Source organism: Prosthecobacter sp. (assembly GCF_049294395.1).
GTDB lineage: Bacteria > Verrucomicrobiota > Verrucomicrobiia > Verrucomicrobiales > Verrucomicrobiaceae > Prosthecobacter.
This window is the reverse complement of the sequence record NZ_JBAQCR010000205.1, coordinates 115,343-168,976: the sequence shown is the minus strand read 5'-3', so window position 1 is coordinate 168,976 and position 53,634 is coordinate 115,343. Positions and strand designations below refer to the sequence as shown.

General features: G+C 60.7%; 36 protein-coding genes (1 of these 36 running past the window's edge). 12 read left to right on the top strand and 24 right to left on the bottom strand.

The genetic code is table 11. The features are described 5' to 3' along the window. Nucleotides 1–317 precede the first annotated feature (317 nt). Nucleotides 318–4,073: a protein kinase domain-containing protein gene (locus WAW39_RS13635; RefSeq protein WP_422319713.1), complete on the bottom strand. Its 3,756-nt coding sequence runs from the start codon at nucleotides 4,071–4,073 to the stop codon at nucleotides 318–320. Nucleotides 4,074–4,226: 153 nt separating this feature from the next. Here WAW39_RS13635 and WAW39_RS13630 point away from each other — a divergent pair, with 153 nt between their 5' ends. Next, complete coding sequence (locus tag WAW39_RS13630; RefSeq protein WP_422319711.1) at nucleotides 4,227–5,411, top strand: hypothetical protein; 1,185 nt, start codon at nucleotides 4,227–4,229, stop codon at nucleotides 5,409–5,411. A 20-nt stretch (nucleotides 5,412–5,431) separates the two neighbouring features. Here the strand turns inward: WAW39_RS13630 and WAW39_RS13625 are convergent, their stop codons facing one another. From WAW39_RS13625 to WAW39_RS13600, 6 genes are all read right to left on the bottom strand, one after another. Next, a complete protein-coding gene (locus tag WAW39_RS13625) occupies nucleotides 5,432–7,636 on the bottom strand; it encodes a copper-transporting P-type ATPase (protein WP_422319709.1) in 2,205 nt (734 codons plus the stop codon). A gap of 411 nt (nucleotides 7,637–8,047) precedes the next feature. After that, nucleotides 8,048–11,113, bottom strand: coding sequence for a DUF1553 domain-containing protein (locus WAW39_RS13620; protein ID WP_422319707.1), 3,066 nt, complete (start codon nucleotides 11,111–11,113; stop codon nucleotides 8,048–8,050). Between the two features lie 848 nt (nucleotides 11,114–11,961). Further along, entirely contained in the window at nucleotides 11,962–12,291 is a 330-nt protein-coding gene (locus WAW39_RS13615; protein ID WP_422319705.1) for a hypothetical protein, read from the bottom strand. Between the two features lie 240 nt (nucleotides 12,292–12,531). Continuing rightward, the gene (gene panC, locus WAW39_RS13610; protein WP_422319703.1) at nucleotides 12,532–13,380 is read right to left on the bottom strand and encodes a pantoate--beta-alanine ligase; all 849 of its coding nucleotides are present in this window, start codon (nucleotides 13,378–13,380) and stop codon (nucleotides 12,532–12,534) included. Further along, nucleotides 13,377–14,225: an ABC transporter permease gene (locus WAW39_RS13605; RefSeq protein ID WP_422319701.1), complete on the bottom strand. Its 849-nt coding sequence runs from the start codon at nucleotides 14,223–14,225 to the stop codon at nucleotides 13,377–13,379. The genes panC and WAW39_RS13605 overlap by 4 nt, the downstream gene beginning before the upstream one ends. Beyond that, entirely contained in the window at nucleotides 14,222–15,115 is an 894-nt protein-coding gene (locus WAW39_RS13600) for an ABC transporter ATP-binding protein (protein WP_422319699.1), read from the bottom strand. Before WAW39_RS13600 ends, WAW39_RS13605 begins: the two co-directional genes overlap by 4 nt. Nucleotides 15,116–15,251: 136 nt before the next feature. On the opposite strand from WAW39_RS13600, the gene WAW39_RS13595 reads away from it, so the two are divergent. The 3 genes from WAW39_RS13595 to WAW39_RS13585 all read left to right on the top strand — a co-directional run bounded on the left by WAW39_RS13595 (nucleotide 15,252) and on the right by WAW39_RS13585 (nucleotide 17,591). Continuing rightward, nucleotides 15,252–15,974 carry a sensor histidine kinase gene (locus tag WAW39_RS13595; RefSeq protein ID WP_294402018.1) on the top strand — a complete coding sequence of 241 codons (723 nt, stop codon included), beginning with the start codon at nucleotides 15,252–15,254 and terminating at the stop codon, nucleotides 15,972–15,974. A 101-nt stretch (nucleotides 15,975–16,075) separates the two neighbouring features. Further along, nucleotides 16,076–16,807 (top strand): hypothetical protein, encoded by a 732-nt coding sequence (locus tag WAW39_RS13590; RefSeq protein WP_422319695.1) that lies wholly within the window; start codon nucleotides 16,076–16,078, stop codon nucleotides 16,805–16,807. Nucleotides 16,808–17,000: 193 nt separating this feature from the next. Continuing rightward, entirely contained in the window at nucleotides 17,001–17,591 is a 591-nt protein-coding gene (locus WAW39_RS13585; protein WP_422319693.1) for a hypothetical protein, read from the top strand. A gap of 442 nt (nucleotides 17,592–18,033) precedes the next feature. Here WAW39_RS13585 and rpmB read toward each other — a convergent pair whose 3' ends face one another. The 12 genes from rpmB to WAW39_RS13525 form a co-directional block, all read right to left on the bottom strand. Beyond that, a complete protein-coding gene (rpmB, locus tag WAW39_RS13580; protein ID WP_395732180.1) occupies nucleotides 18,034–18,297 on the bottom strand; it encodes a 50S ribosomal protein L28 in 264 nt (87 codons plus the stop codon). Nucleotides 18,298–18,376: 79 nt separating this feature from the next. Continuing rightward, on the bottom strand, nucleotides 18,377–19,621 hold the full coding sequence (locus WAW39_RS13575; RefSeq protein ID WP_422319690.1) for a hypothetical protein: 1,245 nt from the start codon (nucleotides 19,619–19,621) through the stop codon (nucleotides 18,377–18,379). Between the two features lie 150 nt (nucleotides 19,622–19,771). After that, the gene (locus WAW39_RS13570; RefSeq protein WP_422319688.1) at nucleotides 19,772–20,824 is read right to left on the bottom strand and encodes an agmatine deiminase family protein; all 1,053 of its coding nucleotides are present in this window, start codon (nucleotides 20,822–20,824) and stop codon (nucleotides 19,772–19,774) included. After that, nucleotides 20,817–21,683 (bottom strand): carbon-nitrogen hydrolase, encoded by an 867-nt coding sequence (locus tag WAW39_RS13565; RefSeq protein ID WP_422319686.1) that lies wholly within the window; start codon nucleotides 21,681–21,683, stop codon nucleotides 20,817–20,819. The genes WAW39_RS13570 and WAW39_RS13565 overlap by 8 nt, the downstream gene beginning before the upstream one ends. A gap of 275 nt (nucleotides 21,684–21,958) precedes the next feature. Beyond that, nucleotides 21,959–22,366, bottom strand: a complete 408-nt coding sequence (locus tag WAW39_RS13560; protein WP_422319684.1) for a DoxX family protein — start codon at nucleotides 22,364–22,366, stop codon at nucleotides 21,959–21,961. Between the two features lie 1,200 nt (nucleotides 22,367–23,566). Then, complete coding sequence (locus tag WAW39_RS13555; RefSeq protein WP_422319682.1) at nucleotides 23,567–26,518, bottom strand: valine--tRNA ligase; 2,952 nt, start codon at nucleotides 26,516–26,518, stop codon at nucleotides 23,567–23,569. Nucleotides 26,519–26,784: 266 nt separating this feature from the next. Then, entirely contained in the window at nucleotides 26,785–26,994 is a 210-nt protein-coding gene (locus tag WAW39_RS13550) for a hypothetical protein (protein WP_422319680.1), read from the bottom strand. An 8-nt stretch (nucleotides 26,995–27,002) separates the two neighbouring features. Further along, on the bottom strand, nucleotides 27,003–27,473 hold the full coding sequence (locus WAW39_RS13545) for a hypothetical protein (RefSeq protein ID WP_422319678.1): 471 nt from the start codon (nucleotides 27,471–27,473) through the stop codon (nucleotides 27,003–27,005). Between the two features lie 538 nt (nucleotides 27,474–28,011). After that, on the bottom strand, nucleotides 28,012–28,884 hold the full coding sequence (locus WAW39_RS13540) for an ABC transporter ATP-binding protein (protein WP_422319676.1): 873 nt from the start codon (nucleotides 28,882–28,884) through the stop codon (nucleotides 28,012–28,014). A 4-nt stretch (nucleotides 28,885–28,888) separates the two neighbouring features. Beyond that, on the bottom strand, nucleotides 28,889–30,154 hold the full coding sequence (locus WAW39_RS13535) for a hypothetical protein (RefSeq protein WP_422319674.1): 1,266 nt from the start codon (nucleotides 30,152–30,154) through the stop codon (nucleotides 28,889–28,891). Nucleotides 30,155–30,195: 41 nt separating this feature from the next. Next, nucleotides 30,196–32,316, bottom strand: a complete 2,121-nt coding sequence (locus tag WAW39_RS13530) for an ABC transporter substrate-binding protein (RefSeq protein ID WP_422319672.1) — start codon at nucleotides 32,314–32,316, stop codon at nucleotides 30,196–30,198. 50 nt (nucleotides 32,317–32,366) lie between these two features. Next, nucleotides 32,367–33,983: a formate--tetrahydrofolate ligase gene (locus WAW39_RS13525; protein ID WP_422319670.1), complete on the bottom strand. Its 1,617-nt coding sequence runs from the start codon at nucleotides 33,981–33,983 to the stop codon at nucleotides 32,367–32,369. Nucleotides 33,984–34,165: 182 nt separating this feature from the next. Here WAW39_RS13525 and WAW39_RS13520 point away from each other — a divergent pair, with 182 nt between their 5' ends. From WAW39_RS13520 to WAW39_RS13505, 4 genes are all read left to right on the top strand, one after another. Next, on the top strand, nucleotides 34,166–34,360 hold the full coding sequence (locus WAW39_RS13520; RefSeq protein ID WP_422319668.1) for a hypothetical protein: 195 nt from the start codon (nucleotides 34,166–34,168) through the stop codon (nucleotides 34,358–34,360). 25 nt (nucleotides 34,361–34,385) lie between these two features. Next, a complete protein-coding gene (locus WAW39_RS13515; protein WP_422319666.1) occupies nucleotides 34,386–36,197 on the top strand; it encodes a hypothetical protein in 1,812 nt (603 codons plus the stop codon). A 384-nt stretch (nucleotides 36,198–36,581) separates the two neighbouring features. Next, complete coding sequence (locus WAW39_RS13510; protein ID WP_422319664.1) at nucleotides 36,582–38,126, top strand: serine hydrolase domain-containing protein; 1,545 nt, start codon at nucleotides 36,582–36,584, stop codon at nucleotides 38,124–38,126. A gap of 532 nt (nucleotides 38,127–38,658) precedes the next feature. After that, a complete protein-coding gene (locus WAW39_RS13505) occupies nucleotides 38,659–39,735 on the top strand; it encodes a zinc-binding metallopeptidase family protein (RefSeq protein WP_422319662.1) in 1,077 nt (358 codons plus the stop codon). 9 nt (nucleotides 39,736–39,744) lie between these two features. Here WAW39_RS13505 and WAW39_RS13500 read toward each other — a convergent pair whose 3' ends face one another. The 4 genes from WAW39_RS13500 to ahcY all read right to left on the bottom strand — a co-directional run bounded on the left by WAW39_RS13500 (nucleotide 39,745) and on the right by ahcY (nucleotide 49,033). After that, nucleotides 39,745–43,245: a PAS domain S-box protein gene (locus WAW39_RS13500; protein ID WP_422319660.1), complete on the bottom strand. Its 3,501-nt coding sequence runs from the start codon at nucleotides 43,243–43,245 to the stop codon at nucleotides 39,745–39,747. Between the two features lies 1 nt (nucleotide 43,246). Beyond that, on the bottom strand, nucleotides 43,247–43,699 hold the full coding sequence (locus WAW39_RS13495) for a response regulator (RefSeq protein WP_422319658.1): 453 nt from the start codon (nucleotides 43,697–43,699) through the stop codon (nucleotides 43,247–43,249). After that, complete coding sequence (locus WAW39_RS13490) at nucleotides 43,696–46,905, bottom strand: PAS domain S-box protein (RefSeq protein ID WP_422319656.1); 3,210 nt, start codon at nucleotides 46,903–46,905, stop codon at nucleotides 43,696–43,698. The genes WAW39_RS13495 and WAW39_RS13490 overlap by 4 nt, the downstream gene beginning before the upstream one ends. Nucleotides 46,906–47,629: 724 nt before the next feature. Next, nucleotides 47,630–49,033, bottom strand: coding sequence for an adenosylhomocysteinase (gene ahcY, locus WAW39_RS13485; protein ID WP_422319654.1), 1,404 nt, complete (start codon nucleotides 49,031–49,033; stop codon nucleotides 47,630–47,632). A gap of 138 nt (nucleotides 49,034–49,171) precedes the next feature. Here ahcY and WAW39_RS13480 point away from each other — a divergent pair, with 138 nt between their 5' ends. Further along, entirely contained in the window at nucleotides 49,172–49,810 is a 639-nt protein-coding gene (locus tag WAW39_RS13480; protein ID WP_422319652.1) for a 3-keto-disaccharide hydrolase, read from the top strand. A 24-nt stretch (nucleotides 49,811–49,834) separates the two neighbouring features. Here WAW39_RS13480 and WAW39_RS13475 read toward each other — a convergent pair whose 3' ends face one another. Next, complete coding sequence (locus WAW39_RS13475) at nucleotides 49,835–50,434, bottom strand: lysophospholipid acyltransferase family protein (RefSeq protein WP_422319651.1); 600 nt, start codon at nucleotides 50,432–50,434, stop codon at nucleotides 49,835–49,837. A 72-nt stretch (nucleotides 50,435–50,506) separates the two neighbouring features. Here WAW39_RS13475 and WAW39_RS13470 point away from each other — a divergent pair, with 72 nt between their 5' ends. The 3 genes from WAW39_RS13470 to WAW39_RS13460 form a co-directional block, all read left to right on the top strand. Beyond that, nucleotides 50,507–52,759, top strand: coding sequence for a heavy metal translocating P-type ATPase (locus WAW39_RS13470; protein WP_422319649.1), 2,253 nt, complete (start codon nucleotides 50,507–50,509; stop codon nucleotides 52,757–52,759). A gap of 81 nt (nucleotides 52,760–52,840) precedes the next feature. Further along, a complete protein-coding gene (locus WAW39_RS13465) occupies nucleotides 52,841–53,002 on the top strand; it encodes a hypothetical protein (RefSeq protein ID WP_184339791.1) in 162 nt (53 codons plus the stop codon). Between the two features lie 44 nt (nucleotides 53,003–53,046). Next, nucleotides 53,047–53,634, top strand: the 5' end (the start) of a protein-coding gene (locus tag WAW39_RS13460; protein ID WP_422319645.1) for a tetratricopeptide repeat protein. 786 nt of this gene lie beyond the right edge of the window; 588 of the gene's 1,374 nt are visible here — the first part of the coding sequence; the start codon lies at nucleotides 53,047–53,049; the stop codon falls past the right edge of the window.

Genomic DNA, 53,634 nt, shown 5'->3' with positions numbered 1-53,634 from the left:
GCCGGGAACCGCACATGGAATGTGCGGACCACTCCACGCTGGGCTGGCGGTGTGATCGCGGCTGATGAGAACGCGTGTAGAGCCCTATTTTGGACTCTTTGAGCGGCAGGGTGGTGGGTGCGCGCTCGGAGACGGGCCCATTCTTCGCACTACGTGCTTCGAAGGACACGCGAGCTGTCGCCACCCCCATCCTACGGGCTGTCTACTGACTGCCGGAAACCGCACACGGAGTGTGCGGACCACTTCACTGGCGGTTTTTCGGCAACCTCATGAGCGCATGACGACTTTCCAACCAGCTGCGGCGCAACTGGGCTGCTTTATTTCGGCAGGGCGGGGACGAGGAGCTTGGCGCGGTCGGCGGCGTCGCGGTCTTTGGGGCGGAAGCGGAGGAGTTCGCGGGCGGCGGCGGGGGAGCCCTGCTGTTTGAGGGAGGCGAGGTAGTCGTCGAAGGACTGGCGCTCGAAGGGGGAGAGGGGGCGGGTGGAGGCGGTGGCGAGGAGCCAGCGTGCCCAGGTGACGGCGGTTTCTTCGCCTTTGGCGGGCTTTTTGGGAATGGCGGCGACGGCGGCTTCGTAGTCGTCCAGCGAGATTTCCTCCATGTTGCCTGCTGGATTCAGATGGAGGCGGGCGAGGCCTTCGGCGAGCTTGAGGAACCACTCGGGCAAGTGGGTGCCTTTGGGGGGCATGGCGGCGCTGAAAAAGCCGTGGCCGGCGACGCGGAAGAGGACGCTGCTGCCGTCATCCGAGACGCGGGCGACGACGATGCCTTCTTCGTCATCGCTGCTGCGGGGGGTATCGCGGATGCCGGGGGTGAGGCAGTCTCCGGTGCGGAGCTCCCAGACGCGGAGTTCGCCTTCATCCGTGACGGTGACGAGACGCTGATCATCGGGGCTGAGGGCGATCACCGGCACATAGGAGTGATGCTGCATGGTGACGATGTTTTGGCGAGTGGCGATGTCCCAGACGCGGACGGCGCGATCACGGCCGGAGGTGATGAGGAGTTTTTCATCCTGGCTGAGCGTGACGGCACCGACGGCCGGCGGATGATGGAAGGGCTTGCCGAGGGGCTTGAGCGTTTTGGCATCGTAGATGAAGACCGTGCCGTCGGGATCTGCGGCGGCGTACATGGTCTTTTTGCGGTTGGCGCCGCCGGCTTCGGAGTAGCGGAGCTGCTCGGGCGAATTGTCCGGGCCTTTGATGCGGGTGATGAGATTTTTGTCGAGGACATCGACGAATTTGCGGCCGGACATGCGCTCATGAACGTCCCAAGCCTGCACGAAGGGATTGCCCCCGGGAGCCATCACGAGCAGGGAGCCGTCGCGGGTGAATTTGGCGTCTTTGACGGTGTGATCGATGTGGGAGGAGAGGAGGGCTCCGGTTTGAATGTCGAACACGCTGACATCGCCATGCCTTGAGACGGTGGTGATGAGGCTGGTGTCCGTGGCGGGCATGGCTTTGATGATTTCTCCGTCATGCTTGCGGATGGGATAGCGGAGCTGGCCGTTGCTGATATTCCAGACGTGCACGTAGCCGCCGCCGTCGCCTACGACGACGGACTGGCCATCGGCGCTGAAGGCGAGCGAAGTCACGGAGGACGGATGCATGAGCGGAGGATGCACATCGTCTTGATTGCGGAAGCTGCCGACGAAGACTTCGCCCTTGTTCATGCCGAGGGCGATCAACTCCTGCACGGGCTCGATGGCGACATGCAGGAGTCCTTTGTCGACTTCGATGGGATCACCGACGGCCTTGCCGAGGCGGAGATCCCAGGTGGTGGCGGCACCGTCGGGACCCTTGGGGTCGATGAGGCTGCCGCTGAAAATGGAGGCGGCAAAGACGCCGTCGTTGTCCACGGCGATCTCTCCGACGGCGCCTTTTTGCTGCATGACGACGGCGGGTTCCTGAGGCTGGCGTAGATCCCAGAGGTGGATGGAGCCCATGTCGGCGGCATCGACTTCACTGCCGGCGAGGAGTTTGGTGCCATTGCCGGAGAAGGCGATGCAGGTGACGAGAATGGGCAGGCGGGGCTGGAGGGTGCGGCGCTTGCCGTCTTTGAGGTTCCAGAGCTCGACGTTGCCATCGTCGCGTGCGACGACGACCTGCTGGCCGTCGGGGGTGACATCGAGGCAGGTGATTTCCACGCCGGGCGGGACGGGGTGATCGGTGCGCTCGCCGGTTTTCATGTCCCAGATGGAAATGATTTCACGGCGGGGTGCGCGCACGGCCACCTGGCCGGGGGTGGCCTTGGGCTTGAGGAAAGAGGCTGCGATGACTTTGTTTGTCTCACGACTGACGGCCACCTTGGCGGCTTCCACGGTTCCTTCGGGCAGGGCCAGCGGGGCGGTGTCTGGACGAATGAGGTGAACGTTTGCCAGGAGCGAGAGGAGATTGGTGGAGGAGAGCTCGTTGGCTGGATCGGTGCGCAAGGAGCGCGTGAGATAGGCGACGGCGTCGTTGTACTGACCGCGCTCGGTGAACTGGCGGGCCATCTGCTCGTCGGAGCGGCTGAAGGATTTTTTGAGGTTTTCGCGGCCGAGCTCGGCTTCGATGCGGTTGCGCTCCGCTGTGAAGTACAAGGCGGTGCTGGTGATGCCGCCGATGAGGACGGCGAGGGAGATGGCGATGGCGGCGGCGACGCCGACACGGTGACGGCGAACGAACCGGGCGATAAGGTAACTTCTGCTGGGCGGACGCGCGGTGATGGGCTCGAAGCTGAGGTAGCGCGTGATGTCGTCGGCGAGATCGTCGGCGCTGCCGTAGCGGCGGTTGGGGTCGCGCTCGAGGGCCTTGAGGGCGATCCAGTCGAGGTCTCCCTGAACGGTGGGCTCGATGGTGGAGGGCTTGGGGGGATCTTTCTCCGCGAGATCGCGCAGCAGCACGTGGATGGGCTTTGCGGCGATGTCCGAAGGGGTGATGAGAGCGCGGCCGCAGACGAGTTCGAAGAAGACGCCGCCGAGGGCATAGACGTCTGAGCGGGTATCGACATGCGAGCTGCCGTTTTCGATCTGCTCCGGGCTGATGTAGCCCGGGGTGCCGACGAGTTGATCGACACCGGTGGCGATGGTGTGGCCGGAGCCTTCGCCTTCGAGAACCTTGGCGATGCCGAAGTCGATGACTTTGGGGACGGCCTTGCCGGCTTCGTCCATGACCATGATGTTGCCGGGCTTGATGTCGCGATGGATGATGCCTTTTTGATGGGCGTGATTCACGGCGCGGCAGACCGGAATGAAGAGGGCGAGGCGCTGGCGCAGATTGAGATCGTTCTGCTTGCAGTAGCTGGTGATGGAGCGGCCTTTGACCATCTCCATGACGAAGAAAGGGGCACCGATGTCTGTCTCGCCCGCGTCCAGAATGCGGGCGATGTTTGGGTGCTCCATGATGGCGAGCGTGCGCTGCTCAATGGCGAAGCGGCCGAGGATGTCTGAGGAGGTGACGCCGGCCTTGACGATCTTGATGGCGACGATGCGGTGGATGGGCTTCACCTGCTCGGCACGATAGACGACGCCGAAGCCACCTTCGCCCAGTTTGTCGAGCAGACGGTAGCGATCGCCGATCCAGCCGTCGTTGCCGGTGAGGGACTCCATGTGGGAGCGCGGCCTGGAGGTGGTGCCCATGGAGGCCATGGAGCCCGCCGTGGCGGCAGGGAGGCCGCCGTGGCTTGGCATGGTGGAGGCGCCGGGAAGCGTGGCGGCACCGGGCAGGGTGCCCGGTTTGCCCGTGTGGATGGCAATGGTCTGATCCTCCGGACCGAGCGTGATGTTGCCGGTGTCCAAAGAGGGCGCAAATTTTTGATTCGATCCGCTGCCCATCGTAGCCGCAGGGAGACTGCGGCTGGGATTGGGGATGGCGATGGTCTGGTCTTCGGGGCCCAGGGTGATATTGCCGGTGGGTGGCTCGGGAGCGGGAGGCTTGGGCGTGACCGGCGGGGTCACTGGCTTGAGATTGGGAATCGCGATGGTCACGTCCTCCGGGCCCAGAGTGATCATTCCTGTCGGTGCCTCAGCGGGTGGCATGAACTTCGCATCCTCGTTTGAGGAGGAGGGTGGAGCTGGCTTGGCCGGATCAGGGTTCACGGGTGAAGAGGAAATACGGGGGCAATGTTTCAGAGAACCGGGGTGCGGGCAAGCCTTGTAAGCCGTGGGAAGCAAAAAGGTTGGACCCTTTCATGGGCTTGTGTTTGCATGCGGTCATCTTTTGTCAGCAAAGTTTCCATACGAACATTCCTCATGAATCCGCAAATTGGCTACATCTCCAACGGCAGGCTTTATCTCAAACCGACGGGCGGCCGCGAGGAGGAGATCGTTTCGGAATTTTCCAACAATTTGAAGAGGCGGCTGCAGAGCGTGCAGGACCGGCAGGGTTTTCGGAGCGGTGGAAGCGGTGCGGGATTTATGCGGGGAGGGCTGCCGACGGCCGAGCCGGCCAGTGTCGAAGACACTTTTCGCAGCGAGTTTTCCTGCGCGGGCAGTCAGGACGGGCACGTGTGCTATGCGATCGATGCGAATGAGGTTCGTGCACTGTTTGAATACAACCCGGGCGAGAAGTACGAGCGCCGGCTGCTGCATGGCCCGAAGCATCGTTTCAGTTCGATCTCCACGCGCCGAAATGAAGAGAGTGCCGAATGGCTACTGACGGCTGCGCAGGATCATGGCGTGAGCCGCATCTGCCTGTTCAAACCTGAGGCAGGCGGCGGGGGACTGATGGAACTGACTGAGGGGGACTCGCTGGATACTTTTCCTGTGTGGGAGCCGGGTAACGCGCGGTCTTTGGTGTATCAGACGTGCGGCATTGCCCGTCATGCGCAAACCCATGAGTGGGCAGGGCTGGGACCGGCGACGCTGCACCGTTTGAATCTGGACTCCGGAGACATGGAAACCGTGGCGGAGGACGTGCGGTATGATTTTCTCTGCCCCTCGTTCTCACCGGAGGGAACGCTTTACTACCTGCGCAGGCCGTATGAGCCCTTTCATACGCCGTCGTTTTGGAACATTCTGAAGGACATCGTGCTGTTTCCCTTCCGTCTGGTGAGGGCTGTTTTTGGCTTTTTGAATGTGTTCTCGATGTTGTTTTCGGGCAAGCCTTTGCAAACGGCAGGCAGGCCGCCGCAACCGCAGGCGGCTGACCCCAAGGCTGTGTTTCTGCATGGCCGCTGGGTGAACATGGAGAAGGCCATGAAGCATGCCGCGCAGAATGAGCTGAGTCATTTTGTGCCGCGCAACTGGCAACTGATGCGGCATGTGCCCGATGGTGAAGCCCAAGTCGTCTGCGAAGGCGTCATGGCCTATGCGGTGGGCGCGAATGAAACGGTCTATTTTTCCAACGGCGCGGGTGTTTTTGTGCAGAAGGACGGAAGCTCCAAACCTGAAAAGGTGAGTGATCGGAAACTGGTGACGTCGATTTTTGTGATGTGACCGTGAATGGTGCAGCGCTGTTACTTGAACTGGCGCAGGCGCAGGCTGTTTAAAATCACTGACACGCTGCTCAAGGACATGGCCACGCTGGCGATCATGGGATTGAGCAGCCAGCCGGTGAAGGGATAGAGGATGCCGGCGGCGAGGGGGATGCCGAGGCCGTTGTATAAAAACGCGAACATGAGGTTCTGGCGGATGACCTTCATGGTGGCGTGGCTGAGGGCGAAGGCCTGATGCAGGGCGCGAAGGTCTCCTTTCACCAGTGTGACGGCGGCGCTTTGAATGGCGACTTCGGTGCCGCTGCCCATGGCAATGCCGACATCGGCGGCGGCAAGGGCGGGAGCGTCATTGATGCCGTCTCCGGCAAAAGCGACGTGGCGATCCTTGCCGCGTGCCTGGTAGACGTGCAGAAGTTTTTCCTTGGGGGAGACTTCGGCGGCGACTTCGTCGATGTTCAGGTCTTTGGCGACGCGCTGCGCGGTGGCGAGAGCGTCTCCGGTGATCATCTGCAATTTCATACCGAGCGCGTGCAGCGCGGCGATGGCTGGCGGGGCGGAGTGCTTGATTTTGTCCTTGATGGCGATGAGGCCGAGCGGTTTTTCATTGAGCACGACGACCACGACGGTGCAGCCTTCCTCCTGCATTTTGACCGATTGGGCGCGGCATTCGGCGCTGACGAAGACGCCGTTCTTTTTCAAGAAGGCCTCCTGACCAATGAAGACTTCGCTTTCACCGACATTTCCCAGCACGCCGCCGCCTGTGACTGACTGGAAATCGGTGACGGCAGCGATGGGGATGTTGCGCTCCTTCGCGGCATTCACGATGGCGGTGGCGAGGGGGTGCTCGCTCATGGACTCAACGGCGGCGGCGCAGGCGAGCAAATCGCGGGCGGAGAGGCCGGGGAGCGGGAAGACTTCTGTGACTGACGGTTTGCCCTCGGTGAGGGTGCCGGTTTTGTCGAGCATCACGATGTCGATCTCGTGCAGGCGTTCGAGAGTTTCGGCGTTCTTGATGAGCACGCCCAGCTGCGCGCCACGACCGAGACCGACGGTGACGGCCATGGGTGTGGCCAAGCCGAGGGCGCAGGGGCAGGCGATGATCAAGACCGCGACAGCATTCACCACGGCAAAGGCAAAGGAGGGCTGCGGGCCGAACTGCCACCAGAGGAGAAAGGTGAGGGCTGCGACACCCACGACTGCGGGAACAAACCAGGCGGAGACGCGGTCTGCGAGACGCTGCACTGGGGCGCGGCTGGACTGCGCCTTGGCGGTCATTTCCACGATCTGACTCAGGAGGGTGTTCGCGCCGACGCGATCCGCACGCATGAGGAAGGTGCCGCTGCCGTTCACCGTGCCGCCGGTGACTGCGGCTTTCGCTTCCTTTTTCTGCGGCATGGATTCGCCGGTGAGCATGGACTCATCCACGGTGGAGCTGCCTTCGGTGACGCTGCCATCGACAGGAATGCGCGAGCCGGGTTTGATGCGCAGGACATCGCCGATCTGGATGTCATCCACAGGGGTCTCGATTTCCTCGCCGTTGCGTACGAGCAGCGCGGTTTTGGGCGCGAGATTCATCAAGGCGCGAATGGCGGAGCCGGTGGCCTTGCGGGCGCGGAGTTCGAGGAGCTGGCCGATCAGCACGAGGACGGTGATGACGGCAGCGCTTTCAAAGTAGAGCACCATGCCGCCATGGGTGGCAGCGTGGGGAAGCAGGTTCGGCGCGGCCAGCGCGACGGTGCTGTAGAACCATGCGGCGAGCACGCCGAGGCCGATGAGCGTGAACATGTTGAAGCGCAGGGTGCGCAGCGAATTGGCAAAACGTACCAGCAAGGGCCAGCCGACCCAGAAGACGACGGGCGTGGCCCAGACGAACTGCATCCAGCCGGAGGCTTCGTGAGGGATGTCGCGAATGAGCGGGAGATCCATGCCCATGGAAAGAAGGACTACCGGGGCGGTCATTGCGGTGCTCCAGCGCACGCGCCACCAGAGGTCGTTGACTTCGTCGTCACCGCCATCGCCGCAGCATTCGGGCTCGTTGCGGTGGGCGAGTGGATTTTTTTCCAGAGCCATGCCGCACATCGGGCATGCGCCTGGTTTGTCGGAACGGACGCCCTCGCACATCGGGCAGATGTAGGCGGCGGGAGGCAGGTTTTCCTTCACAGCAGCGGCGGGCTGCGCCTCGTGCGAGGAGCAGTGCGGGCAAGGTGTGGGTGCGTTGGGAAGCATCGCGGCGGTAAGGTAGCCGCACAAACAACGCCATCACCAGCCGATTTTTGGCGAAAGGTGCTCATGCCCGGGGTTTGCGGGTGTGGGGAGAGCGTGGGGGATATGGTGTGACAGGAGGTGCTGGGTGGCGCGTCCGGAACCGGCTAAAGCCGGGACTACAATACGTACGCTGCGGACTGCGGTGCGTGTGGTGCGTGCGGCAGATTTGGCGGGACGCCGCTTTGGGTGGCTGGATGGAGGGTTGAGGACGGAGGCCATTTAATAGCCTGCGAAAGCGGTGGCTCCGATGCAGGCTTGCGCCTTGCATCTGCGCGACCGCACTCCAAAAGCTGGCGCGTGGCCTCGTGCACCTAATCTCCCAAACGCACGATGAATGCTCTTTGCTGGGCTGAGGGCCGTTCAACCTTGGCGTCAGCCTTTGGTGATGCACTCGTCGAGATTGAGGATGGCGCTGGCGACGGCGTACCAGGCGGCGAACTCGGCGGAGGGAAGGTTTTTGGGGAGTTCGACGCCGGCGCTGAGTTCCTGGGTGGCTTGGGGGTCTGTTTGGGCGGATTCGAACTGGGTTTCCCAGAGGGTTTTGAGGACGGTGAGTTCCTGCGGTTTGGGTGTGCGCGCGAGGGCGAGGCGGAAGGCGTGCTGGAGGCGGGAGTCGAGGTCGGTGCTGGGGGATTCGGCGATGATGCGCTTGGCGAAGGCCCGGGTGGCGCCGACGTAAACGGGATCGTTGAGGAGGGTGAGAGCCTGCAGCGGGGTGTTGCTGCGGGAGCGGCGCACGACGCAGGCCATGCGGGCGCTGGCGTCGAAATTCATGAAGCTGGGATAGGGTGAGCCGCGCTTGAGCACGACGTAGAGGCCGCGGCGGTACTGCTCGGCTCCGGGACTGACGACGTAGTTGTACTGCTGGCCGCCGACTTTCTGCCAGAGGCCGTCGGGCTGGGGCGGGCGAATAGGGGTGCCGCCTTGTTTGAGATTGAGGAGGCCGGAGATGGCGAGGGCGTTGTCGCGGATGGCTTCGGCGTCGAGGCGGAAGCGGGGGCCGTGCCAGAGGAGGGAGTTGGAGGGATCGACGGAGGCGGAATTTATGATTTTTGATTTATGATTTTTGATTTCCGGAGAGGGAGGCGCGTTGGCCAAAGGGCGGATGGAGCTGGTTTGTTGATAGGTGGCGCTGAGGACGATTTTTTTGAGGAGGTGCTTCATGTTCCAGCGGCTGTCGATGAACTCGGTGGCGAGCCAGTCGAGGAGTTCGGGGTGGCTTGGAACTGCGCCTTTGATGCCGAAGTCTTCGAGGGTGGAGACGATGCCGGTGCCGAAGAGTTCAGCCCACCAGCGGTTGACGGTGACGCGGGCAACGAGGGGATTGTCGCGGCTGGCGAGCCATTTGCCGAGGGTGATGCGGTTGGGCGGGCCTTTGAGCTGAGTGTTGAAAATGGCGGGGACTGACGCGGTGACGGGGTCGGCGGGATCGGTGTAAACGCCGCGTTTGAAAATGGTGCTCATGCGCGGCTGGGGGAGTTCGCGCATGACCTCGGTGGTGGGGGCGGCGAGGGCGGTGATCTGCTTTTGCAGTGTGGCTTTCTGTTTTTCGAGCTTGGCGAGTTCGGGGTCTTTGGAAAGCGGTGCGGGGACGGCTTTGCCTTTGCGGCCTTTTTGGACAACGGGCGCTGGTTCTTCGACTTCGGGGAGGCAGGCGGCGACAATGCCTGCGATGCTGGAAATGCGAAGGCAGCCGATGACGAGGCCGTTGCCGAAATTTTGCGCCATGCGGATGCTGAGCTTGGTGCCGGGAGTGATCGCCACGGGCTGCTGGAGTTCGAAGGCGGCCCAGTGGGGTTCGTGAAAGCGCTGGCCGATGGCCCAGGCGCTTTTGCCGGTCTTGGTGACGAGGCTGGTGACATCGTAACCTTTCTGCGAGTAGTCGGCGTAGGCGGTCTTGAAGGTCAGCGGCTGCGTTTTGCCATCGGGCGTGGTGAGGGTGCAGTCGAAGGAGTGGAGAACGAAGTTGGGGCGATTGACCCCTCCCCTTCCCGGCCCATCGCCAGGGATGGAGGCGTGGGTGAGGGTTTCGAGCATGAGGCCGCTGAGCTCGCCGGCGGTGAGGTCGGTTTCGAAGGTGTAGGTGTCTTTGTCGGGGGCGGGGCCGGTGAGGAGGACGCTGCCGTCGGGCTGGAGTTCGGATTCGGCATCGCTCTCGGTGATGAAGGCGGTGGGCTTGAGGGCTTTGAGGGCATTTGATGAGGCGTTTTTGTCGACAGGTTTGCCGGTGCTGGCGACCTGCTTTTGATAAGCGGCGATCTGAGCATTCAAGGTCTTCATCTGCGCGGCGAGCTGTGCGCGCTGCGCATCGCCGCCGGGGTCGCTGATTTTGAACGGCGAGCCTTTGAACTGAATGGAGCCAGGTGTGGTGGGATTGGTGCGTTCAGCTTCTTTCTCGGTGTTGTTGTAGTAGGCGAGGAGCGAGTAGTAGTCGCGCTGGGAGAAGGGATCGTATTTGTGATTGTGGCACTGGGCGCATTCGAGCGTAGTGCCGAGCCAGACAGCACCGGTGGTGTTGACGCGGTCGATGACCTGATTGATGCGGCTCTCTTCGGGTTCGGTGCCGGCTTCGACGTTGGTGGGGGTGCAGCGATGAAAGCCGGTGGCGATGATTTGCTCTGGCGTGGCGTTGGGGAGGAGATCGCCGGCGATTTGTTCGAGGGTGAACTGATCGAAGGGCAGGTTGGCATTGAGCGCGTTCACCACCCAGTCGCGCCAGGCCCAGACTTCGCGGAGGTCGTCACGCTGAAAGCCGTGGGAGTCGGCATAGCGGGCGAGATCGAGCCAGGGGCGGGCCCAGCGGACGCCGAATTGATCGGAGGCTAGGAGGCGGTCGGCTAGTTTTTCCAATGCCGAATGACGAATGTCGAATGACGAACCGGAGCGACATTCGTTGACGAAGGCGTCGACTTCAGAGGGAGTGGGAGGGAGGCCGGTGAGGTCGAGGGAAAGGCGGCGGATGAGGGTTTCGGGAGAAGCGGGTGGAGAGGGAGAGAGGTTGCTGGCTTCGAGTTGGGCGAGGATGAAGCGGTCGATCTCGTTCTTGGGCCATGCCTGATTTTTGACGGCGGGCAAGGCGGGGCGCTGGGGCGGGATGTAGCTCCAGTGCTGGAGGGTTTCGAGTTTGTCGGGCCAGTGGGCGCCGGCGGTGATCCAGTCGCGGAGGTGGGAGATTTCGACGGTGGTGAGGCGGTCGCCGCGTTTGGGCATGGCGTCTTTGTCTTCCTTGGGCAAGGCGACGCGGCGGAGGAGGTCGGAGCCGATTTTGAGGTGCTGAGGCGAGGCGGTGTCGAGGCGGAGATCGGCTTTGTGGTGCTCGGGGCCGTGGCATTCGAAGCAGGCGCGCTGGAGGACGGGATAGACGTCTTTGGAGAAGTCGGTGCTTGCGGCGTGGAGGGTGGCTGTGGCGAGCAGCGCGATGAAGGCGGGACGGAGCATGCTGCTGTATGAACGAGGCGCGGGGGGCGGACTTTCGGGATCTGTAGAGGCGGGAGCGTGTGCTACAGCAAGAGTGCGCAGGATGAATCGTCAATCTGCGGCGCTCAGGAGTTCTGCGGGAGTGAGTGATTGACGATTGTCGAACAATCGATTGTTGATTTTTGAAGTATCGATCACGGCCTAATGAGAGCGTGTTTGGCGTGATGCATCCTCAGGTGAAAAGCATGGCATGCTGGAATGCCATTCCGTGATGGGTGGTTATCGGAGGCTGGGGTGGCATTGGAACGTCGTCAGACAGCGGAGCCAATCTGCGGCGGCACTGGTTGCAGACGCTGCTGGTGAGCTCTGGGTGCGGTGAAGTGCTGGGTTTGCTGCCCGGGTGGTTTTGGCCCTACCCAGGGTCGCCTCGCTGAGGCTCGGCTGACCCTGGGCTGTAATCCGCAGCTCCGTTGGAGCTGGTGTAATGCGGAGCGAAGTGTGGGAAGATGCGTTAGTCAGACAAGGAAGCCAGTGTGCAGGGCACGATGCGCTTTGATCGCCTGAGGCTGGGCATTATGGCGTAGCACTGATACGAATGCGACAGCGTCTGGGAAACGAAGCACAGCGGGTATGTGTGCGGCAAAGTTGGGCGCGAAGTCGCTTTCGCAAACTGGACAGCGGGTTAAGGACGAAGCGCATTCTTTACCCCGCGAAAGCGGCGGCTCCGATGCAGGCTTGCGCCTTGCATCTGCGCTACCGCACTCCAAAAAACGCTGTCGCGGCCTTGGTGGCTGAGTGTTCAATGCACACGTGCACATCCCTAGACGAGTGCCGTTCCTGTTATCCAGTCAAGGATCCAGATGGTTCTGCTACAAGAGGCGGCGGGCGTTGCGGAGGCCGTCGGCGGTGACGACGGCCTGGTTGCGGGCGGCGACCATGAAGTCGAGGTAATTCTGCCACTGCATGGGGCGCAGGGAGGCGAGGCCCATGCTGCGGCGGCTGTAGCCGTAGTCGGCGATTTCCCAGCCGAAGTCGGAATGGCGGTTGCGGTAGTCGGTGCGGTGAATCCAGGCGCCGAATTCGTCTTTGCGCCAGACTTCGGGATCGTTGCCGGGAATGATCTGGGCGAGACTCCAGACGCTACGGACGACTTCGAGGTCGTAGCCTTCGGCGCTGTGGCTGGAGAGGGATTCGGACATGGAGAGTGGAGGATAACAGGGTGAGCCTATTTGGCAGCTGTTTGCATGAACTCAGTTTCCAGATTCCGGCTAAAGCCGGGACTACAATACGTACGCTGGGTGCTTCAGATTCGGGGTGATGCGGGGCTTCCAGAACGGGCTAAAGCCCGAACTACGTACTCAGAGGAGCTGCTGATTTGTTATTCGGGAGATTTTCCTGAAGAGGACTGAGGTGCATGGCCTTGTTCAGCGATTCGTTGCTTACTTCAATTCGATGTTGTCGATGAGACGAGTGGTGCCGAAGAAGACGGCGACGGCAATGACGACGAGCTCGGTGGTGGCGGAGACGGGCTGGAGAGTCGTGGCATCCACGGCGGCCACGTAGTCGATGCGGCTGGAGGGGGCTTTTTCCTGGATGGTCTGGGTGATGAGGCGCTCCAGAGCGGCGGGGTCGCGCTCGCCGTTTTTCCAGGCGTCACGGGCGGCCACGAGTGCGGCGCGGAGTGCTGGGGCTTGTGCGCGTTCTTCGGGGCTGAGATAGCGATTGCGGCTGCTCATGGCGAGGCCGTCTGCCTCACGCACGGTGTCGATGGCATGCAGGACGACATTGAAATCGAGGTCGCGCACGAGACGGCGGATGATGGCGAACTGCTGGTAGTCTTTTTTGCCGAAGACGGCGTCGTCGCACTGAACGAGGTTGAAAAGCTTGGCGACGATGGTGCAGACGCCTTCGAAATGGCCGGGGCGGCTGGCACCGCAGAGGCGCTGCGAGAGGCTGGTCTCGTAGAGGGCGATGCTGCGATCTGCGGGATACAGTTCATCGGCCTTGGGTGCGAAGATCATGTCCGCGCCGTTGTCACGGCAGATGCTGAGGTCCTCGATGAGGGTGCGGGGGTATTTGCTGAAGTCTTCGCCGGGACCAAACTGGAGGGGATTGACGAAGATGCTGACGGCGACATTGCCGCTCTGGCCGGCGATCTCGCGTGCGGCACGGATGAGCGCGGCGTGGCCATCATGCAAAGCGCCCATGGTGGGGACGAAGACGCAGCGGGCGCCTTTGTTGATGGTGCTCCAGGAACGAAGCTGGCGGATGTTGTTGATGACGTTCATGATTTTAAGTCTCTGGATTCAAATACGGCGTAGCCCAGGGTAAAGAGCGTAACGTTTACGGCGAGCAGCACTGCAAAGCTTCGCGCAATGATCGGCCAGTCGATGGTCTCAGCGAGAACCCGGGCCCAGACGGAGATGTGCTTGGTCAAAAGGAGATGCTCGTAACTTTCCATGAACCGGCTCTCACGCAGAATCATGTCCACCAGAGAATAAGATAATGCACCAATGGTGGCGGCGGCGGGTTTGATGGGGAAGCAGGAGAGGAAAAACGCGATGCTGCTGATCGTCGTCATGCCCAGACCGAGTGTGATGGCCGCCAGCATGTAGCGCTGGAGCCCGGGCAGCCAGTCATAGAAGGCAATGACATTGATTTCCGGGGCAAACGCAAAGAATCCGCCCCCCGGCCCCTTCATGGCAATACCAAGCAGGAAGGCCACAAAGAACAAAAAGAAAATCAACAGCACCGCATACGAACTGGCGGTGAGGTATTTCAGCAGCAGCAGCCGAAAGCGGCTGACCGGACGGGCCAGAAGCAGACGCAAGTGGCCGTCCTCCGCCTCCTTTGCCACGATGTCTCCCGCCACGAGGGTGAGGTAGATGCCGCCAAGGATGAACACGGCCAGCTTCACCACGATGAATGCGAGAGTCAGGGCAGAAATGTAATATTCGAACGAATCCGTCTGGGGCGCGATGACCTTGGCCATCCATTTTTCGAAGCCCAGGGTTTTCAGCATGACCAGAATGACCACCTGTAAAACGGAAAAGACCCCGAACCCAATGTAGGTGCGCTTTCGTGCAAAGAGCTTCAAGAGCTCGCCATACCACTGCTGGAAGAAGAGCGTCATGATCTTGAGGAGAGTCCCATGTAAAGTTCTTCCAGCGTGTGATGATGCGTCTGCCAGGCATTGACCTGCACTTTGCCATTCACGAGTGCGGTGACGAGTTCATGGGGCTCCATGTTGAGCGGGACTTCGACGATGCCGTGTTTGTCCATGGTGGCGCCGCAGCGGTCGAGGACTTCGCGGGCGAGGCCGATGTCGTTGGTTTTGAGCTGGAAGATGCGGCGCGATTTTTCCTGCGAGGGGACGGGGCCTTCGAAGACTTTTTTGCCGTCCTTGAGGATGACGCAGCGATCGCACATCTGCTCGACTTCGCCGAGGAGATGGGAGTTGAGCATGATGGTCATGCCGTGGTGCTTGCGGAGGTGGAGGATGAGCTCGCGGAACTCGCGGATGCCTTCGGGATCGAGGCCGTCGGTGGGTTCGTCGAGGAGGAGGATCTTGGGCTGAGGCAGCAGGGCCTGGGCCAAGGCGAGGCGCTGACGCATGCCGTGGCTGTAGGTGGCGGTTTTTTGCTGGATGGCGCGGGTGAGATTGACCATCTGCACGACGCGTTTCACCTCGGCCTCGTCCCACCAGCCGGAGAGGGAGCAGAGGACGCGGAGGTTTTGCCAGCCGCTGAGGTAATCGTAAAAAACGGCGGCCTCATAGATGGCACCGATCTGCTGGAGGGCTGCGCCGCGATTTTGCTGAACGCTGCGACCGCCAATGCGGACCTCGCCGGCGTCCGGGCGCACCATGCCGAGGGTGATGCCCATGATGGTGCTCTTGCCGGCGCCGTTGTGGCCGAGGAGGCCGAGGATCTCGCCTTCGCGGACTTCGAAGCCGACGTCATCGAGCGCGAGCCGCCCGGTGGGCCAGCGCTTGGTGAGGTGTCTTACTTCGAGGAGTGCCATGGAATGTGACATTGGCGTGATGCCGCTGCGGATGCGAGTTTTTAGTCACTCTGCGCAGAAGAAGTCGCCAAATTCGCATTTACACCGTGGCTGCCCGACTGCATTACTGCGGCCTGTCCACGCCCCCCTTTTTGCCATGCAGTTTTATTTCCCTACGACCCTCAATCTCGGCCAAGAACACAGCGAAGGCTTTCACCAGGAACTGCTGCGTGGGCTGACCCACAAGCTGAACAACCTGCTGGCGGTGATCCAGGGCTTTAGCAGCTTGATTTTGATGACGGACGACCTGGATCCGGGTGTGAGCGAAAACATGCAGCACATCCGTGAAGCATCTCTGGGGGTGACCAATCTGAGCGAGCGCATTCGCTCCGCCGGCGGCTGTGCGAAGATCACGCCGCAGTCACTCGGTCTGAACGAATACCTTCCTGTCATTGAAGGCGCGGTGATGGAGCCGTTTCAAAAAGAGGGCGTGCAGCTTGAGGCTGATGTGCAGGCCGGTCTGCCGCCGATCCTGGTGGATCCGACGAAGTTCAAAGACATCCTGACCGAGTTGCTGAAAAACGCCGCTGAAGCTGCCGCCAAGGGTGGTGGCCGCTGTGCGCTGAAGATTTGCGGACCGGGCACGATCACTCCTGCTGAACAGCGCCGGGTGGACATTCTGGTGAGCAACACCGGATCCCAGATCGCCCCGGAGAAGATTCAGGAGGTTTTTCGTCCGTTCCATGGTTCCAAGAACAGCAATCACCTCGGCCTGGGGCTGACGATTGCCGCGATGCTGAGCCATCAGATGAACATCCAGCTGGGCGTGGCGTCTGAGAACAACACGACCACGTTTTGGCTGAGCTGCCCGATGGTCTAGGACCTTCGGCTGAATGTTTTTTGAGTTTTGACGTTTAATTTAGATGCAACGGAGGCACGGCCTTCGTTGTCGTATTGGACATCATCCTTTGGAGGTCTCTCATGAAACGATCCGTTCTGTTCGCCGCCTTGCTGCTCAGCGTGCTTCCGGCCAGCGCTGCTCCGAAGAACTACGGCACGATCACGACACGTGATGGCAGGTCTTTCTACGAGTGCCAAGTCATGCACATCTACCCTGATGGTGTGACCTTCGCACATAAGAATGGTGCGGCTAAAATCCTTTTTGGAGAGCTTCCCGAGAGTCTGAGGAGTGAATTTCGCTACGATCCGAAGGCGGAGGCCGAATATCAGAAGGAGCAGGCTGCTCTGCGCAAAGCAGAGCAGGAGCGGCAGAAGCAGCAGGAGATCGCGATGCAGGAACGGCTGATGGAGGCGAAGATGGCCGAGGCGAGCTATCTGGCGACCGCGAGCCGTCTCGCAGCCACGTCAGGATCGGTCGCAGGCACTCAATCCCCTTCGTGGGTGGGGACGCCGATCACGGGTCCGGCGGTGGGTGGGCGGTCCTACAGTGGGAGCAGCTACTCGCGTTTTGGCTACCCGTATGGGTACTCGGGCAGCGGCTATTATTACGGCGGAAGCTATGGCTACCCCTATGGCGGCTATTCGTATGGGAGCTACCCGTACTACAGCGGCTACTATCCGAGCTACGGGGGGTATTATGGGGGCGGCTGTGGCCCCACGATCAGCGGCCAATGGAATCTGGGGCATGGGATCCACATCGGGATCGGAACAGGGGGTTTTGGTTTCGGTGGCATGCATCACCACCATCATTGAGAGATTTGCTTCGGTGATCTGAAGCATTAAAAGCTGGCAAAAGTGGCGTTTTGGAGTCAAATCCAGAACTATTATGAAAACGTTCTCACTTCTGATTGTCACGCTTCAATTGGGATTCGCGGTTTGTGCGAGTGCAGAAGAGCCAACCACGATCGAAACGGCTCAAGGCAAAACGTATGAGCGGTGCAAGATCATGAAACGTGACCCGGATGGGGTGTTGTTTTCGCACAGCAAGGGTGTGGCGAAGGTGTTGTTTTCGGATCTGTCCGAACCGATGCGCAATGCGCTGGGGTATGATGCCTTCAAAGCCGATGCGTATGAGAAAGAGCAGGCGGAGGCACGCAAGGCGGCGGTGCAGGCCAAACGCGAGCGTGAAACCAAGATGGCCGAGGCCATGATCGCTGCGCAGGCCAAGTATGCGGCGCAACAGCCGGTGGTGTATGTGCAGCAGCCGAATGGCGGCTACATGCAGAGCCTGGCACCCGTGCTGGGGCTAGGACAAATGGGAGCGTATTATTATGGCGGGGGCTATCATGGACATGGGATGTACCGGAATCGCGGCTGGAGCCCCAGCAACTCCAACATTGGTGCAGGCAGCGGTGGCGTGTATGTGCCGCAGGGACATGGCCTTAACTTCTATGGCTCCCCCAACGTGAGCTGGAGCCCGACGCTGGGGTACACGGATCTGAACAACCATCTGCCGGTGCTCTTTGATCAGCCGCATTCGGGCGTGGTTCCCGGTGTGGGGATTCATGGGAGCACCTCGATTGGGCATCATCGATAGAGCGTTTTAAATCTTATAGCGCTCTTAACTGATGCCCTCGTGCGGGGCACAAAAGCCAGTCCCCTCACCCCTGCCTTTGACTTCGTCTATTTGCCTTACGGCGGTCTTCGACCCGCTGCGCTCCGGTTCCCCCGAAGAAAAGGATTCGGTGTCGTCGTGTGCCAGGGGCGGGGAGAGGGAGAACCGATTTGGCTGCACTTGATTCAGTGGACACGTAACGCTCCAGACCCTTGCCAACTGAGGCTGGGAAGGATTTGATGGCATTTGAGTTTAACACGCGATGAACTGACGGGCGGGCTGTCGCCACACCCAGCTTACGGCCGAGGCATGCTTCATGTGCGCCTGGTCCTACACAACTGCACGCTGCAGCCATCCTACGGGGGCACGAAAAAGGGCGGATCTGTTGCCAGATCCGCCCGTGGGAAAAATCATGCGTGGCTGATTAGATCAGGCCGGCACCTTTGAGGACGTTGTAAGCGCCGTTCTTGTCGATGGTCTTGAGGGCGCGGGCGCTGAGCTTGACGTCGATGAACTTGTTGAGTTCAGGAACGAAGATGCGCTTCTTGCGAAGGTTCGGGAGGATGACGCGCTTCACACGCTTGGTGATGTGACGACCGATACCGCCTTCTTTCTTGGCTTTACCGCTGCGATGGATGTGGTGGCCGCGAGTAACGCCGACGCCGGTGATTTGACAGATAGTAGCCATGATGAGTTCTGGGGAAAAATTGGGGCGCGATACTAGCCGAGGAGAGAGTGACGTCAACCAAAAGTCTGCCTTTCCGGCTTCAGCGGGTCGGACGGCCCACCATGAGGCTGGTCATCTGGGGGTTCATGAGGTAGCCGATGCCGAAGTTCAGGGGCTTTACAAGATACTTCCCGGAGGAGTAGGCGGCGACCAAATCCGGCTGCTGGTGGCCGGAGAAGATCTCCAGGGTGCCGCGATAGTTGCCGTAGAGCCAAAGATTCCAGCCGTAGCGGCTGAAGTCACGGAAAGGGATGCCGGAGGGATCCTGCACGATGGCGCTGCTGTGGCGCAGCAGGTAGTCGCGGATGTTGGAGAAGCCGCTTTCGTGCATGAGGTAGGAGGCGCTTTTCAAGAAGGCTGGAACGCGGCCCAGGCGAGAAACGAAGGTCAGGAACGGGCCGCTGGGGGTGACGCCGCCATTGGAGAGGTCCTGACGGAAGTAGAAGACGCGCTTGGAGGAGCCAAAGCCGCTGCGGCAGCGAATCATGAGGCCGGTGTTTCCTGAGGAACCGGAGAGCGTGACATTGCCAGCGCCATCCAGACGAACCGTATCCACGGAGTCCACCGTGTGGCCGGTCCGTGACATGAAGGCCATCAGCAGCGGCAGCACGCCGCGAAAGCGGGTGGCCTGCAGATTGCTGCGCATCTCCGTGGTGATGAAGTAGCCGTTTTGCATGATGTTGGCGACGGCGTTGTGGAGACCGGTGAGGCCGGCGTCGATTTCGGACTGGGACAGATCGCTCAGCCGAGGAAGGGGTTCGGCTGGCTCCAGACCGCAGAGGACGTAGGTCTCTGCTGAGGGAAAGAGGGCGCTGGCAAAGAGGAAGTCCGGCCCGCTGAAGGGGTAGAACATGGCGTTGGCATTCCTGATGTCGCCGATCTCTTCACTGGCCCAAGACTGCAAGGGGCCGCGGCGGAGGTTTTGGTGGGCCGCCCAGAGGCTGTCCATGCGCTGCTTGTGCGCGGTGACGGCGGCCGTCTGGCTGTAGGACGAGTCCAAGCCGGCGAACAAGCGGGAGATGTCATTGATGGAGCCCGAATGCGTGGGCACATTCATGGACACGGCACCGTTAAAGAGCGGAACATTGCCTGCGCTCTCTGCACGTTTCACGCTGCCGCCACCGAGGGCATCCAGCACGCTGTTCCACTGGCTGACCTTGGTGGCTACCGAGTAATTTTTAAAGGCGTCCTCAGGCAGTGCACAGGCCGCGAGCAGCAGCAGCGCCGACAGCGCAGCTGTCACCCGGCAGAACGTGGAGAGATCATGATTTCTTGGAGCCATCATAGAGCCACGAACGTACCCGACCGAAAACGACCTCCAAGTAAGTCTTTGTAAGGAGAAGCCGCTTTATTTAGGGTCTTTTTTATTCATTATGAATATTCAGCGCCACTGTTTTAGGGCGCTGAATATTCAAGAATCTGCGGACCTGACTGCTTACTTCGGCTGGTGCATGCCGATGCAATGGAAAGCGCCACCTTCGGTGACGAGATCCTTGGCCATCATGGAGATGATTTCACGGCCGGGGAAGCATTCGGAGATCTTGTCTTCGGCGGCGGCGTCCTTCTTCTTGTGACCGAAGAGCGGGACGAGCACAGCGTTGTTCATGATCATGAAGTTCGCGTAGCTAGCTGGCAGACGGCTGAGGCGCCAGTCCTTCATTTCGATGGCCTGGGGCATTTCGATCTCGATGATCTCGAGCTTGCCGCCATCGGGGGCTTTGACGTCGTCGAGACGCTCGCGGATATCCTTGAGCACGCGGTGGTTCGGGTCAGAGTCACGGGGCTCGACCATGCAGATGACGGCGTCTTCACGGATGAAGCGCACGATGTCGTCGATGTGGCCGTCGGTGTCGTCGCCTTCGATGCCTTTCTTGAACCAGACGATGTCTTTGACACCGAGCATGGCCTTGAGTTCTTTTTCGACCTCGGCCTTGTTGCCGGGTTTGCCGCCGTGGCGGTTCGGATTGAGGAGAACGGCCTCGGTGGTGAGGAGGGTGCCTTTGCCGTTGGTTTCGATGGCTCCGCCTTCGAGGATCATCTTGGAGGTGAAACGCTCCATCTTGAGAGCGGCGGCCGCTTTCTCAGGGATGGCGTTGTCGAGGTCCCATGGCGGGAACTTGCCGCCCCAGGCGTTGAACTCCCAGTCGGTGATGGCGACCTTGCCGGTTTCGTTGTGCTTGATGAAGATCGGGCCATGGTCACGGCACCAGACGTCGTTGGTGGCGTTCTCGTAGAGATCCACCTGGCTGAGATCGCCCTCGTTGTCGGCGATGCTGAGGCGGATGTTCATGTGGCTGAGCATCGGGGCATTGATGCGCACGCGCTCATAGCGGGAGATGACGCTGGCGATCTCGCCGAACTTGTCCTGCAGCTTGTGGTAGGTCTTGGGGCAGCTTTCCTTGTTGGAGGGCCAGGAGAGCCAGATTGCCTCCTGCGGCTCGAATTCGGCGGGCAGACGGTAGTTTTGGGGATAGGAGGCGTTACTCATCGATGTAGCGTTTGGTCAGGGGAGCGTAGGTGTCAATGCGGCGATCACGGAAAAAAGGCCAGATGCGGCGGAAATCTTCCACCGCAGAAAGGTCACACGGCACGATCAAAATCTCTTCATCGCTCACGGAGGCCTTTGCAACGATTTCTCCATAAGGATTTGCAACAAAGCTCTGGCCCCAGAATTCGCTCTGCTGCTCGGTGCCGACGCGGTTCACGGCGGCGAGGTAGCAGCCGTTGGCGACGGCATGGCCGCGCTGGACGGTCTCCCAGGCGCAGTGCTGGGCGGCACCGAGGGCGGCCTTTTCACTGGGGAGCCAGCCGATGGCGGTGGGGTAGAAGAGGATCTCCGCGCCCATGAGGGCGGTGAGGCGGGCGGCTTCCGGGTACCACTGGTCCCAGCAGATGAGGACGCCGATGCGGCCGAATTTCGTGTCCCAGACGCGGTAGCCGAGGTCTCCAGGGGTGAAATAAAACTTCTCTTCGAAGCCGGGGTCCTGGGGGATGTGCATCTTGCGGTACTTGCCCATCACGGTGCCGTCGGCGTCGATGACGGCGGCGGTGTTGTGGTAGAGGCCGGGGCCGCGTTTTTCGAAGAGGGGGACGATGATGACGACGCCGAGTTCCTTGGCGAGGGGGGCGAGTCTGTCTGTGGTGGGGCCGGGGACGGCTTCGGCGAGATTGAAGAGTTCGGTGTCCTGGGTGATGCAGAAGTAGGGGGTGTTGAAGAGTTCCTGCAGGCAGATGATCTGCGCGCCACGGGCTGCGGCATCACGAATGAGACGTTCATGCTGCTGCACGCTTTCTTCCTTGCTTGAAAATGCCCGGCTTTGCACCAGACCGAGAGTCACCTTTGCCATAAGAGGGTGACGGTTCACCGCCTGCCGGGGAATGCAAGAAAAGATGGGTGGCGGGAGTGGTGCGGAGGGGACTTCATGCCACGCGAGCGGCATGCCTTTGATGGCGGCATGGACGGCGAACCTTTTTTTTGAGCCTGCCATGTTGCAGACCCGAAATTTGGGACCCGCAGCAGCGGTTCCCTACCAGCGCCGGGGGCGTGCGTGTGTGCAAGACGCTTGACCTGCGCTGGAGGACGGGCGGGCTATCGCCACACCCATCCTACGAGCCGGAGGCGTCAGGCGCGGTCAGCGGAGAACTTGCCTGCGCCGGTGAAGAGGAGGGTGACGTAGGCGAAGAGGTAGACCATGGCGAGCTCGCCGCTGTGTTCCCCGGTGAGGGCCATCTTATGCACCATGAAGAAGGCGGTGCTCATGGTGATGGCCAGCATGAGTGCTGCCAAGCGGGTGAACAGGCCGAGGATGAGCAGCGCTGAGCAAACGACTTCTGCGAAGACGGCGAGGCCTGCGTTTACTGTGGAGGACATGCCGAACAGCGCTGGGAATTTTTCCGCCGTGGCGGAGAAGTTGAGCAGCTTGCCGCGGCCGTGGAGGAGGAGCATGGAGAGGCCGACGGAGAGACGGAGGATGAGCAGGCCGAAGGAAGGAGACTTGGGGAGGAAGGAGAGATGGAGGAGCTTGAGCATACGTGGGGGGTAGTGTGTGTGAGGCGCTGGAGCATGGCGGTGCACAGGATGTGCCGACAAGTTAAAAGATTGATGCGGGGATGCTGGGAAGTGATGGCTGGTTGTTGAAGTAAGGCGCAGGGGCAGCCCGAGCATGGGGCCAAGGGGAGAGGTTCGCGATTTAGCGGCGGGTTGTGTCACCGCTACGCGGTTCCGCGCATGGTGCGGTGCACCGTGGGCTGGCGCCCATGGCTACCGTTGTGTCAGCGCTACGCGCTTTATGAGGAGGCAGACGAGACAGATGCTTTTTCCATCGGCTCACTGTGAGATGGGATGGTTGTGCCTGCGTGCGCGCTGAAAGGCGGGTGCTTGAGGAAAGGGGGAAGCGGGTGGGGCGGCAGGTGGCGCTGGGATGATGGATTCTAGGGACGCGCACAACGCGTCCCTACCAGCCGTGGGGCTGCGGGCCGATGGGTTCTGCGTGGATGGCAGGCATCGCAGTTTCCAAAACTCATTTCCGTTTGGCTGGCTGTTTCTTGATCGAGGATCCAGGGCTTCCATCTTGCTCCTTCGCTTTACGAGCTACGGAGGACGCGTCCCTCTCCTGCGTCGAGCCCCGAAGGATCTGAACTCATGGCGGCTCAATGGTGGAACGGAGGATCACTTTTTTGGCTTGAGGCGAGGAAAGTGCGCAGCGCTTTTGGAGTGCGGCTGCGCAATCCTGAAAGGGTGCAGCTGCCGCTTTCGAACGTCTCGTGGCACGCGTGCGCTGACGGGCTGGCGGAAGTTCACCGGCTCCCGCCTTCGAATAAGCAGTGGTATGCGTGAGCCGAGCAGCACGTCGAAAGCGGTAGCTGCGTTCGTTCCTCACTGCGCAACCGCAGTCCATATCGGAGGCGCGCGCAGCGTTTTGGAGTGATGCCGTGTCATTTGGAAAGGGAGACGCGTTGGGAGCAAGGCACGTCCCACTGCTGCGAATGGTCGGATGCCGATAAAACCGTGGAAGTTATGCGGGAGGACAGGTCGACAGGCGGCTGGTTGAGGACAGAGAGCCCTGCCAGCGCTGGACATGCACGTGCCTGACGCGAGGTAGGGCGCCTGGTCCTCCAAGCGCGTCGAGCGCCACCACGCGCTGCTTTCAGGAAATCCGTTTTGGGAAATGCTCTTCCATGATCAGACAAGTCAGATGGCGGGGGCAGGATGCCCCCGCTCCGCTTCTGATTAGCCGAGGGCGGACATCATTTCTTTGAGCTTGGCGAGTTTCTCCTGCCAGTCGGTTTTGCGCTGCTGGTGCTCATCGAGCACTTTTTGCGGGACCTTGGAGGTGAACTTTTCGTCGGCGAGTTTGGCGGTGACCTTTTCCAATTCGGATTCGACTTTGGCGACTTCTTTGCCGATGCGGGCGCGCTCGGCTTCGACGTCGATGAGGCCATCGAGGGGGAGGAAGAGGGTGCCTAGCGGGGTGAGGGCGCTGGGGGTACCTTGCGTTGGGGAGAAGGCGGCATCGACATCGAGAGGCTCGGCATTGAGGAGGATGCGGAGGACTTCGATCTCGTGAGCGGGGAGTTCCTGGCTAGGTTTGAGGACGAAGCGGACGCGCTTGTTGATGTTGAAGGTGCTCTTGAGGCCACGGCCGAGATTGACGGCTTCGTATTTGTCGTTCGCGGTCTTTTCGTCCTCGGGGAGAATGCCGAAGTAGGCGAGTTCATCGGCATCGAGGGGCTTCGGCCACTTGGCGAACATGATGCTGTTGCCGCCTTGATCTGCGGGGAGGTCGGCGTTGAAGGCCATGCCGTGCCACAGCTCTTCAGTGATGAAGGGCATGAAGGGATGGAAGAGGCGCAGGGTGTTGCTGAGGACGAAGTCGATGACGGCCAAGGTGTTGGCTTTGCGCTTGTCGTCGGTGCCTTGAAGGACGGCTTTGCTGGCCTCGATGTACCAGTCGCAGTACTCGCTCCAGAAGAAGCGGTAGAGGGTGGCGGTGGCGTCGCTGAAGCGGTAGTCTTCCAACGCAGCGGTGACTTCGGCGATGGCGGTGTTGAGGCGGAGGAGGATCCACTTGTCGTCGCTGCTGAGGAGCGCGGCGCTGATCTCTGTTTCGGTTTCGCCACCCTGCATCTGGCGGAAGCGGGCGGCGTTCCAGAGCTTGGTGCAGAAGTTGCGGCCGAGTTCGACGTTCTTCTCATCAAAGCAGATGTCCTGGCCCAGCGGGGCACTGCGCATGATGCCGAAGCGCAGGGCGTCGGCGCTGAAGCTGGCGATGAGCTCCAGAGGATCGGGCGAATTGCCGAGGGACTTGGACATTTTGCGACCTTGTTTGTCGCGGATGATGCCGGTGAAATAGACGTTCTTGAAGGGGAGCTCGCCCATCCATTCGAAGCCGGCCATGATCATGCGGGCGACCCAGAAGAAGATGATGTCGGGGCCGGTGACGAGGTCGGTGGTGGGGTAGAAGGCCTTCAGCGTGGCGGTCTTTTCGGGCCAGCCCATGGTGGCGAAGGGCCAGAGCCAGGAGGAGAACCAGGTGTCGAGGACATCGGGGTCTTGGGTGAAACCAACATTCTTTTCCAAAACGCTCGCCTGTTTTGCGTCGAATAGACCACACAAAGAAAGCCGGAAACGTCCAACAACGCTAGCATCAGACGCATCTTCAATCTCTAACAGCTCGGAGCCGGTCCATTCTTTACCAGTTTCGAGGTTTTTGGCTTTGATCTCATCGAGGTCGAAGCCTTCGCTCTCAAGCGCATGTAACTCGGCGCAGGCCATACGAAGATAGTCAGCTTCTTTGCTCCACACCGGAATGCGGTGGCCCCACCAGACTTGGCGGCTGATGCACCAGTCTTGGAGGCCGGTCATCCAGTGGTCGTAGGTTTTGGCCCAGCGGTCGGGGTGGAAACGCATGGTGGAGGCGCCTGCTGCTTTTTGCGTTTCGGTGGCAGGCTGGTCTGTGGGGTCGGCTGCCACAGGGACGGAGTCCGGCGGGACGCCGGACTCGGCACGCGGGACGCGTGCGCTCCCTTCCACGCATTCGCGGGCTTCTTTGACGCTGGGGTATTTGAGGAACCACTGTTCGCTGAGACGTGACTCGATGGGCACGTCGGCTCGCTCGGAGAAGCCGAGGTTGTTTTGGTAGGGCTCTTCTTTGACGAGGCTGCCGATTTCGGTGAGGAGTTCTGCCGCGCGTTTGCGGGCGGCGAAGCGCTCCATGCCGGCGAGGTCTTTGCCAGCGAGGTCATTGAGGATGCCATTGGGCTGCATGACGTCAATGACGGGCAGGCTGTGGCGCTGGCCGATTTCGAAGTCGGCCTTGTCGTGCGCGGGGGTGACTTTGAGGACGCCGGTGCCGAAGGTGAAATCGACGTGCTCGTCCGCGATGATGGGGAGGAGTTCCTGATTTTCGACGGGGAGCGGGCGGCGGACGTGCTTGCCGATGAGGTGGGTGTAGCGCTCGTCCTTGGGATTCACGGCGATGGCGGTGTCGCCAGGGATGACTTCGGGACGGGTGGTGGCGATGGTGAGCCAGGTGCCGGGTTCTTCGACCACTTCGACTTTGAAGTGGTACATGATGGCGTTCTGGGGCTTCATGACGACCTCTTCATCGCTGAGGGCGGTGAGGGAGGAGGGGCACCAGTTGACCATGCGCTTGCCACGGTAGATGAGGCCCTTTTTGTAGAGGTCCACAAACACGCGCATGACGCAGGCGTTGTAGTCGTCGTCAAAGGTGAAGCGCTCGCGGCTCCAGTCGCAGGAGGCACCGAGTTTCTTGAGCTGCTCGATGATGATGCCGCCGTGCTTTTCCTTCCATTCCCAGATTTTGGCGACGAGGGCTTCGCGGCCGAGGTCATCGCGGTGCTTGATGACGCCCTGTTTTTTGAGGGTCTTTTCGACGACGTTCTGCGTGGCAATGCCGGCGTGGTCGGTGCCGGGGAGCCAGAGGACTTCTTTCCCGAGCATGCGGGCGCGACGGGCGAGGATGTCCTGGATGGTGTTGTTCAGGACGTGGCCGAGCGTGAGGATGCCCGTGACGTTTGGCGGGGGGATGACGATGGAGTAGGCCGGGCGGGCCGCGCTCACGCGAGCGGGGTCGGCTTCAAAGCATTTGTCGTCCAGCCAGCGCTGATACCAGCGGGCTTCGACTTCCGCGGGTGTGTAGGTCTTGTCGAGTTCGGGCATAAAGGGCGGCCAAGATGGGGGAAAGCGGGCGGTTTGCAAATGGGGAGGCGTTTCCAATGTGCCACCCCGGGGTGGCAAGACCGCCCGGCACGCCAGGGCCTATTCGCTTATGATGTCGCCTTGCTGCCTCAAAACGCCGGCGGGCATTAAGCTGTTCCCCTCACCCCGGCCCTCTCCCCGAAGAAAATATTTGTTGTCGGCGTGTGTCAGGGGCGGGGAGAGGGAGAAGCGCTTTGGCGGCCTAGATTTCTCGGATGGAAAGTTATTTAGAACGTTCTATCGCATGGGCATGGAGAGGGGGGGCCCATGGGGGGCATTTCGGGGCGGGGATCGCGGAGGATGTCGGGGACGGTGTGGGTGCGGCGGGCTTCTTCCTCCATTTCACGCTCGGTTTTGGGGGGTGATTTGTCGGTCAGAACGCTGCAGGCAGGCAGCAAAGCCGTCGTGAGGAGGATCAGGGTGATGGTGTGTTTCATAAAATGGATCACTTGGGGAGCCGGGCGTTCAGATCCTCCACATACTTGCGGTCCTCATCGCTCAGGCGTTCGAGAGGTACTTCGACGGGTTTTTGGTTTACCAGCAGGCGGATTTTGCCCTCGCGGATGAGGGTGGGCTTGTCGGGCATCTTGGGTGGTGGCGCTTTGCCTGCGGCTTCACGGGCGGCGGCGGGAGTGGCGGCTTCAAATTCGATCACGGCATCCTCAAAGATGATGATGGCGCCGAGGAGGGATTTGCCATCGGTGCTCTTCCACTGGCGGGGCTCGCCGAGGCGAAAGTAGGAGGTCAGCCTGGTCTTGGTGGGTGGCGCGGGCTGGGTGGTGGCATTGACACTGACACCGCTGGTGCCGCCGCTGCCATTGATGGTGCGGGTCTCAAACTTCTTGCCGGTGGACGGCAGGACCACCTGCGCGCTGAGCGGCGCTGCCATCGCAAAGAGGATGAGCCAGGCTTTCATGCCGGGAGGCTACCATGGTTTTGGGCCGAGATGCAACAGACCTCTTGCGGAACTGATGGCCGCATGGAGGGCGTTTGATCGCGGCGGAGGTGCGTGCAGGCGCTGCTGGTGAGCGCGGCGTGTGGCGGAGTTTTGGGTTTGCTTCCCGGCAGGGTGGTGCTGTTACCAGGGTAGCCTCGCTGAGGCTCGGCAACCCTTCGCTATGGTTCGTAACCCCTTTGGGGTTGTCGGCTTTTCGAGGGGTCTTCTGCCCTCAGCATTGCACCAACAGGCAGCTATTGAGACTCGCAAAACAGGGTGACATTATTCATTGCGTACGTGCGACGATGGTTTCGAACTTCGTCAATCAACGCCTCGATTGTTCGACAATCGTCAATCCTTCAGCTCCAGAACATCTTGGCTGTGCGTGATTGACGATTGATGAACATGGATTGTTGATTTTTGAAGTGTCGATCCCCTGCCCAGGCTGTGTGCCCGGCGTGATGCACCCTCAGGAAAAATTCATGTCAGTCTATTACGCGAACTTCAATAATGCCGATTATGCGTCGAGCAGGGTGTAGTCGATGGCCTTGAGGCGGGGCTGCTTGGGGCCCATGCGGGGGACGCAGGCGAGGAGGGCCTTGGTGTAGGGGTGCTGCGGATTGCGCAGGACTTCATCGACGGGGCCGGTTTCGACGATCTCACCACGGAACATGACAGCGACGCGGTCCACGACGCTGCGGATGATGCCGAGATTGTGGGTGATGAGAATGATGGACATGTCGAGATCCCGGCGGAGCTGGGCGAGGAGATCCATGATCTGCTTTTGAATGGTGACGTCGAGCGCGGTGGTGGGCTCGTCGGCGATGAGGAGCTTGGGCTGGGTGCAGAGGGCCATGGCGATCATGACGCGCTGCTGCATGCCGCCGCTGAGCTCGTGCGGGTAGGCGTGGAGACGCTTGCGGGAATCGACGATGCCGACTTTGTCGAGCCACTTGACGATTTCGTCATCGCGTCCGGCCTTGCTGACATCGGGGCGATGCAGGGCGAGGGCCTCGCCGATCTGGGTGCGGATGGTGAGGACGGGATTGAGGGAGGTGGTGGGCTCCTGGAAGATGTAGGCGATCTCCTTGCCGCGGATGGCGCGCAGCTCGCGCTCGTTCATTTCGAGGATTTCGTGGCCGTTGAGCGTCATCTGCCGTGCGGTGATGCTGGCGGGCGGCTCGGGGAGGAGGCGGGCGAAGGAGAGGGCGGTGGCGCTTTTGCCGCTGCCGCTTTCACCGACGAGGGCGATGGATTCGCCGCGCTTGAGCTCGAGGCTGATGCCTTTGACGGCTTTCACGGGCGTGGCGTCATGGCGGCTGAATTCGATCTGCAGATCGCGGATGCAGAGCAGCGGGGCATCTTTGGGAGGAGTGGCTTCGGCGGACATGGGCTCAGGAGAGTCGAGGTTGTACGATGCGGCTGACTTGGATCAAACACAAGGCGGCAAGAGCGATGCAGGCGCCGGACTGGAGCAGCGCGGAGGGATCTGCCAGCGTCTGCATGGCCGACTGAGCCGAGTCGATGGCGAGCGGGCGGTAGATTTTGGCGAGAGGCGCGCTCAAGGCATCGATGAGCCGGGGGAGCAGGGCGCAGGCGGCGGCCATGCCCAGCAGGGTGTGTGCAAGCACGGTGAACAGCCAGGCAGTGAGCATGCGGAAGAGGACGAACGCGATGTGAGTGCGCCAGATCATGGAGTCCGTAGCGCCGCAGACGCGGGCGGCATCGACGGGCAGCTCTGACTCGATGCGATTCCAGGCCTGATGCCAGCCGGCGCAGCCGGACAGGAGCACGGCCAGCCAGAGAATGATCCATGCGATGAAGGAGGAAGGAAGCAGCGCGAGCAGGCCGAGCGCCCAGAGCAACCATGGCTGCCACGCAAGCGTGGCCACGAAGGCGTCGACGGATTTCAGCCTGCCCGGAAGCGGGCGCAGGCACGAGCACAAGAGGGCCAGCATGGCTCCGATGCTGACGAATCCGAGTGCGATGCCGGGGGCATCACCGGCACGGAGGCTTTGGGCCATCCCCTCCCCCCAGCCCATGAAGTGAAGGACGTCTTCGATGATGATGAGGTAAACCGGGGCGATGAGGCACAGGGACTGCAGGCGCACCCGCAGCAGTGGCCGCAACTGGCTGAGATGATGACGCCACAGCCGCGATGCTTTGGGTACTCCGCGAGCGCGCAGCGAGAAATCGAGATCCAAAACAGCCCTGCCACTCATGATGACTGCGTGAATCATTTCACCACACAGGGCCAGAGCCAGCACCAGAGCGGGAGCCAGAAAGTTCCAGAGGGCATGTGCGAGCAGCACCTGCCGGGAGTCCTGCCCATCCGGGAACTGCGCAGGCATCAGCGATTCGACCGGCCAGCCCAGACGGCCGATCCAGCCGCTGATGAAGCCCCAGACCAGTACGACCACGGGCACACATGCCAGCGCACGGCCCAGCAGCGCGACGAAGCGCTCCATGCGCGGGCCCATCTGCCGGGCACGCAGCCCGACGAAGACTCCGATGCACAGCGCCAGCAGCAGGGCGATGGCGAGCACGATGAGGCTGGAGCCGCAGCGCGCCCAGAAGTCCGCAGAGGGTGCCACCGGAGCGTGGCGCTTGAAGAGCAGCACCAGCCCTGCGGCGATCATGCCGCCGAGCAGGAGGCGCAATGGCAGCCACCGGGGCGGTAATGAGAATGGCTGCAGACTCATCATTCCGGAAGACGCATTTGGAGTTTGCTGATGGGATCCGCCGGCGTTTTGGGCCGCTGGACCTCCGGCTCTTCATCACGGGAGCGCAGCTGGAGCTTGAGTGCCGGAGCGGGCTGCGTGCGCTTGGGTGGAAGCATGAGACTTTGCAGCGTCCAGCTGGAGACAGGGCCGCCCGTGGAACCCTGCGTGCGGAGGCCCGGCATGGCAGCCGCTTCGTCATGGGTGGTGAACAAACTGAGCAAGGGATGAAGGGGAAGCAGCTTTGCCTCAAGCTCCCGCACACGTTTTGGCACCTGATCGGGATCGAATTCAGCGGAGAGAGCTTCGAGGAGGAGATCGATCTGCGGATCAGAAATGCCGCAGAAATTGCTGCCTCCCGTTTTTGCCTGTGAAGAGTGCCACCAGGGGAGCTGGTCCCAGGAAACTTCGAAACGCTGATCCAGCAGCACGGCGTCAAAGCGGTGCTCATGCAGACGCTGAGAGAGAGATTGAGCGTCCGGGACGTGCTCGATCTTCACTTCGGCTCCGAGCTGCCGCCACTGCGCCACGAGCAGGTCTGCGGTTCGTGTGTGCAGAGTGTCGCCAGCCGGAACGAGCAAGGTGAATCGAAACGGATTCTCAGCATTGCGCGCCACACCCTTGTCATCACGCTTCCAACCTGCCTCAGCGAGGATGTGACATGCCTGCTCCAACTGAAACGGCGGGCTCTTTGCGCGGGTGCTGAACCACAGGCCGGGAGCGAACAGGCTGGCATCCACGTGGCCAAGCCGACCTGGCAGGGTGCGGATGAGTTCATCCGTGTCGGTGGCCAGCGCCAGCGCCTCACGGCAGCGCTCATGCTGCAAAACTTCGTGGCGGGTGTTCCAAAGCACAACCAGGCGCTGCCGAGGCGGGGTGAAGCGCAGGCGTTCCAGCTGGGTGCGATCAGTCGCAGGCCATACCAGATCCACGGTATGAGTGCGCATGCCAATCTGCGTCACCAACGGTGAAGCGGAGAAGTTGAACAAGAATCCCGGCACCGATTTGTCCTCATGCACAGGCTTGAGCAGCAGCGAGCGGGGGTCGCGCAGGGCGATGCGGTGGGTGCCCGCACCCGGCGGTGCATGGTGCGCAAAATCAGACTCCTGCGCTGCGGGATGAGCACGCAGCCACTCAGCGGGCAGGATGGGCAGATTGACGAAGACGCAGAGAGCGGTGCCCTGACGCCGGCGGAAGGACACGTGCAGGCGGGAGCCGTTGTTCTGTGACTCCAGGGTCTGGATGTTGCTGAGGGCTTCACGATTTGGCAGCGACCAGTCGTTGGCGCGGAGGAATTCGAGCGTCACTTTGGCATCTTCTGCCGTCGCGGGTTTGCCATCATGCCAGAGCTGGCCGGGGCGGATGTCGAGGTCGAGCACGGGCTCGCTCAAGGCACCGACTTCGGCGAGCGGATTGATGGACGCGGGTTCTTTTTCACTGGCGTCGAGGAAACGGTGCAGGTCTTCGAGCAGCCGATGCGAATCCCCCGCCACGACGATCTCACAGGCGTTTGCCCCATCGAACCAAACGCGCTGGATCAGCCCCGCCTGCGAGGAGCCTGCCATGAAGCGGTCCCAGGACTTGCGCAGCGGGGTGCGGCGCTCGATGCGCCAGAAAACGACCGGCTTGAGATCCAGCCCGGCGACGACTTCAAAGGCCTGACGGACGCCAGCGGCGTTGGGCTCGGAGAAACTCAGCAGCAGCCGGTTTTGCAGGACGCGGGCGGAGCTGAGATGCCACTCGGCCCAGCGGTTTTTTTCACCGATCTGGGCCTGGAGCAGCTCCTGCGCGCGTTTGGCGGTGGCTTCGTCCGCGAACCAGCAGGTCACGTCCTGCGTCCAGCGCCAGAACTCCGCCAGCCCGGGCTGCAGGGTGCCGTCTGGACCCAGCCGGATGAGGGGCTCATGCACGAGATCTGTGATCTCGCGCTCAATCTCCGTGGCGGGGAGAAAAGGATTCAGAGCCGGCTCATTCTGCGAGAGCATGACGACCACACCGCCGGCACGATCCGTGCGGCTGAGTCTGGACTCATGCACCGCCCATGCAGCCACCGCTGCAAGGAGCAACGGAAAACCAATGATGAACGTGCGGGCCAAAATCATGCGCAGTGCAAGCTAGAGCGTGCGCGCCGCGACGGCAAGACATCGCATCGCTAGATGCCACTCATGATGCCGTCATCCGTGACCTGGATGCGCTCGGCAGCAGGGATCTTCGGCAGCGCGGGCATACGCATCATGGTCCCGGTGAGGGCGACGAGGAATCCGGCGCCGTTGGCGATTTCGAAATCGCGCACGGTGATGGTGAAGCCGCGCGGGCGTCCGCGTTTTTTCGCATCGTCGGAGAGGGAGTCCTGGGTCTTGGCCATGCAGAGCGGGAGCTTGTCGAAGCCGCTGCGGGCAAACAGCGCCAGCTTGGCCCGCGCTTCATCGGTGAGCACCACGCCATCGGCGCCGTAAATCTTGGTGACGATGGCGGTGAGCTTGGTTTCGACGCTGTCATCAGGCTGGTAAAGGAAGGGCAGCTGCGGGACTTCCGGCGTCAGAGCTGCGAGCACTTTTTCGGCGAGCTCGACCGCGCCTGCGCCCCCTTCCCCAAAGACATTGGCCGTGGCGCTGGGAACGCCGCGTGACTGGCAGAACTCATGCACCAGGGCGAGTTCGTCGGGGTGGTCGTTGGTGAACTGGTTGACCGCGACGATGACGGGGCGCTGAAACTGCGCGGCGCTGTCGAGGTGTGCGGCGAGATTTTCCAGTCCGCGGCTCAGGGCGGCGGTGTCGGTCTGCGTGAGCTGGTCCAAGGCGGCTCCGCCGTGCATCTTGAGCGCACGCACGGTGGCGACGATGACAATGGCGGCCGGTGCGAGACCGCTCTGGCGGCACTTGATGTGCATGAATTTTTCCCCGCCGAGATCGAAGGCGAAACCGGCCTCGGTGACGGCGAAGTCGGCATGGGCGAGGGCCATGCGGGTGGCGAGCACGGAGTTGCAGCCGTGGGCGATGTTGGCAAAGGGGCCGCCGTGGAGGAAGGCGGGCACGCCTTCGACGCTCTGCACCAAATTGGGCGGCAGCGCCTCACGCAGCAGAGCCATCATGGCGCCGGTGACGCGGAATTCCTTGGCATAGACGGGATCGCCCTCGGCGGTGAAGCCGACGACGATGCGTTCGAGACGATGGCGCAGATCCGGCAGCGACTCGGCGAGGCACATGATGGCCATGATTTCGGAGGCGGCGGTGATGTCGAAACCGGTGACGCGTTCGGTGGGTTTGCCCACAGCGGTGCGAACGATGCGCAGGGCGCGGTCGTTCATGTCCATGACACGTTTCCAGAGCACACGGTCGGGCGAGAGCCGCGTTTCGCCGAGGAAGAGCTGATTGTCGATGACGGCGGAGAGGAGGTTGTGCGCGCAGGTGATGGCGTGGAAATCTCCGGTGAAGTGCAGATTGATGGAATGGGCGGGCAGCACGGTGCTTTTGCCGCCGCCCGTGGCACCGCCTTTGCGACCGAAGACCGGACCCATCGAGGGCTGGCGAAGCGCCAGGGCCACGCTTTGCCCGATCTTCTTCAATCCCTGCGAGAGGCCGATGGAGACGGTTGTTTTGCCCTCGCCCGCCGGTGTGGGTGTGATGGCGGAGACGAGGATCAGCCTGCCGCGCTGCGGTTTATTGTGCAGGGCCTTGAGACTGACCTTGGCCATGTGACGGCCGTGCAGAATGAGATGCTCTGGCGCAATGCCAAGATCAGCGGCGATGGGGGAGATGTCCGGATGCATGCGGGATGGAAGCGCGCAGAATGGCAAGGGCTGCTGTGAAGCAAAGGGTTTTCCAACGCCAAAATGCAGACGGGTCCTTTCGACCGATGAGCTGGGAAGACAGGTGGCCGGGAGGTTGTCTCCAAACAAGCTTCTGATATAAACCGGGGATTGCCACGTCTTCACCGCCAACGCCTGCCGCCATGAACTTTGCCGCTCGTCCCCTGCTCGTCATCACTTTCACGTTGGGCGCCACCTGGCTGGTCGCACAAGTGGCCACGAAAAAAGGCGGGATCGAACCGGGGAGGCTGGCTGGCAGAGGTGGTGTTTTTCCAACGGCTGCCGAGAGACCTCAGGTTTTTTTTGGAAACGCTATCTCAGACAACCCGCAAGCATGAGACCGCATGACTCGTTTTGTGCCGCATGAACCGGCTCATTGTCCTCCTTCTTGTTTTCTTCGTCGGAATTGCTCATGCCGAAACTGTGGCCACCCCAGCGGCGGAGTTTTTTGCCACTGACTCACGCGGTTTCTCACAGGCGGCGAAGGCGGTGGTCATGACGGATTTGTCCAAGATGGAACCGGCATCCGCGCTGATCACCGGCAAGCGGCTCAAGGGAAAGTGGAAGATGATCCCCTTCACCACGGCGGACATGAAAGGCACGGCGCTGTCGATCTACAGCGGAACGAATCCGCCGGGGGTCAGGCTGCCGCTGGCCGAGCGTGGATGGCATGCGGTGTATGTGGGTCTTGCGACGACGTCGGGCGGCTTTAATATTGGTGGCAATGGCATCAAGGCGAAGCTGAGCGATGAGCTGGTCTTCAAGCGGATGGCGAACAATCTGGCGCTGCTGAAAAACCGGCGGGCGGTGATTCAGGAGTGCTTTCTCACGGTGGCGAATCTGCACGGGCAGTCGGTCGAGATCGCGCCGATGCCGGGACTGCCGGCGACGGTTTGCTATGTGAAGGTGGTGCCGCTGACGGATGCGGAGGTGAAGGCGAGCCAGGCCCAATCGCAGCAGCGCACCTCCATCGCCACGTTTGACGGGCATAGCTGGATCTGGCCGTTCAAGCCGACGACGGCGGAGGAGCTGGCGGAGGAGTTTCGCGGCTTTGAAAAGACCGACATTGGCAAGTGGTGGTTTCAGGTGACGGGGGCGGATCTGGTGTGCTATCCGAGCAAGGTCGGCACGTATGCCGGTGAAGGCACGGTGGATTTCCCCAGCGGCGCCTATGCGACCTACGCGCGCTCGCTGGAGACGCTGTTCAAGAAAGGCGTGAATCCGCTGAAGGTGGCGCGAGATGCGGCCAAGGCGCAGGGGGCGGAGTTTCACGTGATGCTGCGGCCTGCGGGCTGGGTGGGATCGATGCCGTATGAGGAGACGTTCAACAGCAAGTTCTTCTATGAGCACCCCGAGTGGCGGTGCTTTGACCGTGACGGAACGCCAACGTTTTTCATGAGCTATGCCAACCCTGAGGTGAGGCGGCATTTGATTGAGGTTTTCCGTGAGACGCTGGAACTGCAGCCGGAGGGCGTGGGCTTTCTGTTTAACAGGGGCATGCCGCTGATGCTGTGGGAGGATGCGTTTTGCGAGCGCTTCAAAGCGATGCACAACGCTGATGCGAAGGCGGTGGAGGATGATGATCCGCGCATCCATGCGACGCGTGCGGCGATCATGACGGACTTCATGATGGAGGTGCGTGCGCTGCTGGATGAAACTGCGGCGAAGCAAGGCCGCAAGGAGCGCTACAAGATTTCGCTGGGCACCTTTGCGAAGGAGGCGGACAACCAGCGCTGGGGGCTGGATCTGCCGAACTGGATTCAGAAGGGACTCGTGGATGATCTGGCGACGACGTGGTTTGCGTATCATACGTCGTTTGAGAAGACGCCGGGGAAGATCGACATGGAGTACTACCGGCGCATCACGAAGGGCACGAAGACGAAGGCGTACCCGATGGTGATCGCCTGGAAAACGGGCAAGCCGAAGGAACTGTGCAATCAGGCGGCTGGATATCTTGCTGCAGGAGATCCAGGCATTGCGATCTGGGATCCGCAGGTGATGAAGGGGTGGCCGGAGGGGTCGCCTGGGAATGTGTTTGATGTGCTGGGCAAGCTGGGACATCGCGATGAGCTGGAGCGCTGGGCGAAGGAGGGTGTGCCGCAGCCGCTGACGATTCCGCTGACGCGGCTGGATGAGAACCATTTCAGCCGCTGGTTTCCGAACACGGGGTTTTGATCTGGGGCTTGTGGTGCCTGCATGACATGAATGGCAGTGAGGTTAAGGGCGTTGACCGTGGGTTTTGGGGCTGGCGGCACCCTCTTAGCGCGGCGGGGCTCATTGAAGACGCTGCTGGTGGGCGTGGGGTGTGGCGAAGGTGCTGGGTTTGCTTCCCGGTCGTGTATTGGCATACCCAGGGAAGCACTCGCCAAGGCTCGGCATCCCTGGGCTATATTACGCAGCCCTTTCAGGGCTGGTGCAGGCGCGGGGCGGAGTGATGAAAGAGAACGGTATTCCAGCAAGGATGCGCTGAATGCCGGCATCGTGAACCAAAGACAAACTGCCCTGGCTGAGTGGCATTCATGCTTGTCATATTCGCACTGGTTCTTGTAATCTCATTGTATGAGCACCTCACGCCGTTCCTTTCTTCGCACCGCCAGCCTTGCGCCATTCAGCCTGTGGATTCCGCGGGCTTTTGCAGAGGAGACAAGCTTGCAACTGGCGCGCAGTACGCCTGAGGCGCAGGGCGTTGCGGCTGCTGGCATTCTTGATTTCATGGATGCCATCGAGCGGGAGAAGTTTGAACTGCACAGCTTCATGATGCTGCGGCATGGCAAGGTGATCGCGGAAGGGTGGTGGAAGCCGTATGGGCCGGAGTTTGTGCACACGATGTACTCGATGAGCAAGAGCTTCACCTCCACGGCGGTGGGCTTTGCGGTGGCCGAAGGGAAGCTGAGTGTGGAGGACAAGGTGGTGTCGTTTTTTGCCGATGACCTGCCGGCGACCATCAGCGAGAACCTGGCGGCGATGCGTGTGAAGGATCTGCTGACGATGTCCACCGGCAATGAGAAGGAGCCGACGGGCGTGGTGGTCAAAGAGGAGAACTGGGCGCGGACCTTTCTGGAGCAGAACTTCGCGCACAAGCCGGGGACGCAGTTCATGTACAACAGCGCGGCGACATACATGTGTTCGGCCATTGTGCAGCGGGTCACGCACCAGACAGTGCTCGACTACCTCACGCCGCGCTTGTTTGCGCCGCTGGGCATCCAGGGCATGAAATGGGAAACGTGTCCGCATGGCATCAACACGGGCGGATGGGGGCTGAGCATTCAGACGGAGGGGCTGGCGAAGTTTGGCCAGTTCCTACTGCAGAAGGGCCAGTGGAACGGCAAGCAACTGCTGCCCGCCGCATGGATCGAAGAGGCCACACGTTTTCACATTCAGCAGCCGGGCGGGGACAAGAAGGACCGACCCAAGGCGCAGAACGACTGGCTGCAGGGCTACGGCTATCAGTTCTGGCGCTGCCAGGGCACGGCCTTCCGTGGCGATGGAGCGTTTGGCCAGTTCACCATTGTGCTGCCGGAGCAGGATGCGGTGATTGTGATGACGAGTGAGAACAAAAACATGCAGGGCCAGCTGGATCTGGTGTGGAAGCACCTGCTGCCTGTGATCGATGCCAAGGAACCGAAGGCTGCTGATCTGGGCAGGCTCAAGACGCTGGCGCTGGCGCCGCAGCAAGGGAGCAAGACTTCACCGGCGGCGATCAGCAAGAAATTCAAACTCGAAGGGAACGCGCTTGGCCTCAACACTGCGGCTTTCAGTTTTGGTGACGGGGCCTGCAGTTTCTCCGCCGACGATCAGACGATCACGTGCGGGATTGAGTCCTGGCAGCGTGGCGAAGCGGCTTTCCCAGGGACGCCGCCGCGCCTGATTTCTGGCGGGATGCCAAAGAAGCCCCAGCCTTCCAAGATCGCCGCGAGCGCGGCATGGACGGATGACAAAACGCTGGTCATGCAGTGGCGCTACTATGAGACACCACACAGTGACACGGTGACGTGCCGGTTTGAGGGCGACGAGGTGAGCATCACTTTCCTGAACAGCATCACGGCGATGAATCCGAAGGCGAAGGATGCAAGGGCGCCGCTGAAGGGACGTGTCGTTACGTGACCCGAATGGCGCTCAGTTATGGGTGTTGATCGTGAGTTTTGGAGCTGGCGGCGCTCTATCCACGCGGCGGAGCTTATGGCGGACGCTGCTGGTGGCCGTAGCCATACCCAGGGTCGCCTCGCTTAGGCTCGGCTGCCCCTGGGCTGACTCCGCTGCCCCTTTGTGCGGGCAAGGAGGCGGGTGGTGAAAGAGAGAGCCGTCCCTGCAAGGATGCGCAGAGAGTGTCCAGCATCTCGGATAGACGACACTTCGCCTTAACTGAGTGCATTCTTGCCTGACACCTTATTGTGGCACGTCGCTGCGACGGAATTCGATGCCTTTGATCCAAGATTCGCCGTTGGGAAGGCAGTTGAATCCGCTGAGAACACGCTGGGTAAAAAATCATGAGCGCCATCAAGTGTGGCGGTCATCTTCTTGCGGAGAACAATCCAAAACAAGACTGAGCTGCTTTTTCACATCCGCGCAAAGAAGCAGGGGCGATGAACCTTCACATGACAATCGCCCCATTCGCGTCGAGGAGAGACCCACTTTAATGCAACGATTTACCTGTGAGTGCGGCAATGTGCTTTTCTTCGGCAGCTCACGCTGTTTGAAGTGCAGCAGCGATGTGGGTTATGATCCGCAACGGGGTGCGATGCAACGTGTGCGGCCCGACAGCACAATGAAGCGCTGCCAGAACGGCGTGAAGCACAACGTCTGCAACTGGCTGCTGCCGGCCAGCGCCACGGCGGTGCTCTGTGTGGCCTGCCGCATGAACCGTACGATCCCTGATCTGAGCGCGGACAGAAACCGCATGCTGTGGGCGCGGATGGAGATGGCGAAAAGGCGGCTGATCTACACTTTGCTGCGCCTTGGAATCGGCTTGCCTTCGAAGAAGGACGACCCCAAGAACGGGCTGGCTTTTGACATCGTGAGCACGCTGTCCAATCCAGCGGTGACCACGGGCCATCTCAATGGCGTGATCACGGTGAACCTGGAAGAAGCGGATGACACGTACCGTCAGTTCAACCGGCAGCAGCTCGGCGAAAGCAGCCGCACTTTGCTGGGACACTTCCGGCATGAAAGCGCGCACTACCTGTGGCAGCGAAATTTGTCGGAGCTGGCATGGGATGACCCGCTGCGACTGGCGTTTCGTGAACGCTTCGGAGATGAGTGGATCGACTACGCAGCAGCGCTGAGCACTTATTATCAAAACGGTGCTCCCGGGGACTGGGGGCAGAACTACATCACCGCCTATGCCTCCTCACATCCGTGGGAAGACTGGGCAGAAACCTGGGCGCATTATTTGCAAATCATCGAAGGGCTGGAGACTTGTGAGAGCCTGGGAATCCAGGTGCAGTTCATCGCGCTGCCGCTGGTGATACTGCCGGTGGAATCGGGAGCACTCCCGGCCATGCTGCCTGCCACGCCTGCTGAGGATGGCGAATTTCTCGCGTGGTTGCAGCGCTGGATGTGCCTCTCCTCGGTGCTCAACGAGATCTCATTCAGCCTTGGCGAGCCGGCGCTGTATCCCTTCGTCATTTCGGTGAAGGCAGCGCAGAAGCTGCGACTGGCGCATCATTATGCCCAGGCATGGGGGCTGGGCGGCAGGAAAACGGGGGAGGCCTGAGGAGACGGCCTATGCGGGGTCGCTGAGAACCTGATGCAGTGCTGTCAGAATGGTCCGGGCCGTGAAGGGCTTGGGCAGAAAGTGCTTCACCCCCATGGCGGCGGACCGGGCTGAACTGCCATCGTTGGCGAGTCCGCTGGCTGCGATGATTTTGACATTCGGATTGAGCCTTTGAAGAACCTGAATGGTGGCCTGCCCTCCCATGACGGGCATCATCATGTCCGTCACGACGGCGGCGATGTCTGAGCGATGAATCGAATAGAGCGCCACCGCCTCCGTGCCGTCTGCGGCGACCAGGACGCGGTAGCCATACATTTCCAGTGTCTGCTGGGTGATGGTGCGCACGGAGGCTTCATCATCCACGATGAGGATCAGTTCGTCGTTTCCACGTGGGTGCGTGTCTTCCTGAACTTTGTTGGCCGCAACTTCCGGGGCATCCATGGCAGGAAAACAGATGCTGAAGGTGGTGCCGTTGCCGGGCTCGCTGTAGACGTTGAGGAAGCCGCTGTGACTTTTGACGATGGAGAGCACGGTGGAGAGTCCAAGGCCGGTGCCTTTGCCATGCTCCTTGGTGGTGAAGAAGGGATCAAAAATCTTGTCCACCACCTCCGGCGGGATGCCGGTGCCGGTGTCCGTCACTTTGACCCTGAGGTACCGCCCCGGAATGGAGCCTGGAGTCATGCCGGCGTAGTGGTCGTCCACCTGAAGAGTGGTGGCGGTGACGGTGAGGGTGCCGCCGTTGGGCATGGCATCGCGGGCGTTGACGCAGAGGTTCAGCAGGACCTGATGCACCTGGGTGTGATCGCCGGAGAACAAGGGCAGCTCCTTGTCCAGCTCCGCACGAAAGACGATCTGCTTCGGGAAGGTGTCCTGAACGAGATGCTGCATGTCCTGGATGATATGGCGGACATCGATGACCATGCGCTCTCCCTCCACGCCGCGGGCAAAGGAAAGGATCTGCTTCACCATGTCCGCACCGCGTTTGGCGCTGGTCTCAATGGTGGAAAGCACTGATTTAGCGCGCTCATCGCGGCTGGTCATGCGCAGCAGCTCGATGGACATCAGGATCGGGGCGAGGACGTTGTTGAGATCGTGGGCGATGCCGCCGGCGAGCGTGCCGATGCTTTCCATGCGCTGGGCGCGGAAAAACTGCTGCTCGAGCTTTTTCTTCTCCGTGATGTCACAGTTGATGGCCAGCACGGCCTGCGGGCGACCCGCCTCGTCACGAACCAGCGTCCAGCGTGCCTCAACTAAAAGCAAACCGCCTGCCTTGGTGATCTGCTGAATCTCACCATTCCATTCGCCATGAGTGAGCACGGACGCGATGGCCTGTTCATAGGCAGTTTGATCGCGGTAGAGGAGTTCTCCGGTCTGACGGCCTCTGACCTCTTCAGCCGTCCACCCGTAGAGCAACTCGGCGCTTTTGTTCCAGTAGGTGATGCCGTGCTCGAAGTGCCGCACCAGGATGGCGTCCCGTGCCTTGTCCAGCAAGGAGGCCTGCTCATGCAACTTATCCCTGGAACGTTTGCGTTCGGTGATGTCCTGGGCCACACCGACCACGCGGTAGATCTCCCCGCTGGCATTGCTCAAGGGAAAAGCGCGATCGCGTATCCAACGCAGCGCCCCATCGGGACGGATGACGCGGTATTCCTCATCGTAGGTGCCAGCCGCCTGCTGGGTGGTGGCCGCCTGCAGCACACGATCCCGATCATCTGGATGAATCGACTCCAGCCAGTTTTGTGGGTTGGTTTGCAGGCTGTCGCAGGAGCGGCCCCAAATGCGCTCATAGGCCGGGCTGATGTAAAGCATCTGCTGCTTCGTCGTGTCCGTGATCCAGAAAACTTCCTGGATGGTTTCGGCGATCTGGCGGAAGCGCTCCTCGCTCTCGCGCAGCGCCTCTTCGGCCAGCTTGCGCTCGGTGACATTTTCATGCGCCACGACGACGCGCACCGGGCCTTCGCCACCGAACTGGGTGACGCGCACGACAAACCAGCGCTGCTCCCTGGCACTGTGGCAGGGGTATTCGAGGTGGAACTCCGCCTGCCGCCCGGCCATGACGGCACGGATACCGGCGGCCACCTGCGCGGCTTCTTCGGAGAATCTGCCGGTCGAGGCATCACAGAGATGAAGGTAGTTGTCACCCACACCACGGTGCATCCCCCTGAAGTCGTTTTCGCTGGCAAACCGGTTCCAGGCCTCATTGACTTCGATGATGGTACCATGCTCGTCCAGGATGGCGATATGGGAGGTCAGGGCATTGAGCGTGGACTGCAGGAAACGTTTGGATTCCAGGAGTGCGGTGGCGTTTTTCTTGCGCGCGGTGATGTCATGGAAGGCCCAGATTCTGCCGTAGTACCGGCCCTCTTTGCCTACCACAGGGGATGAGTAGCGGTCCAGCACGGTGCCGTCTTTGAGCTCCACCTCATCACGACCGATCTCCTCAGGATGAGTGAAGAGATGATGCACACGTGCGGCAAAGGCCTCGGGATTGACTGTCCTCGAGGTGACCCACTGCAGCTGGCCGCTGTCATCTTTGTCGTCCGCAAATTGCCGGGGGATTTTGAAAATATCGACCATGCGCTGGTTTTGCAGGAGCTTCCGGCCCTGCTGGTCCACCACGAGGATGCCATCAATGGAGGCGCAGACCTGGGCTTCAAGAAACGCGGTCTTCCAGCGCAGTTCCTCCTCCGCTTGTTTGCGTTCGGTGATGTCCCGGCAGGTGCCGAGTGCGCGGCGCCCCCTGCCATGATCATCATGAAAAACCTGCCATTGTTCCTCAACGAACTTGATCCGGCCGTCGGGCATGAGGAGGCGGTGATCGATCGAGTTCACGGACTGCTGATTGAGCGACTCATTGAATGCCTGATCCAGCCCTTCGCGGTCGTCAGGATGCACGAGCTCCAAAAAATTCTGGTGAGTCGGCTGAAACTGACCGGGGGTGACTTCAAAGATGCGATAGGTTTCGGCAGACCAGGTCACGGCGAGCGTGGAAAGATCGGTGTCCCAGCTGCCCATTTTGGCCACGGTCTGCGCCGCAGTGAGATGGGCGCGTTCGATTTCCAATTCCGCCGTCAGTTCCCGCAGTTCCTGCTCACTTTGCTTCAGCGCCTCGGCAGCCTTGGAGCGTTCTCTGCGCAAACGCCATTGCTCCAAGGCCTGCCTGACTGAGATTTCGAGCCTGACAAGGCGGTCTTTGAGCAGATAATCGGTGGCTCCGAGCCGCATCATCTCCACCGCCACATCCTCGCCGATGGTGCCGGAGATGATGATGAAGGGAATGTCATAGCCGCTTTGCTTCAGCAGTTCCAAAGCACGCGGCCCGTTGAAGGTCGGCATTTCGTAATCTGAGAGGATGATGTCCAGATCAGGCATCAGCCGGTCCAGAAAGTCCGCCTCGGTTTCAACGCGGGTCCATTCCGGATCGAAGCCGGCCTGGCGCAAGGCGCGGAGCACCAGCTCGGAGTCGTTGGGATTGTCCTCTGCGAGGAGAACACGCAGTGGCTGGTTCATGTTATTTTTCCAACTTGGGAGGCTGGTTGAGCAGGAGCCAGTACATGCCGAGCTCCTGCACGGCGGCGGTGAACCCTTCAAAGTTCACCGGTTTGACAATGTAGCTGTTGACCCCGAGCTGGTAGCTTTTGACGACATCCACCTGCTCTTTGGAAGAGGTGAGAACAACGACGGGAATGTGCTTGGTACGAGGGTCGCCTTTGATGCGCTCCAGGACCTCCAAGCCGTCCACCTTGGGCAGCTTCAGGTCGAGCAGGATCAATCTGGGCGTGTCCTCAATCCTCCGCCCCACATGAGGGCCTTCGCAGAAGATGAAGTCCAGCGCCTCCGCCCCATCCCGGGCGATCTGGATGCGATTGCCAAGGTTGGCATTGCGCAAAGCGCGCTGGGTCAGTTCCAAATCTTCCGGGCTGTCCTCGACCAGCAGGATTTCGACGATGTGTGTTGCATTCATGGTGGGGTGGTTCTTTCTAAAGTGAAATAAAATGTGGCTCCCTGATCCACGGCGGCTTCCGCCCAGACCCTGCCCCCATGGCGGTGGATGATGCGCTGCACGATGGCGAGTCCGACACCGGTGCCGTCGTAGTCCTCCGCGCGGTGCAGGCGCTGGAAGACGCCGAACAGTTTGTGGGCGTAGCGCATGTCAAAGCCGGTGCCGTTGTCCCGCACGAAATAAATGCTGACGGGCCCGTCCGTATTGCAACCGACTTCGATCACTGCGGATCCGCGTTTCTGGGTGTACTTGATGGCATTGGACAGCAGATTGATCCACACTTGTTTCAGCAGGGAAGGATCACCCTCGCACGCGCGAAGTTCGCCCATGATCAGCTGGATGTCCCGCCCCGCCCGCTGGGCGCTGAGATCCTCCAGTGCGTCCTGAACGAGTCTGCGGGCATCAATGGTTCGTTTGCTCAGAGTCGCCCGGCTCAGCCGCGAAAAGCTCAGCAGGTCGTCGATCAGATTGCCCATGCGCTGGGCGCTGGTGCGGATGACCTGAAGATAGCGCAGTCCATCGGGAGGCAGTTGAGAGCCATAGTCCTCCAGCACCGCGCGGGAAAAACCATCCATCGCACGCAGCGGGGCACGCAGATCGTGAGACACGGAGTAGGAGAAGGACTCCAGCTCCTTGTTGGCGGCTTCGAGCTGCTGGTTGGCCGCCTGCACCTTTTGAGAACTTTGAAAAATCTCCGCCTCCATCTGCTCCATGCGGGCGTTAAATTCCGTGTCTCTGCTGACGGCCCGTGACTTGCTGAGCACGAACTCGGTCACCTCCTCCACGCGATGGATGATGTACTGGACCTTGTGGTCGGCACCGACCACGGGAGAGTTGATAGGACTCCAATAACGTGGCTCAAACACGCCATCCGGGCGGCGGACGTCGTATTTCTGGATGGCCATCGTGTCGACCACACCGTTGGCCAGCACACGTTTGAGCGAGGACCGCAGATTCAGCTCTCCGTTGGCCTCGGGATCATCCGGGTTGTCGGGGAACACCTCGAAAAGCCCTCGTCCCACGATGCCTTCACGGGTGGTCAGGGTGGCCGCCAAATAGGCGTCACTTACGGCCACGATTTTAAATTCTGGTGTGAGCACGAGGTACAAACCCGGCAGCGATTCAAAGAGGCTTTTGAGCTCTGCGCGGCTCTGGCACAGCTCGCGGTTGGCGGTTTCAAGCTGAGCGGTTCGCTCGACCACCCGCTGCTCCAGTTCTGCATTCAGGCGCTGCACCTCCTCCTCGGCAGACTTGCGTTCGGTGATGTCCACCCATGCACCAAAGACCGCACGCTCTCCTGTCTCGGGTACGATGAAAGGCATCTTGATGGTCTGGAGAACACGCGTGCGGCCTGACAAATCCGTGTGGTATTCCTCGGCAATGTTCTTTGTGACGCCAGAATCCAGGACGGCGCGGTCATCCGCCCGGCAGGCCTCCGCCTGCGCCCTGTCTGGCGCCAGTTCGAAATCATCTTTGCCCAGAATGTCCTCAAGAGGAAGACCGCGGGTCTCAGCCAGAGCTGGATTGGCAAAGATGTAACGGCCTGCGGCATTCTTGGCAAAGATGCCATGGGGCACCAGATTGGTGATCAGACGCAGCCACTCCTCACTGGCCCGCAAGGCCGCCTCGGAACGTTTGCGCTCCGTGATATCAGCAAACATGGACACCACCACTGAATCGTTTTCGCCGGGAAAACCGATGAGTTCCATGGAGATCAGCGCGTCCAGCCGCTCGCGGTTCCTGCGCCGGAACTGCGTCTCGCGATCACGAACAAACCCCTGGGCCTGAAGATTCTCCATCACGGCGGTGCGTGTTGCCGGATCATCCCACAACGCCAGATTTACAGACGTCTGGCCGAGGAGCTCTTCGCGCGTGAAATCGAAGAGCTGGCAGTAGCGCTCGTTGACCTCGATGAAGCGGCCATCGCGGATGGTGGTGATGCACATGGCCGCAGGATTGGACTGAAAAGCCTTTGCGAAGCGTGCTTCACTCTGGCGCAGAGCAGCCTTCGCCATCTGCTGCTCTGTGATGTTACGTGCGATCTTGGAAGCCCCAATGACATTGCCATGGGAATCTTTGATGGGCGACACTGTGACGGAGACCGCGATCTGCTCACCCGACCTGGTCAGCCGCATGGTCTCAAAATGCTCCATCCGCCTGCCAAGCTTGACGCGGGACAGAATCAGGTCTTCTTCGTTGTGCCGGTCTGGTGGGATGATTTTTGTGATCGAATGCCCCAGCATCTCACTGGCCGGAAAGCCGAACATGGCTTCAGCACCTTTGTTCCAACTAGTCACGATGCTGTTTAAATCTTTGCCGATGATGGCATCGGCCGAGGAGTCAACGATGGCGGCGAGCAGCGCGGTCGCTTCTTCATCCTTTTGACGTTCACTGATGTCGCGGAGAATGACTGTGAAGATCGACTGCCCTGCCACTTCGACCTGTGAAATGGAACCTTCGATCGGAAACGTTTCCCCATTTGCGCGAACACCTTCCAATGGTTCCAGCAAGCGTTTGGAGGGGGCGGCAGGAGCTGAGTGTCCGGCCTTATCCACATGAAGTACGGGCATGTGAGGAATGAACCTGCTCAGAGGCCGTCCCATGGCCTCCGCCGCAGGGCAGCGAAACATCTCCTCGGCTGCTGCATTGAAGAGCATGATGGAGTGAGTGCTGTCCATGCTGATGATCGTATCCATCGCCGAGCTCACAATGCCCCGCATGCGCGCTTCACTGAGAAGGTTTGATTCACGACTGGCCGTGAGTTCCAGCGTGCGCGCCTGGACGCGGGACTCCAATTGTTCGTTGGCAGCGCGGACGGCAGCCAGCGCATCCGTCACCTGCCGGCTGGACAGCTTCAGTCGTTCATGCACCAGCGCGAAAAGCACGCCCATGCCTGCAAACATGACCACAGAAAGGAAGGCGCGGGAGTCTTGAAAGATGAAGGAGCGCTGCGTTGGAATGAAAAAATACCACACGATGAGCGTGGAGAAGGCCGTCGCCCAGAGTCCGCCGCACAAAGCCCCCCTCCAGGCACTGAAAAAAACGGCCGGGTAGAACAAGAACCAGACAAATGGCTGAAGCCATGACCAGCACAGCCACTGAATGCTAAGCGCCGCCAGCGGGAGCAACACCGCTGACGAAGGTGGCATCCAACGGGAAAGCTTCATTGCCAAGACGTGATGATGCCGACTCCTTCGCGCTGCAGGAAGAGAAGCGGCTGGATTGACCCATGAGAACCGCCAGCGTGGTTGGTGCCGGGACAGTGAGAAAGCAAAGGTATCTTCATGACCGAGCTGAGGTAAGCATGATTATTGCATCATGGGTGATGCATCTATTGTTAGCCAGTCATTGCAACAAGCAAACACCAAGTCTAAACACAATCATCTTAAGTGAATCGGAATGGGCGGCGGATGGCTAAACAAATATTTAGCCATGGCTCGAAATCAGCAATGCCATGCACGACTTCCCCCTAGTTCCATCCATTAACGTTGCATTGCAAAATGTTGGCAGCCATGCCTTGCAAGAGGCATGCGGCTCAGCCACAATCCATGTGCGCCCAACAACACGCATATCATTATGGCCAAAGGCAACAACGCTCACAAAAAGGAAGTCAAAAAGCCGAAGAAGGAAAAGCCCAAGCCAGCACCTGCAGGCCGCAAGAGCTAGGACTGGCGGCTTGAGGAGCAGTGGATGACATGCTGCTCGGTTTTATGATGAAGGAGTAATCGTTGCCATGCAGGCAATGAGGATTTTTCCATGCACTGGCGCATTCATCCAGAAGTTCATGGAGTGTAAAACCTGAGGACAAAAAAAGAGCGGCCATTGCTGGCCGCCCTCGTGGTTTTGGGGTTGTGATGTGTCTTGCGCCAGTTGCGGCGCAGCCGGGCTACTTTAGTAGCGGTAGTGATCGGTCTTGTAAGGGCCTTCGACGGGGACGCCGATGTAGTCGGCCTGTTCCTTGGAGAGGACGGTGAGTTTGACACCGATCTTGGCGAGGTGGAGGCGGGCGACTTCTTCGTCGAGCTTCTTCGGAAGCACGGTCACACCGACGGGGCGGGTGTCCTTGGTTTCCCAGAGTTCGATCTGAGCGAGGGTCTGGTTGGTGAAGCTGTTGCTCATCACGAAACTCGGATGGCCGGTGGCGCAGCCGAGGTTCACAAGGCGGCCTTCAGCCAGCATGAAGATGCTGTTGCCAGCCGGGAAGGTGTACTTGTCCACTTGGGGCTTGATGTTGAGGCGCTTGACGTCCGTGCGGGCGTTGAGCTTGTCGACCTGGATCTCGTTGTCGAAGTGACCGATGTTACACACGATGGCCTGATCCTTCATCTTCTCCATGTGAGCGAGGGTGATGATGTCCTTGTTGCCGGTGGTGGTGACGTAGATGTCGCCGTAGCCGAGGGTGTCTTCGATCGGCATCACGCGATGGCCTTCCATGGCGGCCTGAAGGGCACACACAGGGTCGATTTCGGTGACGATGACCTGGGCGCCCATGCCGCGAAGAGCGGCGGCGCAGCCTTTGCCCACGTCGCCGTAGCCGCAGACGACGCCGACCTTGCCGGCGATCATGACGTCGGTGGCACGCTTGATGCCGTCGAGGAGGGATTCGCGGCAGCCGTAGAGGTTGTCGAACTTGGACTTGGTGACGCTGTCGTTCACGTTGATGGCTGGGAAGAGCAGCTTGCCTGCCTTGGCCATTTCATAGAGGCGATGCACGCCGGTGGTGGTCTCTTCGGAGACGCCCTTGAGATCTTTGACGATCGTGTGGAAAATGCCGGGCTGGTTCTTGGCGATGTCCTTGAGGAGGTCCTTGATGACCTTCACTTCGTGGTTGTCGGAAGGAGTGTCGACCCACTTGTCGCCGTTTTCCATCTCATAGCCCTTGTGGATGAGGAGGGTGACGTCGCCACCGTCGTCGACGATGAGCTGCGGGCCTTTGTCTCCTGGGAAGATGATGGCCTTCCAGGTGCACCACCAGTATTCTTCGAGGGTCTCGCCCTTCCAGGCAAAGACAGGGGTGCCGGTGGCGGCGATGCCAGCAGCAGCGTGGTCCTGAGTGGAGAAGATGTTGCAGGAGGCCCAGCGGACATCAGCACCGAGTTCCTTGAGCGTCTCGATGAGCACGCCGGTCTGGATGGTCATGTGCAGGGAGCCGGTGATGCGGACACCAGCGAGGGGCTTCTTGGGGCCGTACTTCTCGCGGGTGGCCATAAGGCCTGGCATTTCGCTCTCGGCGATGTCGAGTTCTTTGCGGCCGAAGTCGGCGAGGGCGATGTCTTTTACTTTATAGTCTGACATGAGGTGTGTGTGGTGGTTCGGGTTAGGGTGAAATAGAACGGATCAACGTATCAGGATACGTTGATATGTTCCAAATGGATGCCTTGATGTCAAACGGGGATTTATCCGGCTGAGAAGGACCGTTTGAAGCTGACCACCATGAAACTTGCCTCTCTCTTTGCCTGCCTTTGCCTTGCTGCCTCCGTCCACGCTGAAGATCTTCACCCCGCTGCTGAGGCGGCAGGTTTCGTCCCGCTCTTCAATGGCAAGGACCTTGCGGGCTGGAAAACGACGGGGAACTGGCTCGTGGAGGCTGATGGCAGCGTCTCGCTGCACCCGCGTGAGGGAGAGAAAGGCTGGCAGCGGTATGATGCCTACATCGCCACGGAGAAGTTGTACGGCGACTTCGTGCTGGACCTGGAATTCAAGATCAACGCCAAAGGCAACAGCGGGGTGTTTATGCGTGTGGCCGACATGAAGGAGCCGGTGAAGACGGGCTTTGAGGTGCAGATTTTGGACACCTATGGACTCGAAAAACCGGGGCATCATGACTGCGGCGGAATTGTGGGTGGCATTGGCCCTTCCAAGAACATGGTCAAACCCGCCGGCGAGTGGAACCGGTACACCATCACGGTCAAAGGCCGCAGTGTGAAGGTGGTGTTCAATGGGGAGCAGGTCATCGATGCCAGCCTGGACGACATCAAGATGGCGGACCGTCCGAACGTGGGACACATCGCTTTTCAGGATGAAGCGCTGCGTGTGTGGTATCGGAATGTGCGGATCAAGGAGCTGAAGTAGCATGCCGCTGTCTTCAGCAGAAAATCACCGCCGCAGTTTCAGCACGGCCTCGCGGGCGCGGATGAGGAATTCTGGCTTTGATTCGTCCTCTTGAAGGCGGATGGGCTCGCCGAAGGTGACGCTGCCGAGAACGGGGACGGGCAGGACTTCGCCTTTGGGGAGGATGCGGTTGAGGTTTTCCATCCACACGGGGACGAGTTGCACATCGGGCCGCTTTTTGGCGAGGTGGAAGAGTCCGGGCTTGAAGGGCTGCGGCTCGGGAGTGGTCTGGCGGCCGCCTTCGGGAAAGAGGATGAGGGAGTGGCGGTCTCCCATGGCCTGGACCATTTCGACCAGCGGATTGGCCTCAGGTGTGGGCTTTTTGCGCTCGATGAGAACGGCATTGAATACATGGCAGGCCAGGAAGGGACGCACGCGGCCGACCGACCAGTAGTCTTTGGCACCGACCATGCGGGTGACGGCGCGGACGGGGGCAGGCAGCGAGGCCCAGAGCACGGGACCGTCGAGGTTGCTGGTGTGATTGGCGAAGTAAACCCGCTGCACCAACTCCGGCGCGCAACCCTGCCAGCGGGCGACGGAACCAGAGAACACACGCAGCGATCCGGCGATGAGACTGCGAATCATGTGCAGAAGATGTGCGAAGAAGTAGAGGTTGTCACGCGGCTTGCTTGTTCGTAGTGATTCACTCTCACGCGCATGCCAAATTCCACCCCTGCCCCTCCCGACTCATCCACCTGGATGACAGCGCTGGCCGAGTTCCTGATGGAAGAGCCGGCGATTGAGTCGATCCGGTTAAATCCAGAGTCGAAACGAGTCGAGATGGCCACCCTGGGTCAGGTGGATGGCGAGCTGCTGCAGGCGAAGCTTTCCGAAGTGCTGCGGGCGGTGGACGCCCGGTGGCTGAAGCAAAACAGCCAGGTGCCGCCGAGCAGCGGGATGCTGGATGTGCAGCAGAAGGCGGACGGGGCCTTTGTGCTTGAAAAACCTTCCTGCCCAACGGCACCGAAGTTCTGGAAATGGCGCGACTTTGCCTGGCCGGAGCCGGATGAGATGGAGCAGGAGAGCGACAATGAGTGGCGCGTGCTGGCGCTACAGGCGGGACTGTGCGCCGTGACACTGGTGGCGGGCTACATCACCGAGCGTTTCTTTTCCGCACCGGCGTGGCTGCCGAAAAGCTTGTTCGCCATCTCGCTGATTTCCGGCGGCTGGGATGCGGCGAAGGACACCTGGGAAAACATGCGCGAGGGGCGGCTCGATGTGCATTTCCTGATGCTGGCCGTGGCCACAGGTGCGGTGTCGATCGGCGCGTGGGAGGAGGGGGCACTGCTGCTGTTCCTGTTTTCGACCTCGGGTGCGCTGGAGCATTTTGTGATGTTCCGCACGCACCGGGAGATCAATGCGCTGACGAAGGCGGCGCCCAAATTTGCGCATGTGCTGCAACCCGACGGGACGACGGCGGACCGTGGCGTGCAGACACTGCAGGTGGGCGATGTGATCGTGGTGAAACCGGACGAGTTGTTCGCCGTGGATGGCACGGTCATCGAGGGCTCGACGGCGGCGGATGAATCGACGCTGACCGGCGAGGCGCTGCCGATCGCCAAGGAGAAGGGTGCCTCCATCTACGGGGGCACTTTGAACCAATGGGGGATGGTGCAGGTGCGGGTGGACCGACTGGCCACGCAGAGCGCGCTGGCAAAAATCATCACGATGATCCAAACGGCGCAGCATCTGCGCGCGCCGAGCCAGCGGTTCACGGACCGCTTTGGCACGCGTTACACGCTGCTCACGCTGGGGGTGGTGGCGCTGATGTTTTTCGTGTGGTGGCTGGGCTTTGGCATTCCGCCGCTGGAAAACACCGCAGCATCCAAGTCCTCGTTTTACCGTGCCATGACGCTGCTGGTGGTGATGAGTCCGTGCGCGCTGGTGCTTTCGATTCCTTCGGCCATTCTGGCGGCGATCGCCTGGGGTGCGCGGCGCGGCGTGCTGTTCCGTGGTGGTGCTGCGATTGAAAAGCTGGCGGAAGTGGACGTCATCGCCATGGACAAGACGGGGACGCTGACGGAGGGCGAGCTGAAGGTGACGAAGATCGAAAGCTTCCCTGCCGGCCGGGAGGAGGATGTGCTGCGGATCGCCGCGAGCTTGGAGGCGAATTCGAACCATCCCATCGCGCGTGCGGTGACGCAATATGCCAAGGCGCAAGGCATCGTGGTGGAAAAGCTGGCCGAGTTTCAGTCGATCACGGGCCAGGGGCTGCGTGGGCGCACGGCCGCTGGACTGAGCTACGTGGGACGGCGCGAACTCGTCAAAGACAGCGCCCTGGGGGAGGTGCTGGCCGGGGTGCCGGACGCACCGCTGGGCTTCAGCGAGGTCTGGGTGGTGCATGAACAAATCGTGGGCCGAGTGCTGCTGAAGGATGAGATCCGCGCCGGGAGCCGGGCCGTGCTGGAAAAACTGGCCGCCGATGGCGTGCGCACGATCATGCTGACCGGAGACCGCCGTGCAGCGGCGATCGAGGTGGGGGAGAAACTCGGCATCGCCGAAGTGCGCGCCGGCTTGCACCCGGAGGACAAGGTGGCCGCGATCCGGGAACTGACGCTGGCCGGGCACAAGGTGGCGATGATCGGGGATGGCGTGAACGATGCACCGAGCCTGGCAGCCGCCTACGTATCCGTGGCGATGGGTGCGCGAGGCAGCGACGCCGCGCTGGAGCAAAGCGACGTGGTGCTGATGCAGGACAAGATCGAAAAACTGCTGTCCGCACGGCGCATCAGCCAGCAAGCGCGGCGCATCATTCAGCAAAATCTGGTCATTTCCCTGGGCAGCGTGATCGTGATGGCGGTGGCGTCCTTGTTCGGCATCGTGCCCCTCACGCTGGGCGTATTGACACATGAGGGCAGCACGGTGGTGGTGTGTTTAAACAGCCTGCGGCTGTTGTTTGAGAAGGAATGAAGCCGCCTGCCATTTTTCATCTGCGTAACTCCGTGCTGGACGATTCCCCCCTTTTCTTCATAGAGTAATCAAAATTCTGGCATGCGCATTCTCTCCAAAGTCCTCTGGACCCTCGCTTTCCTCGTCGCCACTTTTGTCTGGATGGTGCTCTTTGAGCACGGATTCAGCATGAAGGGTCTGACGGAAGGAACGGGAGCGGAGCTGCGTGGCATCGCCGCATGGTTTGGTGGCGGGAAAAAATAACCGCCGCCCACTTACATTCAAACACGTCAAGAACCCCCAGCATTATGATCGTTCAGGAAGCAGAACTCGACCCCAAGTACCAAGCCCTTTGGAAAAAAGCCCTCATTTCCGCCGAGCGGAAAAACTGGGATTATGTGATCGACCAGGTGCTGCCCATCGTGACGGCCAACGTCGGATTTCTGGACGGCCGGAAACTGCTGCGCAGCGCTGAAGGCGAAGCCACCGGTGGCAGCGGCGGCAAGAAGTTCAGTTTTGGTCTGGGCGGCCTCAAGCCAAGCTCCAAAAAAGAGCCGGCCGAAGCCATTGCAGACATGGAAGAGAATGTGTTCCGCAAGGACCCCTTCAACCTCAACGCGAATGAGCAGCTCTATGACATCGCGATGAAGATGAATTTCCCGGAGCTGGCCGCGTTTGCTCTGGAGACCATCCGCGCCGGGCATCCTGAGAACACCAAGCACATGCACAAGCTGGCGCAGCATTACATGGCCCATCAGCAGCCGGAGCTGGCCGCTGAAGTGTACCGCCTGATCTCCGTGGTCAATCCGCGTGACATGGAAGCCAAGCAGGGGGAAAAGAACGCCGCTGCGCAAAGCTCCATCAAAAATCAGGGCTGGGGCTCCGCGAACTTCAAG

Bases quoted from the DNA above. Each gene is read 5' to 3' on its own strand.
- WAW39_RS13630 (WP_422319711.1), top strand. From the start codon at position 4,227: ATGAATCCGCAAATTGGCTACATCTCCAACGGCAGGCTTTATCTCAAA.
- WAW39_RS13625 (WP_422319709.1), bottom strand. From the start codon at position 7,636: ATGCTTCCCAACGCACCCACACCTTGCCCGCACTGCTCCTCGCACGAG.
- WAW39_RS13620 (WP_422319707.1), bottom strand. From the start codon at position 11,113: ATGCTCCGTCCCGCCTTCATCGCGCTGCTCGCCACAGCCACCCTCCAC.
- WAW39_RS13615 (WP_422319705.1), bottom strand. From the start codon at position 12,291: ATGTCCGAATCCCTCTCCAGCCACAGCGCCGAAGGCTACGACCTCGAA.
- panC (WP_422319703.1), bottom strand. From the start codon at position 13,380: ATGAACGTCATCAACAACATCCGCCAGCTTCGTTCCTGGAGCACCATC.
- WAW39_RS13605 (WP_422319701.1), bottom strand. From the start codon at position 14,225: ATGACGCTCTTCTTCCAGCAGTGGTATGGCGAGCTCTTGAAGCTCTTT.
- WAW39_RS13600 (WP_422319699.1), bottom strand. From the start codon at position 15,115: ATGGCACTCCTCGAAGTAAGACACCTCACCAAGCGCTGGCCCACCGGG.
- WAW39_RS13595 (WP_294402018.1), top strand. From the start codon at position 15,252: ATGCAGTTTTATTTCCCTACGACCCTCAATCTCGGCCAAGAACACAGC.
- WAW39_RS13590 (WP_422319695.1), top strand. From the start codon at position 16,076: ATGAAACGATCCGTTCTGTTCGCCGCCTTGCTGCTCAGCGTGCTTCCG.
- WAW39_RS13585 (WP_422319693.1), top strand. From the start codon at position 17,001: ATGAAACGTGACCCGGATGGGGTGTTGTTTTCGCACAGCAAGGGTGTG.
- rpmB (WP_395732180.1), bottom strand. From the start codon at position 18,297: ATGGCTACTATCTGTCAAATCACCGGCGTCGGCGTTACTCGCGGCCAC.
- WAW39_RS13575 (WP_422319690.1), bottom strand. From the start codon at position 19,621: ATGATGGCTCCAAGAAATCATGATCTCTCCACGTTCTGCCGGGTGACA.
- WAW39_RS13570 (WP_422319688.1), bottom strand. From the start codon at position 20,824: ATGAGTAACGCCTCCTATCCCCAAAACTACCGTCTGCCCGCCGAATTC.
- WAW39_RS13565 (WP_422319686.1), bottom strand. From the start codon at position 21,683: ATGGCAAAGGTGACTCTCGGTCTGGTGCAAAGCCGGGCATTTTCAAGC.
- WAW39_RS13560 (WP_422319684.1), bottom strand. From the start codon at position 22,366: ATGCTCAAGCTCCTCCATCTCTCCTTCCTCCCCAAGTCTCCTTCCTTC.
- WAW39_RS13555 (WP_422319682.1), bottom strand. From the start codon at position 26,518: ATGCCCGAACTCGACAAGACCTACACACCCGCGGAAGTCGAAGCCCGC.
- WAW39_RS13550 (WP_422319680.1), bottom strand. From the start codon at position 26,994: ATGAAACACACCATCACCCTGATCCTCCTCACGACGGCTTTGCTGCCT.
- WAW39_RS13545 (WP_422319678.1), bottom strand. From the start codon at position 27,473: ATGAAAGCCTGGCTCATCCTCTTTGCGATGGCAGCGCCGCTCAGCGCG.
- WAW39_RS13540 (WP_422319676.1), bottom strand. From the start codon at position 28,884: ATGTCCGCCGAAGCCACTCCTCCCAAAGATGCCCCGCTGCTCTGCATC.
- WAW39_RS13530 (WP_422319672.1), bottom strand. From the start codon at position 32,316: ATGATTTTGGCCCGCACGTTCATCATTGGTTTTCCGTTGCTCCTTGCA.
- WAW39_RS13525 (WP_422319670.1), bottom strand. From the start codon at position 33,983: ATGCATCCGGACATCTCCCCCATCGCCGCTGATCTTGGCATTGCGCCA.
- WAW39_RS13520 (WP_422319668.1), top strand. From the start codon at position 34,166: ATGAACTTTGCCGCTCGTCCCCTGCTCGTCATCACTTTCACGTTGGGC.
- WAW39_RS13515 (WP_422319666.1), top strand. From the start codon at position 34,386: ATGAACCGGCTCATTGTCCTCCTTCTTGTTTTCTTCGTCGGAATTGCT.
- WAW39_RS13510 (WP_422319664.1), top strand. From the start codon at position 36,582: ATGAGCACCTCACGCCGTTCCTTTCTTCGCACCGCCAGCCTTGCGCCA.
- WAW39_RS13505 (WP_422319662.1), top strand. From the start codon at position 38,659: ATGCAACGATTTACCTGTGAGTGCGGCAATGTGCTTTTCTTCGGCAGC.
- WAW39_RS13500 (WP_422319660.1), bottom strand. From the start codon at position 43,245: ATGAACCAGCCACTGCGTGTTCTCCTCGCAGAGGACAATCCCAACGAC.
- WAW39_RS13495 (WP_422319658.1), bottom strand. From the start codon at position 43,699: ATGAATGCAACACACATCGTCGAAATCCTGCTGGTCGAGGACAGCCCG.
- WAW39_RS13490 (WP_422319656.1), bottom strand. From the start codon at position 46,905: ATGAAGCTTTCCCGTTGGATGCCACCTTCGTCAGCGGTGTTGCTCCCG.
- ahcY (WP_422319654.1), bottom strand. From the start codon at position 49,033: ATGTCAGACTATAAAGTAAAAGACATCGCCCTCGCCGACTTCGGCCGC.
- WAW39_RS13480 (WP_422319652.1), top strand. From the start codon at position 49,172: ATGAAACTTGCCTCTCTCTTTGCCTGCCTTTGCCTTGCTGCCTCCGTC.
- WAW39_RS13475 (WP_422319651.1), bottom strand. From the start codon at position 50,434: ATGATTCGCAGTCTCATCGCCGGATCGCTGCGTGTGTTCTCTGGTTCC.
- WAW39_RS13470 (WP_422319649.1), top strand. From the start codon at position 50,507: ATGCCAAATTCCACCCCTGCCCCTCCCGACTCATCCACCTGGATGACA.
- WAW39_RS13465 (WP_184339791.1), top strand. From the start codon at position 52,841: ATGCGCATTCTCTCCAAAGTCCTCTGGACCCTCGCTTTCCTCGTCGCC.